Source organism: Micromonospora chokoriensis, assembly GCF_000718555.1.
Lineage (GTDB): Bacteria > Actinomycetota > Actinomycetes > Mycobacteriales > Micromonosporaceae > Micromonospora > Micromonospora chokoriensis_B.
Window position 1 is genome coordinate 171,478 of sequence record NZ_JOAN01000010.1, and the last position, 57,008, is coordinate 228,485.

Annotated in this window: 50 protein-coding genes and 2 pseudogenes (2 of these 52 only partly in view); 34 read left to right on the top strand and 18 right to left on the bottom strand. The window is 72.5% G+C overall.

Going from position 1 to position 57,008, the window contains the following annotated elements; translation table 11 throughout:
• Positions 1-95, bottom strand: partial view of an LON peptidase substrate-binding domain-containing protein gene (locus IF46_RS0115160; RefSeq protein WP_030488982.1) — the beginning only. The gene continues 610 nt to the left of window position 1, outside the view; the window shows 95 of its 705 coding nt (coding positions 1-95); the start codon lies at positions 93-95; its stop codon lies beyond the left edge, outside the window.
• Positions 96-201: 106 nt separating this feature from the next.
• On the opposite strand from IF46_RS0115160, the gene hisD reads away from it, so the two are divergent.
• The 12 genes from hisD (at position 202) to hisF (ending at position 8,353) form a co-directional block, all read left to right on the top strand.
• Positions 202-1,524, top strand: a complete 1,323-nt coding sequence (gene hisD / locus IF46_RS0115165) for a histidinol dehydrogenase (RefSeq protein ID WP_030488983.1) — start codon at positions 202-204, stop codon at positions 1,522-1,524.
• A complete protein-coding gene (locus tag IF46_RS0115170) occupies positions 1,521-2,603 on the top strand; it encodes a histidinol-phosphate transaminase (RefSeq protein WP_030488984.1) in 1,083 nt (360 codons plus the stop codon). The genes hisD and IF46_RS0115170 overlap by 4 nt, the downstream gene beginning before the upstream one ends.
• Positions 2,600-3,211: an imidazoleglycerol-phosphate dehydratase HisB gene (hisB, locus tag IF46_RS0115175; protein ID WP_030488985.1), complete on the top strand. Its 612-nt coding sequence runs from the start codon at positions 2,600-2,602 to the stop codon at positions 3,209-3,211. The genes IF46_RS0115170 and hisB overlap by 4 nt, the downstream gene beginning before the upstream one ends.
• Positions 3,211-3,381 carry a hypothetical protein gene (locus IF46_RS34785; RefSeq protein WP_198041444.1) on the top strand — a complete coding sequence of 57 codons (171 nt, stop codon included), beginning with the start codon at positions 3,211-3,213 and terminating at the stop codon, positions 3,379-3,381. The genes hisB and IF46_RS34785 overlap by 1 nt, the downstream gene beginning before the upstream one ends.
• Positions 3,382-3,394: 13 nt before the next feature.
• Positions 3,395-4,027 (top strand): imidazole glycerol phosphate synthase subunit HisH, encoded by a 633-nt coding sequence (hisH, locus tag IF46_RS0115185; protein ID WP_030488986.1) that lies wholly within the window; start codon positions 3,395-3,397, stop codon positions 4,025-4,027.
• A 36-nt stretch (positions 4,028-4,063) separates the two neighbouring features.
• Positions 4,064-4,387 (top strand): hypothetical protein, encoded by a 324-nt coding sequence (locus IF46_RS0115190; RefSeq protein WP_030488987.1) that lies wholly within the window; start codon positions 4,064-4,066, stop codon positions 4,385-4,387.
• A 14-nt stretch (positions 4,388-4,401) separates the two neighbouring features.
• Complete coding sequence (gene priA, locus IF46_RS0115195) at positions 4,402-5,127, top strand: bifunctional 1-(5-phosphoribosyl)-5-((5-phosphoribosylamino)methylideneamino)imidazole-4-carboxamide isomerase/phosphoribosylanthranilate isomerase PriA (RefSeq protein ID WP_030488988.1); 726 nt, start codon at positions 4,402-4,404, stop codon at positions 5,125-5,127.
• Complete coding sequence (locus IF46_RS0115200) at positions 5,124-5,513, top strand: RidA family protein (RefSeq protein WP_030488989.1); 390 nt, start codon at positions 5,124-5,126, stop codon at positions 5,511-5,513. The genes priA and IF46_RS0115200 overlap by 4 nt, the downstream gene beginning before the upstream one ends.
• 70 nt (positions 5,514-5,583) lie before the next feature.
• The gene (locus tag IF46_RS0115205) at positions 5,584-6,030 is read left to right on the top strand and encodes a MarR family winged helix-turn-helix transcriptional regulator (RefSeq protein ID WP_030488990.1); all 447 of its coding nucleotides are present in this window, start codon (positions 5,584-5,586) and stop codon (positions 6,028-6,030) included.
• A gap of 5 nt (positions 6,031-6,035) precedes the next feature.
• On the top strand, positions 6,036-6,467 hold the full coding sequence (locus IF46_RS0115210) for an organic hydroperoxide resistance protein (RefSeq protein ID WP_030488991.1): 432 nt from the start codon (positions 6,036-6,038) through the stop codon (positions 6,465-6,467).
• Between the two features lie 46 nt (positions 6,468-6,513).
• Positions 6,514-7,512 carry an NADP-dependent oxidoreductase gene (locus IF46_RS0115215; RefSeq protein ID WP_030488992.1) on the top strand — a complete coding sequence of 333 codons (999 nt, stop codon included), beginning with the start codon at positions 6,514-6,516 and terminating at the stop codon, positions 7,510-7,512.
• 73 nt (positions 7,513-7,585) lie between these two features.
• Complete coding sequence (gene hisF, locus IF46_RS0115220; protein ID WP_030488993.1) at positions 7,586-8,353, top strand: imidazole glycerol phosphate synthase subunit HisF; 768 nt, start codon at positions 7,586-7,588, stop codon at positions 8,351-8,353.
• A 5-nt stretch (positions 8,354-8,358) separates the two neighbouring features.
• Here hisF and IF46_RS0115225 read toward each other — a convergent pair whose 3' ends face one another.
• Both IF46_RS0115225 and IF46_RS0115230 read right to left on the bottom strand, forming a co-directional pair.
• Entirely contained in the window at positions 8,359-8,820 is a 462-nt protein-coding gene (locus IF46_RS0115225; RefSeq protein WP_030488994.1) for a hypothetical protein, read from the bottom strand.
• A gap of 103 nt (positions 8,821-8,923) precedes the next feature.
• On the bottom strand, positions 8,924-9,586 hold the full coding sequence (locus IF46_RS0115230) for a YczE/YyaS/YitT family protein (RefSeq protein ID WP_030488995.1): 663 nt from the start codon (positions 9,584-9,586) through the stop codon (positions 8,924-8,926).
• Positions 9,587-9,645: 59 nt separating this feature from the next.
• On the opposite strand from IF46_RS0115230, the gene IF46_RS0115235 reads away from it, so the two are divergent.
• Positions 9,646-11,100, top strand: coding sequence for a PLP-dependent aminotransferase family protein (locus IF46_RS0115235; protein ID WP_030488996.1), 1,455 nt, complete (start codon positions 9,646-9,648; stop codon positions 11,098-11,100).
• A gap of 65 nt (positions 11,101-11,165) precedes the next feature.
• Here IF46_RS0115235 and IF46_RS0115240 read toward each other — a convergent pair whose 3' ends face one another.
• The 3 genes from IF46_RS0115240 to IF46_RS0115250 form a co-directional block, all read right to left on the bottom strand.
• The gene (locus tag IF46_RS0115240) at positions 11,166-12,992 is read right to left on the bottom strand and encodes an AMP-dependent synthetase/ligase (RefSeq protein ID WP_030488997.1); all 1,827 of its coding nucleotides are present in this window, start codon (positions 12,990-12,992) and stop codon (positions 11,166-11,168) included.
• A 137-nt stretch (positions 12,993-13,129) separates the two neighbouring features.
• Positions 13,130-14,077 (bottom strand): terpene synthase family protein, encoded by a 948-nt coding sequence (locus tag IF46_RS0115245; RefSeq protein ID WP_030488998.1) that lies wholly within the window; start codon positions 14,075-14,077, stop codon positions 13,130-13,132.
• Between the two features lie 127 nt (positions 14,078-14,204).
• Positions 14,205-14,834 (bottom strand): TIGR03085 family metal-binding protein, encoded by a 630-nt coding sequence (locus IF46_RS0115250; protein ID WP_030488999.1) that lies wholly within the window; start codon positions 14,832-14,834, stop codon positions 14,205-14,207.
• Between the two features lie 173 nt (positions 14,835-15,007).
• Here IF46_RS0115250 and IF46_RS0115255 point away from each other — a divergent pair, with 173 nt between their 5' ends.
• The 3 genes from IF46_RS0115255 to IF46_RS0115265 all read left to right on the top strand — a co-directional run bounded on the left by IF46_RS0115255 (position 15,008) and on the right by IF46_RS0115265 (position 19,558).
• A complete protein-coding gene (locus IF46_RS0115255) occupies positions 15,008-16,891 on the top strand; it encodes an ABC transporter ATP-binding protein (RefSeq protein WP_030489000.1) in 1,884 nt (627 codons plus the stop codon).
• 79 nt (positions 16,892-16,970) lie between these two features.
• Positions 16,971-18,734 carry an ABC transporter ATP-binding protein gene (locus tag IF46_RS0115260; protein ID WP_030489001.1) on the top strand — a complete coding sequence of 588 codons (1,764 nt, stop codon included), beginning with the start codon at positions 16,971-16,973 and terminating at the stop codon, positions 18,732-18,734.
• A 74-nt stretch (positions 18,735-18,808) separates the two neighbouring features.
• Positions 18,809-19,558, top strand: coding sequence for a DUF2470 domain-containing protein (locus IF46_RS0115265; RefSeq protein WP_030489002.1), 750 nt, complete (start codon positions 18,809-18,811; stop codon positions 19,556-19,558).
• Here IF46_RS0115265 and IF46_RS0115270 read toward each other — a convergent pair.
• The 3 genes from IF46_RS0115270 to IF46_RS0115280 form a co-directional block, all read right to left on the bottom strand.
• Positions 19,555-20,151: a TetR family transcriptional regulator gene (locus tag IF46_RS0115270; protein ID WP_030489003.1), complete on the bottom strand. Its 597-nt coding sequence runs from the start codon at positions 20,149-20,151 to the stop codon at positions 19,555-19,557. The two genes, IF46_RS0115265 and IF46_RS0115270, sit on opposite strands and share 4 nt — an antisense overlap.
• A 107-nt stretch (positions 20,152-20,258) precedes the next feature.
• Positions 20,259-21,014 (bottom strand): ABC transporter permease, encoded by a 756-nt coding sequence (locus tag IF46_RS0115275; protein ID WP_030489004.1) that lies wholly within the window; start codon positions 21,012-21,014, stop codon positions 20,259-20,261.
• Positions 21,011-21,766 (bottom strand): ABC transporter ATP-binding protein, encoded by a 756-nt coding sequence (locus IF46_RS0115280; RefSeq protein WP_030489005.1) that lies wholly within the window; start codon positions 21,764-21,766, stop codon positions 21,011-21,013. The genes IF46_RS0115275 and IF46_RS0115280 overlap by 4 nt, the downstream gene beginning before the upstream one ends.
• 558 nt (positions 21,767-22,324) lie before the next feature.
• Here IF46_RS0115280 and IF46_RS35180 point away from each other — a divergent pair.
• The 4 genes and pseudogenes from IF46_RS35180 to IF46_RS0115295 form a co-directional block, all read left to right on the top strand.
• A pseudogene (locus IF46_RS35180) lies at positions 22,325-22,600 on the top strand (phosphoribosyl-AMP cyclohydrolase); the annotation flags it as partial.
• 255 nt (positions 22,601-22,855) lie between these two features.
• On the top strand, positions 22,856-23,290 hold the full coding sequence (gene hisI / locus IF46_RS35185; protein ID WP_030489006.1) for a phosphoribosyl-AMP cyclohydrolase: 435 nt from the start codon (positions 22,856-22,858) through the stop codon (positions 23,288-23,290).
• A complete protein-coding gene (locus IF46_RS0115290; protein WP_030489007.1) occupies positions 23,287-24,840 on the top strand; it encodes an anthranilate synthase component I in 1,554 nt (517 codons plus the stop codon). The genes hisI and IF46_RS0115290 overlap by 4 nt, the downstream gene beginning before the upstream one ends.
• Before the next feature lie 55 nt (positions 24,841-24,895).
• Positions 24,896-25,486 carry a Trp biosynthesis-associated membrane protein gene (locus IF46_RS0115295; RefSeq protein WP_030489008.1) on the top strand — a complete coding sequence of 197 codons (591 nt, stop codon included), beginning with the start codon at positions 24,896-24,898 and terminating at the stop codon, positions 25,484-25,486.
• A 24-nt stretch (positions 25,487-25,510) separates the two neighbouring features.
• Here the strand turns inward: IF46_RS0115295 and IF46_RS0115300 are convergent, their stop codons facing one another.
• Entirely contained in the window at positions 25,511-25,780 is a 270-nt protein-coding gene (locus IF46_RS0115300; RefSeq protein ID WP_030489009.1) for a hypothetical protein, read from the bottom strand.
• Between the two features lie 486 nt (positions 25,781-26,266).
• Here IF46_RS0115300 and trpC point away from each other — a divergent pair, with 486 nt between their 5' ends.
• The 3 genes from trpC to trpA are packed head-to-tail and all read left to right on the top strand — an operon-like array spanning position 26,267 to position 29,152.
• Complete coding sequence (trpC, locus tag IF46_RS0115305; RefSeq protein WP_030489010.1) at positions 26,267-27,070, top strand: indole-3-glycerol phosphate synthase TrpC; 804 nt, start codon at positions 26,267-26,269, stop codon at positions 27,068-27,070.
• 38 nt (positions 27,071-27,108) lie between these two features.
• Entirely contained in the window at positions 27,109-28,347 is a 1,239-nt protein-coding gene (trpB, locus tag IF46_RS0115310) for a tryptophan synthase subunit beta (RefSeq protein ID WP_030489011.1), read from the top strand.
• Between the two features lies 1 nt (position 28,348).
• Positions 28,349-29,152, top strand: coding sequence for a tryptophan synthase subunit alpha (gene trpA, locus IF46_RS0115315; protein WP_030489012.1), 804 nt, complete (start codon positions 28,349-28,351; stop codon positions 29,150-29,152).
• A 27-nt stretch (positions 29,153-29,179) separates the two neighbouring features.
• Here the strand turns inward: trpA and IF46_RS0115320 are convergent, their stop codons facing one another.
• Positions 29,180-29,749: an NUDIX hydrolase gene (locus IF46_RS0115320; protein ID WP_030489013.1), complete on the bottom strand. Its 570-nt coding sequence runs from the start codon at positions 29,747-29,749 to the stop codon at positions 29,180-29,182.
• A 102-nt stretch (positions 29,750-29,851) separates the two neighbouring features.
• Between IF46_RS0115320 and lgt the strand changes: the two genes are divergently transcribed.
• Together lgt and IF46_RS0115330 are read left to right on the top strand one after the other, a co-directional pair.
• Positions 29,852-31,036, top strand: a complete 1,185-nt coding sequence (gene lgt, locus IF46_RS0115325) for a prolipoprotein diacylglyceryl transferase (protein ID WP_036392207.1) — start codon at positions 29,852-29,854, stop codon at positions 31,034-31,036.
• 15 nt (positions 31,037-31,051) lie between these two features.
• Positions 31,052-32,239 (top strand): FAD-dependent oxidoreductase, encoded by a 1,188-nt coding sequence (locus IF46_RS0115330; protein WP_030489015.1) that lies wholly within the window; start codon positions 31,052-31,054, stop codon positions 32,237-32,239.
• Between the two features lie 18 nt (positions 32,240-32,257).
• Here IF46_RS0115330 and IF46_RS0115335 read toward each other — a convergent pair whose 3' ends face one another.
• Complete coding sequence (locus IF46_RS0115335; RefSeq protein ID WP_030489016.1) at positions 32,258-33,103, bottom strand: GNAT family N-acetyltransferase; 846 nt, start codon at positions 33,101-33,103, stop codon at positions 32,258-32,260.
• A 204-nt stretch (positions 33,104-33,307) separates the two neighbouring features.
• Here IF46_RS0115335 and gltB point away from each other — a divergent pair, with 204 nt between their 5' ends.
• The 3 genes from gltB (at position 33,308) to IF46_RS0115350 (ending at position 41,062) form a co-directional block, all read left to right on the top strand.
• On the top strand, positions 33,308-37,960 hold the full coding sequence (gene gltB, locus IF46_RS0115340) for a glutamate synthase large subunit (protein ID WP_051723935.1): 4,653 nt from the start codon (positions 33,308-33,310) through the stop codon (positions 37,958-37,960).
• A complete protein-coding gene (locus IF46_RS0115345) occupies positions 37,953-39,488 on the top strand; it encodes a glutamate synthase subunit beta (RefSeq protein ID WP_030489018.1) in 1,536 nt (511 codons plus the stop codon). Before gltB ends, IF46_RS0115345 begins: the two co-directional genes overlap by 8 nt.
• 173 nt (positions 39,489-39,661) lie before the next feature.
• Positions 39,662-41,062 (top strand): MFS transporter, encoded by a 1,401-nt coding sequence (locus IF46_RS0115350; RefSeq protein WP_030489019.1) that lies wholly within the window; start codon positions 39,662-39,664, stop codon positions 41,060-41,062.
• Between the two features lie 107 nt (positions 41,063-41,169).
• Here IF46_RS0115350 and IF46_RS0115355 read toward each other — a convergent pair whose 3' ends face one another.
• A complete protein-coding gene (locus IF46_RS0115355) occupies positions 41,170-42,720 on the bottom strand; it encodes a M1 family metallopeptidase (protein WP_420063569.1) in 1,551 nt (516 codons plus the stop codon).
• Between the two features lie 126 nt (positions 42,721-42,846).
• Between IF46_RS0115355 and IF46_RS0115360 the strand changes: the two genes are divergently transcribed.
• The 4 genes from IF46_RS0115360 (at position 42,847) to IF46_RS0115375 (ending at position 50,817) form a co-directional block, all read left to right on the top strand.
• Positions 42,847-45,540, top strand: a complete 2,694-nt coding sequence (locus tag IF46_RS0115360; protein WP_232234046.1) for a hypothetical protein — start codon at positions 42,847-42,849, stop codon at positions 45,538-45,540.
• Positions 45,541-45,638: 98 nt separating this feature from the next.
• Positions 45,639-48,194 (top strand): FtsK/SpoIIIE domain-containing protein, encoded by a 2,556-nt coding sequence (locus IF46_RS0115365; RefSeq protein WP_084597916.1) that lies wholly within the window; start codon positions 45,639-45,641, stop codon positions 48,192-48,194.
• Positions 48,191-49,063, top strand: a complete 873-nt coding sequence (locus IF46_RS35190; RefSeq protein ID WP_232234047.1) for a hypothetical protein — start codon at positions 48,191-48,193, stop codon at positions 49,061-49,063. The genes IF46_RS0115365 and IF46_RS35190 overlap by 4 nt, the downstream gene beginning before the upstream one ends.
• A gap of 221 nt (positions 49,064-49,284) precedes the next feature.
• Positions 49,285-50,817, top strand: a complete 1,533-nt coding sequence (locus IF46_RS0115375) for a hypothetical protein (RefSeq protein WP_157563039.1) — start codon at positions 49,285-49,287, stop codon at positions 50,815-50,817.
• Here the strand turns inward: IF46_RS0115375 and IF46_RS0115380 are convergent.
• A complete protein-coding gene (locus IF46_RS0115380; protein ID WP_232234056.1) occupies positions 50,807-53,347 on the bottom strand; it encodes an NACHT domain-containing protein in 2,541 nt (846 codons plus the stop codon). The genes IF46_RS0115375 and IF46_RS0115380 overlap by 11 nt on opposite strands.
• Positions 53,348-53,443: 96 nt before the next feature.
• Complete coding sequence (locus IF46_RS0115385) at positions 53,444-54,382, bottom strand: LysR family transcriptional regulator (RefSeq protein WP_030489026.1); 939 nt, start codon at positions 54,380-54,382, stop codon at positions 53,444-53,446.
• 70 nt (positions 54,383-54,452) lie between these two features.
• Between IF46_RS0115385 and IF46_RS0115390 the strand changes: the two genes are divergently transcribed.
• Positions 54,453-55,583, top strand: coding sequence for a TDT family transporter (locus IF46_RS0115390; RefSeq protein WP_030489027.1), 1,131 nt, complete (start codon positions 54,453-54,455; stop codon positions 55,581-55,583).
• Positions 55,584-55,595: 12 nt separating this feature from the next.
• Here the strand turns inward: IF46_RS0115390 and IF46_RS0115395 are convergent, their stop codons facing one another.
• The 3 genes from IF46_RS0115395 to IF46_RS34400 all read right to left on the bottom strand — a co-directional run bounded on the left by IF46_RS0115395 (position 55,596) and on the right by IF46_RS34400 (position 56,841).
• Complete coding sequence (locus IF46_RS0115395) at positions 55,596-55,964, bottom strand: hypothetical protein (RefSeq protein WP_030489028.1); 369 nt, start codon at positions 55,962-55,964, stop codon at positions 55,596-55,598.
• A 259-nt stretch (positions 55,965-56,223) separates the two neighbouring features.
• Positions 56,224-56,442 (bottom strand): hypothetical protein, encoded by a 219-nt coding sequence (locus IF46_RS0115400; protein WP_030489029.1) that lies wholly within the window; start codon positions 56,440-56,442, stop codon positions 56,224-56,226.
• A gap of 183 nt (positions 56,443-56,625) precedes the next feature.
• On the bottom strand, positions 56,626-56,841 hold the full coding sequence (locus IF46_RS34400) for a hypothetical protein (protein ID WP_030489030.1): 216 nt from the start codon (positions 56,839-56,841) through the stop codon (positions 56,626-56,628).
• 100 nt (positions 56,842-56,941) lie between these two features.
• Here IF46_RS34400 and IF46_RS33820 point away from each other — a divergent pair.
• Positions 56,942-57,008, top strand: a pseudogene (locus tag IF46_RS33820) (winged helix-turn-helix domain-containing protein); it runs 102 nt beyond the window's last position.

Sequence of the window (57,008 nt, forward strand, 5' to 3'; positions counted from 1 at the left end):
AGCGCCCGGTAGCGCTCCTCGAAGATGTGCAGCGGCAGCACCAACCCGGGGAAGAGCACCGTGGCGAGCGGGAACACCGGCAGCCGTGCGGTCACGTGGTCGAGCCTAACGAATCTCGCCGGAGTGGGCGTGGCCCGGCTCACCGTCCCGTCCCACGGGCGGTTCGGGTGGACGTCGGGCTGGCCGCCTAGACTCGCAAGGGTGCTGAATCGGATCGACCTGCGCGACGGTCTCGGTGACCCGCGCCGCCTGCTGCCCCGTGCCCAGCTCGACGTGTCGGTTGCCGTCGAGCGCATCCGGCCACTGGTGGAGGCGGTCCGGGACCATGGGTACCCGGCGATCCGGGAGGCAAGCGAGCGGTTCGACGGCATCTCACCGGAGGTGCTGCGGGTGCCGGTCGAGGCGATCACCGAGGCCGAGGGGGTGCTCGACCCGGCGGTGCGCGCCGCGCTGCTGGAGTCCATCGCCCGGGCCCGGCGGGTGCACGACGACCAGCGGCGCACCGACCACACCACCCAGGTGGTGCCCGGCGGCACGGTCACCGAGCGGTGGCTGCCGGTCGACCGGGTCGGCCTCTACGTGCCCGGCGGCCTGGCGATGTACCCGTCGACAGTGGTGATGAACGTAGTGCCCGCCCAGGCGGCCGGGGTGCGCTCGCTGGTGGTGGTCAGCCCGCCGCAGAAGGACAACGGCGGCCTGCCCGACCCCCGGGTGCTCGCCGCGTGCGCGCTGCTCGGCGTCGACGAGGTGTACGCCGTGGGCGGGGCCCAGGCGGTGGCGATGCTGGCGTACGGCGCGGCGGCGGACCCGGCGGGTGCGCTGCGGTGCGACCCGGTCGACCTGATCACCGGCCCCGGCAACATCTGGGTGACCGCCGCCAAGCGGTTGCTGCGGGGCGTGGTCGGCATCGACGCCGAGGCCGGGCCGACCGAGATCGCCATCCTGGCCGACGACACGGCCGACCCGGCCCACGTGGCCGCCGACCTGATCAGTCAGGCCGAGCACGACCCGCTGGCCGCGAGCGTGCTGGTCACCCCGTCGGTGGCGTTGGTCGAGGCGGTCGAGCGGGAGTTGGCCCGGCAGGTGCCGGCGACCAAGCACACCGAGCGGGTCACCACGGCGTTGACCGGTGAGCAGAGCGGCGTGGTCCTGGTCGACGATCTCGAGGCGGGGTTGCGGGTGGTCGACGCGTACGCGGCCGAGCACCTGGAGATCCAGACGGTCGACGCCCGGGAGTGGGCGCTGCGGGTCCGTAACGCCGGGGCGATCTTCGTGGGCGCGTGGTCGCCGGTGTCGCTCGGCGACTACTGCGCCGGGTCCAACCACGTGCTGCCCACCGGCGGCTGCGCCCGGCACTCCTCCGGGCTGTCCGTGCAGTCCTTCCTGCGCGGTGTGCACCTCATCGAATACACCGAGGCCGCGCTGCGGGACGTGGCGCCGCACGTGGTCACCCTGGCCAACGTGGAGGACCTGCCCGCGCACGGCCAGGCGGTTCAGGCCCGCTTCCCGGGAGGCACGTCGTGAGCGAGCGCACCGACCTGGACGATCTGCCGATCCGCGCCGACCTGCGCGGGCTGTCGCCGTACGGGGCGCCGCAGCTCGACGTGCCGGTGCGGCTCAACACCAACGAGAATTCCCACCCGGTGCCGGAGCCGGTGGTCGAGGCGATCGGCAAGGCGCTCGCGGCCGAGCTGCGCGAGCTGAACCGCTACCCAGACCGGGACGCGGTGGCGCTGCGCGCCGACCTGGCCGACTATCTCGGGCACGGTCTCACCGTCGAGCAGGTGTGGGCGGCCAACGGCTCCAACGAGATCCAGCAGCAGCTGCTCCAGGCGTTCGGCGGGCCGGGGCGCAGCGCGCTCGGCTTCGTTCCGGCGTACTCGATGCACCCGCTGCTGGCCCTCGGCACCAGCACCCGGTGGGTGCCCGCCGCACGCGGCGTCGACTTCGGGTTGACCGCCGAGGAGGCGGTCGCCCAGGTCCGCGAGCACCAGCCGGACGTGGTCTTTCTCTGTTCGCCGAACAACCCCACCGGCACCGCACTGGACCCGGCGGTGATCGCCGCGGTGCTCGACGTCGCGCCCGGCATGGTGGTCGTCGACGAGGCGTACGCCGAGTTCGCCCGACCCGGGACGATCAGCGCCCTCGCGGTGCTGCCCGGCCACCCGCGGCTGGTGGTCACGCGGACGATGAGCAAGGCGTTCGGCTTCGCCGGCGGCCGGCTGGGTTACCTGGCCGCCGACCCGGCGGTGGTGCGGGCGGTGCAGCTCGTCCGTTTGCCGTACCATCTCTCCGCGCTCACCCAGGCCGCCGCGCGCGCGGCGGTGGCCCACCGCGATGCCCTTCTCGGTACGGTGAGCGCGATCATGGCGCAGCGGGACCGGATCGTGGCGACGCTGCGCGAGCGGGGGTTGCGGGTCGCCGACAGCGACGCCAACTTCGTGCTCTTCGAGGTGGGCGGCGACCAGACCATCGTCTGGAACGCCCTGCTGGCACAGGGGGTGCTGGTCCGCGACGTCGGCCTGCCCGGCTGGCTGAGGGTGACCGCGGGCACCGCCGCCGAGACCGACGCGTTCCTTTCTGCAATGGAGACTGTGCAATGAGTCGGACCGCCCGGGTGGAACGGATCACCAAGGAGACCAAGGTCCTCGTCGAGATCGACCTCGACGGCACCGGCGCCGCCGAGATCAGCACCGGCGTCGGCTTCTACGACCACATGCTGCACCAGATCGCCCGGCACGGCGGCTTCGACCTGACCGTGCAGACCGTGGGTGACCTGGAGATCGACGCGCACCACACGATCGAGGACACCGCGCTCGCCCTGGGCGCCGCGTTCGACCAGGCGCTGGGGGACAAGGCCGGCATCCGGCGGTACGGCTCGGCGACCGTGCCGATGGACGAGGTGCTGGTCCGGGCCGCGGTGGACCTCTCTGGTCGGCCGTACGTGGTGCACGACGAGCCGGCGCTCGCCCCCTACATCGGGCCGGTGTACGCGACGAGCATGACCCGGCACATCTGGGAGTCCTTCGGCCAGGCGGCCCGGGTCACGCTGCACGTCGACGTGCTGCGGGCGGCCCGGCCGGGCGGTCACCCGGACGCGCACCACGTGGTGGAGGCGCAGTTCAAGGCGGTCTCCCGCGCGTTGCGTGAGGCCACCTCGATCGACCCGCGTTCCGCCGGTTCGATTCCGAGCACGAAGGGCGCCCTCTAATGGGGGCCGCGCTGCCGACGTTGCTGCTGATCCTGGCCGGGGTGCTTGTCGGTGGCACCTGGTCGCTCTATCGGCAGGGTGCGCCGAAGGCCGCCGTGCTGATCACTGCGGGGCTCGCGGTGCTCGCCACGGTCGCCGGGGTTCTGCGGCTGCTGCCGGAGAACGGGTGAGCGGGGTGACGACGTGAGTGACGTGGTGGTGCTCGACTATGGTTCGGGCAATCTGCGCTCGGCGGAGCGGGCGCTGGCCGCCGCAGGCGCGGATGTCCGCGTGACCGACGACCTGGCCGCCGCGGCTGCCGCCGAAGGTCTGGTGGTGCCGGGTGTGGGCGCGTACGCGGCGTGCATGGCGGGGATCGAGGCGCTGGGCGCCGGCCCGGTGATCGCCGAACGGGTGGCCGCTGGTCGGCCGGTGCTCGGCATCTGCGTGGGCATGCAGGTGCTCTTCGAGCACGGCGACGAGCATGGTGTGGTGACCAAGGGGCTGGGGCTGCTGCCCGGCGGGGTGACCCGGCTGGCCGCCACCCGCTTGCCGCACATGGGTTGGAACACGGTCCGGGCACCCCGGGAGTCGGTGCTGTTCGCTGGGCTGCCGGAGCAGAGCCGGTTCTACTTCGTCCACTCGTACGCGATGGGCGACCCGGCGGCGCTGGCCGCTGCCGGTGCCACGGTGACCACCGCCCACCACGACACGGATTTCGTCGCGGCGGTGGAGCGTGGCTCGTTGTCGGCGGCCCAGTTCCACCCGGAGAAGTCCGCCGAGACCGGTGCCGCGCTGCTGCGCAACTGGCTCGCCACGTTGCCCAGCGGTGGCTGAGCGTCTTCGCGCGGCGCCCGGCCGAGGGGCGTCGCGGTGAGCCGGGAACGGGCCCGTCGGCGGGCGGAGCGGGAGGCGGAGCAGGCCCGGGAGCGGGCGGTCCGGCAGCGCCAGGTCGCGCGCCGGCAGCGCCGTCGGGCGGTGGTCCGTCGGTTGACGCCGCAGCTGCGGCGGGGTCGCTCCGGGCGGCTGGAACGGCACTCTCGGGGTGAGCGCGCCGCGATCGTGCTGCTCACCGGCGCGGCGCTGATCCTGATCTGGACGTTCGTCGACAATCTGGCGTTGCGTATCGCGTTGATCGTGCTCTTGCTGCTCGTACTGCCGGCGATCGTCGTGATCGCCCTGGACCGTCGTACCTGATCGAGGAGAAGACCTTGAGCCTCACCCTGTTACCCGCCGTGGATGTCGCCGACGGCCGGGCCGTTCGGCTCGTGCAGGGCGCTGTCGGAAGCGAGAGCATCTACGGCGAGCCGCTGGACGCCGCGCTGGCCTGGCAGCAGGACGGCGCCGAGTGGATCCACCTGGTCGACCTGGACGCTGCGTTCGGTCGGGGCACCAACGCGCACCTGCTCGCCGAGGTGGTGCGCCAACTGGACGTGAAGGTGGAGCTCTCCGGCGGCATCCGCGACGACGAGTCGCTGCGGGCGGCGCTGGGCACCGGGGCGGCCCGGGTGAACATCGGGACCGCCGCCCTGGAGGACCCGGTCTGGTGTGACCGGGTGGTCGAGGAGTACGGCGACCGGGTGGCCATCGGGCTGGACGTGCGGGGTCACACCCTGTCCGCGCGGGGTTGGACCCGCGACGGCGGTGACCTGTACGAGGTGTTGGAGCGGCTGGACAAGGCGGGTGCGAGCCGGTACGTGGTCACCGACATCACCAAGGACGGCACGATGCGCGGGCCGAACCTGGACCTGCTGCGTGAGGTGTGTGCCCGTACCGACCGGCCGGTGATCGCCTCCGGTGGGGTGTCCACGCTTGACGACCTGCGGGCGTTGGCGACGCTGGAGTCGGTCGGGGTGGAGGGCGTCATCGCCGGCAAGGCGCTCTACGCGGGCGCCTTCACGGTGGCCGAGGCGCTGCGGACGCTGGCCGAGGCGTGACGACGACCCGGCTCGGCTCGGGCGGCCCGTGGGAGCAGCGCTACGGCTATTCCCGGGTGGTCCGCGCCGGTGACCGGGCCTTCACGGCCGGCTGCACGGCGACGGTGGATGGTCGGGTGGTGCACGTCGGTGACGCCGCCGCGCAGACGGCGCAGGCGCTGCGGATCGGGCTGGCCGCGCTCGCCGAGGTGGGTGCGGAGCCGGGCGACGTGGTCCGGACCAGGATGTACGTGACGGACCGGCTGCACGCCGACGAGGTGGGCCGGGCGCACAACGCGGTGTTCGGCGCGGTTCGGCCGGTGGCGACCCTGGTGGTGGTGGCCGGTCTGCTGGACCCGGAGCACCTGGTCGAGGTGGAGTTGGAGGCGTACCTCGGCGATCGCTGAGGTACGCCTCCCGTCGCGCACTGCCCGCAACTAAGTTGTGCACAACTTAATTGCGGGCTATGGTTCAGCGGTGACCGATGACCTGGTGCTGCGCCGGCAGGTGTGCTTCGCGCTCTACGCCGCGTCGCGCGCACTTACCGACGTCTACCGGCCGATCCTCGACGAAGTCGGGTTGACCTACCCGCAGTACCTGGTGCTGCTGGTGCTCTGGGAGCGTCCCGACGACGCCCCCACGGTGTCCGAGCTGGGCACCGAGCTGCGGCTGGACTCCGGCACGCTCTCCCCGCTGCTCAAGCGGCTGGAGGGGGCGGGCCTGGTGGTCCGGCGGCGGTCGGCCCGCGACGAGCGGCGGGTCGAGGTGGGCCTCACCGAGCAGGGTCGGGCGCTGCGCGAGCAGCTCTGCGACGTCCCGTTGCGGATCGCGCAGGCCACCGGGCTGGGCTTCGGCGAGCTTGTCGCGCTGCGCGACACCCTCACCAGGATCACCGACACCATTCACCGACAGAAGGAGCAGTGACTCTCATGCAGGTGCTCTACACCGCGTCCGCGACCGCAAGCGGCGACGGCCGCAACGGCCACGTCGAGACCTCCGACGGCACGTTCGCGCTCGACCTGGCCGTGCCGAAGGAGATGGGCGGCGCTGGCGGCGCGGCCAACCCGGAGCAGCTCTTCGCCGCCGGTTACGCGGCCTGTTTCCACGGCGCGCTGCGGCTGGTGGCCCGCCAGGCCAAGGCCGACGTGACCGGCTCCGTCGTCGGCGCCGAGGTGGGCATCGGCCCGAATGGCAGCGGTGGCTTCGGGCTCACCGTGCAGCTCGTCGTCGACCTGCCCGCCGTGCCCCGCGAGGCCGCCGAGCAGCTGGTCGAGCAGGCCCACCAGGTCTGCCCGTACTCCAACGCCACCCGCGGCAACATCGACGTCGCGCTGACCGTCCGCGAGACCCTGTCCGCGTGACATCGCGGCCCAGGCCCCCATTCGCGGACGAGAGGACGACCACCCGATGACCAGCAACCGCGAGATCCACCTGGCCCGCCGCCCCGTCGGCTGGCCCACCGACGACGACTTCCGGCTCGTCGAGACCGACGTTCCGACGCCCGGACCGGGCCAGATCGTGGTCCGCAACCAGTACATGTCCGTCGACCCGTACATGCGCGGGCGGATGAACGACGTCAAGTCGTACGTGGCGCCGTTCGCGCTCGACGCGCCGCTCGATGGTGGCGCGATCGGCGAGGTGGTGGCCAGCGAGGCGGCGGAGTTCGCCGTCGGGACCACCGTCCTGCATGGGCTCGGCTGGCGGGAGTACGCGCTGCTCGACGCGTCCGCCGCCCGTCCGGTCGACCCGAGCGTCGCTCCGATCAGCGCGTACCTGAGCGTTCTCGGCATGACCGGGCTGACCGCGTACGCCGGGCTGCTGGAGGTGGCCGCGATGAAGCCCGGCGAGACGGTCTTCGTCTCCGCCGCGGCTGGCGCGGTCGGCAGCCTGGTCGGCCAGATCGCCAAGCTCAAGGGTGCTGGCCGGGTGATCGGCAGCGCCGGCTCGCCGGCCAAGGTCGAGCGGCTGCGGGCGCTGGGCTTCGACGCGGCCTTCGACTACCACGACGGGTCGGTCCGCGAGTCGCTGCGGGCCGCCGCTCCGGACGGCGTCGACGTCTACTTCGACAACGTCGGCGGCGACCACCTGGAGGCGGCGATCTCGGTGATGAACCTGCATGGCCGCGCCGCCATCTGCGGCATGATCTCGCAGTACAACGCCACCGAGCCGCCGGCCGCGCCGCGCAACCTGGCACTTGTCATCGGCAAGCGGCTCACCCTGCGCGGCTTCATCGTCGGCGACCACAACGACGTGCGTTCGGCGTTCGTCCGCGACGTCGCCGGTTGGCTGCGCGACGGCACGCTCTCCTACGACGAGACGATCGTCGACGGCATCGAGAACGCCCCGGCGGCGTTCCTCGGCCTGCTGCGCGGCGACAACCTCGGCAAGATGCTCGTCAAGGTGTGACGCAGACCTCGTTCACGGCGGTCGGCCCGATCGGGTCGGCCGCCGTGCCGCGTGCGGGCGATAGGCTCGCGGCATGACGGTGGCGGTACGGGTGATCCCCTGTCTGGACGTGGACGCCGGGCGGGTGGTCAAGGGGGTCAACTTCCTCGACCTGCGTGACGCCGGCGACCCGGTGGAGTTGGCCGCCGCGTACGACCGGGCCGGCGCGGACGAGCTGACCTTCCTCGACGTCACCGCGTCCTCCAGCGACCGGGGCACCATGCTCGACGTGGTGCGCCGCACCGCCGAGTCGGTGTTCATCCCGTTGACCGTCGGTGGCGGGGTCCGGCAGGTCGCCGACGTGGACACGCTGCTGCGGGCCGGGGCGGACAAGGTCGGCGTGAACACCGCTGCCATCGCCCGGCCGGAGCTGATCGCCGAGATCGCCGACCGGTTCGGCCGGCAGGTGCTCGTGCTCTCCCTCGACGTGCGGCGGTCGCCGGGCGGCGGCACGCCCAGTGGCTTCGAGGTCACCACGCACGGCGGTCGGCGCGGCACCTGCATTGACGCCGTGTGGTGGGCACACCGGGGCGCCGAGCTGGGCGCGGGGGAGATCCTGCTCAACTCGATGGACGCCGATGGCACCAAGGCGGGCTTCGACCTGGAGTTGATCGCCGCGGTGCGAGCGGTCGTGGACGTGCCGGTGGTGGCCAGTGGGGGTGCCGGCGAGGTGGCCCACTTTCCGCCCGCGATCGGCGCTGGCGCGGACGCGGTGCTCGCCGCCAGCGTCTTTCACTTCGGCGAGCTGACCGTGGCTGAGGTCAAGGACGCGCTGCGGGTCAGCGGCCACCCGGTGCGCTGAGTCGGTCAGCGCTCGCCGGAGTGCCCCTCCGGTGACCGGCGGGGCGTGGGGATCGAACGGACCGCGTACTCCTGGACGGCTGCCGCGTGGTCGGACTCGTCCAAAATCCAGTCGGCGGTGCCCGGCTCGTGCCGGCGGGTCAACACGCCCTGCACGGTGTCCACCATGGTCGCGACACCCGCGCGCGGACGGGTACGCCAGAGCTGCTCACCCTCGGCGGTGATCCGGAACCAGCCGTCGGCGACGCTCACCAGCCCGGCGCCGACCAGTCGCTGGACCGCGGCCTCCACCTCGTGTCGCTGCGGGATCGCATGGTTGAGGTGGTCGGCGGTGGAGAGCACGTCGGTCAGGCGGACGCCCTCGGGTCGTCGACTTGTCGCCGACCGACGGTGCCGCCCAGCCCCGCTCGCGATGACCAGCGACACGAAGATCCAGGCGTCCGTCCAGCGCCAACCGTTCTCCCCCATGCAGAGATGATGACGGCGCGCGTCGCGGAAGGGAACACCCACCCTCCTATCCGGTGCGCTGCACCACCACGCCGTACCGGTGCGCGGACGGTCGGTGAGGCGTTCAGCCGGCCGGCGCGGCGCTGCCCGCCGAGGGCGCGGCGCTGTCGGGTGCGCTGCCCTCCGGCACGGCGAACAGCGGGATGAAGAACTGCGCCAGCGGGCCGATGGCCAGCGCGTACGCGACGGTGCCGAGGCCGACCGTGCCGTCGAGCAGCCAGCCCAGCGCCAGCACGGTGACTTCGATGACGGTGCGTACCAGTCGGACCGACCGGCCGGGACGCCGGGCCACGTAACCGGTCATCAGGCCGTCGCGGGGACCGGGCCCCAACCGGGCGCCGAGGTAGAGAGCGGTGGCGGCGCCGTTGGCGACGATCCCGGTGATCAGCAACGCGATCCGGACGCCGAGCGGGCCCCCCGACGGGAGTAGGGCCAGTGTGGCGTCCACGACCAGGCCGATCACCACGACGTTGCTGACCGTGCCGAGGCCGGGCCGCTGGCGCAGCGGAATCCAGAGCAGCAGGACCAGCGCGCCGACGCCGATGGTGACCGTGCCGAAGGAGAGCCCGGTCAACTTGGCGAGGCCCTGGTGGAACACGTCCCACGGGTCGAGGCCCAGGTGGGAGCGGATCATCAGGGCCATGCTGATGCCGTAGAGCGCGAGCCCGAGGTAGAGCTGAACCAACCGTCGAGCCGGCCGGTGCCGCAGATTGCCAAGCAGTGCCATGCATGCCACCCTAGGTGCCAATCCTCGTCGAGGAAGAAGCCAATATCCGAGGAGTGGCTATGACTGGGCAGGTGCGCGGCGTCCAATTGGCCCGTCTGCTCGGGCAGTGGCATGCCCTGCCGGGCCGTCGACGCAGCCCTGACTATGCCGCTCTGGCCGGCACGGTGCGCGGGCTGCTCGCCGACGGTCGGCTGCCGCTGGGCGTTCGCCTGCCGGCCGAACGGGAGCTGGCCGAGGCGCTGCGGATCAGTCGGACCACGGTCACCGCCGCCTACCGGCAACTGCGCGAGACCGGGCACCTGGCCAGCCGTCGAGGTGCGGGCAGCTGGACCATGCTGCCCGGCAACCATCGAGTGGCCAGCACCGGCCTGTGGACCCCGCTGGACGACCGGGAGATGCTCGACCTCGGCGTCGCCGCGCTGGCTGCCCCGCCGCAACTACTGTCGGCCGCCCGGGCCGCCACCGAGGACCTGCCCCGCTACCTGAGCGGGGCCGGCTACCACCCGACCGGCATCGTCGAGCTGCGCGAGGCGGTGGCCGACACGTACACCGCCCGGGGTCTGCCCACCTCGGCCGACCAGATCATGGTCACCAGCGGCACCCAGCACGCACTGGATCTGGTGTTGCGGCTAGCCCTGACCCCGGGCGGCAACGTGCTTGTCGAGTCCCCGACCTACCCCAACGCGCTCGCCGCGCTGGCCGGCCGACGGGCCCGGATCGCCACCCACGGCCTCGCCGCCGACGCCGGCTGGGAGCCCGACCTCCTGCTGGGCAGCCTCCGGCAGACCCGGCCCAAGCTGGCGTACCTGATTCCGGAGTTCCAGAACCCGACGGGGCACCTGATGCCCGCCTCGCTGCGCGAGCGCGTGGTGGCCGCCGCCCACGCGGTCGGCACCGATCTGATCATCGACGAGTCCTTCGTGGACCTGCCGATGGACGGCACCGAGCTGCCACCCCCGGTCGCCACCTACGACCGGCACAGCCGGGTGATCAGCATCGGGGGGATGAGCAAGCCCTACTGGGGTGGCCTGCGGATCGGCTGGGTGCGCGCGTCCGCGCCGCAGGTGCAGCGGCTGGCCGCCGTGCGGGTCGGGGTCGACATGGCCAGCCCGGTGCTGGACCAGCTGGTCGCGGTGCACCTGCTCGCCGACGCGGACGCCATCGTCGCCGACCGCCGCGTCCAGTTGGCCGTCCAGCGCGACGCCCTGCTCGGCGCGCTGGCGCACCGGCTGCCAGAGTGGCGGGTCACCGTGCCGCGCGGTGGCGTGACGCTCTGGGCCGAGTTGGACGGCCCGGTCTCCAGCGCGCTGGCCCGGGCCGCGGAGGAGGTCGGCGTACGGCTGGCACCTGGCCCCCGGTTCGGCCTGGACGGCACCCTGGAGCGCTTCCTGCGGCTGCCGTTCACCCTGCCCGCGGCGGACCTCGTGGAGGCCGTCGGGCGAATCGCGGCGATCCGCTACGACCTCGACCGGGCCGCCGGTCAGCGGTGGCGCGAGCCGGCCGTCATCGCCTGAGCGCCGCTGCGCCGCGAACGCCGGTGGCCCCGCACCCGAGCGGGTACGGGGCCACCGGCGATCCGTCAGAGCTCGGCGAGGGTGCCGGCGTACATCTTGTCGATCTCGGCGGAGAAGTTGCTCTCCACACCACGCCGCTTGATCTTCAACGACGGGGTGATCTCGCCGTCCTCGATCGTCAGGTCGCGCGGCAGGATGGCCACCTTCTTGATCGTCTCCCAGCGGTTGAGCTTGGCGTTGAGCTGGGCGACGTACTCCTCGACCATCGTCTGGGCCTCAGCCGAGGCGACGATCTCGGTGTAGCTGCGCCCTTCGAGGGGGCCACCGGCGACCCAGCCGCGGATCGCGTCCGGGTCCAGGGTGACGAGCATCGTGCAGAAGTTGCGGGCCTGACCGACGACGACCGCCTGCGAGGTGTACGGGCAGATGGCCTTGAACATCCCCTCGATGTGCGACGGCGCGATGTACTTGCCGCCCGAGGTCTTGACCAGGTCCTTCTTGCGGTCGGTGATCCGTAGGTAGCCCTGCTCGTCGAGGGTGCCGATGTCACCGGTACGGAAGAAGCCGTCCTCGGTGAACGAGGCAGCGGTCTCCTCCGGCAGGTTGTGGTAGCCGCGCATGACCGGCCGACCACGTACCAGGATCTCCCCGTCGGTGTCGATCCGGCACTCCAGGTCACCCATCGCCCGGCCCACCGTGCCGATCCGCAGACCCGCCGGCGGGTTGACGAAGTTGCCGGCGCTGGTCTCGGTCAAGCCGTAGCCCTCGGAGATCGGCAGGTTCGCGGCGGCGAAGAAGGTGGCGATCTCCGGGCTGAGCGGCGCGGCGCCGGACACCAGCACCCGCATCCGCCCACCCAGGCGGGCCTGGAGCTTGCTGAACACCAGCTTCTCGGCCAGCCCGTAGCGCAGCTTCAGCCCAGCCGGCACCGGCTTGCCGGCCTGTTCCAGGGCGACCTTCTCCTTGCCGATGCCGACGGCCCAGGAGAAGATCTTCGCCTTCGCGCCTCCGGCGCCCTGCGCGGTGGTCACGGCCTTGTTGTAGACCTTCTCGAACACGCGAGGAGCGCCGCACATCAGCGTCGGACGGATGACCGAGAGCAGCTCGACCAGCTTGTCTACCCGCCCGTCGACGTAGGTGGGCAGGCCGACGTGGATGGCGCCGCAGAGCAGGGTCTTGCCGAACGAGTGGGCCAGCGGCAGCCACAGGTACTGCAGGTCGTCGTCGCGCAGCAGCCCGACCTCCGCCTGCGCCACGGCCTCCCAGCACCAGCCACCGTGCAGCAGCTCGACGCCCTTCGGCTGACCGGTGGTGCCGGAGGTGTAGATCAGAGTGGCCAGGTGGTCCGGGCCGATGCCGGCCACGAGCATGTCGATCAGATCCGGCTCGGCGGCCAGCGCCTGGGTGCCGCGCTCCTCCAACTCGGCGAGCGTCAGCTGCCCAATCGCGGCGGCCGGGTCGACGGCACCGTCGAGGAGCACCACATGGGTGAGCGCGGGCAGGGTCGCGCCGGCGATCTTCGCCGCCTGGGCCGGGTTCTCCGCGAACAGCACCTTCGACGCGGAGTCGGCGATGATGTACGTCGCGTCCGCCGGCTCGGTGGTCGGGTAGACGGTGGTGGTCGCGCCGCCGGCGCACATGATGCCGAGGTCGGCGATCACCCACTCCAGCCGGGTGTTGGCGAGGATCGCGACCGGATCCTCCGGGCCGACGCCCAGGCCGTGCAGGCCGGCGGCGACCGCCTTGGCGCGCTGGCCGACCTGGGCCCAGGTCAGCCAGGCAGGCCCCGAGTTGTCCGGGTTCGGGGACGCGAACGCGGGCCGGTCGGGGGTGGCCGCCACACGCTTGAGGAACATGTCCGGGATGGAGCGGTACGGTACATCGAGAGCCATCGCTGTAGCCGCCTTCGGGGGTGGTGGCGTGACGGTCGTCACGTCATGATGGTTACCGAAGAGTATTGCCTGGCACCGTGCATCGGCTAGCCCTGGTGATCGTCCGGCGGTCCCATCCCACCAACCGGTACGGTCGATCAGGCGTACCGGGCAGCCACCACTGACCAGTCGTAGGTGGCCCGGACCCAGTTGCGCCGAGCGGCCAGCGCGTCGCGGATCCCGTCGTCGCCGGCGGCCAGGAGCACCTGCTCCGCGTCCAGGTACGTCGCCAGCCCCTGGTTGAACCGGTCCGCCGCCCTTCGGAGCGCGGTCGCCTCGTCCGTGTCGCTGTCCTGAGCGATCACCGTCACCAGGTTGTGCGCGTCCGGGTCGGCCCGGCTCTCCTTGCCGTAGGAGAAGAGGTCGTTGCACCAGCAGACCAGGTCCACCGCCAGCAGGTCCAGGGCGACCAGCCCCGGGTCGGCGCGCTGGGCTGGCCCGGGCTGCCGCGTCGACGCCAGGTCGGTCAGGGTGAGGCAGGGGTGTACCCCGCCGATGTGCCGGCGCAGTTGGACGTACTCCGCCACCTCGGGCACCCGCCGACGTTCCCGGTTGGCGGCCTCCCAGAGCAGCGCCAACAGGTACTCCCGCATCTGGCTGACGAACCGCAGCAGCAACGCCGCGTGGTCGTGCAGCCGGGTGCGGCGGCAGAGGTCGTGCAGCGCGTCGCCCAGCGGCCCGACGGCGGGCGGTGCGACGTCCGGGTCACCGCACCGGTCGAGCACGTCGAGCAGGGTGCTGATCGCCGGGCCGAGTCGGGCCGGGTCGGCACCGAGGCCGTCCTCGTCGCAGGCGTCGTCCATCACGAAGAGCCAGCTGATCAGGTCGGTGAGCAGTCGTAGCCCGTCCACCGAGCCGTCCGGGCAGGCGCGGCCGGCCAGTCCGGCGGCGTCGGCCCGTTGGAGCCGGTGCACTCGTTGGCTGGAATCGACCAGCCCGAACGAGCGCGCCCACTCGACGCTCTCGCTCGCTACCTGGTCGGTGGCACCGTGGCGCCCCGTGGGAAACGGAGGCTCCCGCAGCGCCGAGATTGCGAAACTTCGCACAGTGCGCCCCCACTTCGTGCCGCCCGGCGCGGAGCGGCGCGGTGAAGCGTACGGGAGGAGGTATCAGCGTGCTTCGCTGGGTGTGGGAAAATCCACAACCCTTACGTGACCGCTTATGAACACAGAGTCACATGCCCAGGTGGGCAACGCGCAGTCGCCGAGCGGCCTCGGCCGAACCATTCAGTTGGACCCGGGCCACCCGTTGCCGGCCGGAGAAGAAGAGCACCAGCTCGGCCGGGGCGCCGACCACCCGCAGCGGCTCGCCGCCGCGACCGACGGAGACCTCACCGTGGCCGGGGGCCTGCACGTAGAGGTCCGCCGGAAAGCGGCGCAGTGCCAGCCGGGCCATCGGGGCCGCGCGTTTCCAGAGCGCGCTCTGCAGGCCGGTGGGCAGATCGCGGGGCTGCCACCCGGAGCTGGCCCGTCGGACGTCCTCGTGATGGATGAAGAACTCCATCGTGTTGGCCAGCTCGTCGGTCACCGGGTTGCTGACCGGGCTCCACAGCGGCGGTCGCCGCACCTGCGCCACCAGCTCGGCGTAGGGCCGCGCCGCGAGTCGCTGACGGACCCGCTCGGCGTAGCCGCGCAGCGGCGGCAGCACGATCCCACCCGCCGCGTCCGGACGGCGCTCCCGCAGCACCAGATGCGCGGCGAGGTCGCGGGTCGCCCAGCCCTCGTTGATCGTCGGGGCGGTCGGCCCGAGGGCCAGGAGGAGATCGGCCAGCGCCTCGCGCTCGGCTCGGGCGTACCGCGGCATGGCCCGATCGTAGGCCCGGCGGCCCGTCGGCGCGCGACGGCGGACGCCGGGTCGGCGTCTGTCGCGCACCGCCGTCCGGTACGTGACGGTTGACATATCCGGTCGGGGTCGGCGGCACTGGCCCGGACCGGTAAGGATGAGGGAGATAATTGCGGCTTACGGCGGGGGAGAGCGTGGCGAGCAAGACAAGTCGGGACGTTCTCAGTCGAGGGCTGGGGGTCCTGCGGCAGGCGATCCGCGAGCAGCCGCGGATCTTCGCGGTGGCGGTCGTCGGCAGCGTGCTCTTCGGCGGGATGATCATTGTCAGCGCCCGGGTCGTCGGGTCGGTCATCGGCGAGGTGGCGCTCCCGTCCATCGAGCGCGGCGAGGTGGGTTCCGGCACCCTGGCGCTGGCCGCGGCCGCGTTGTTCGGGATCAGCGTGCTGCGGGTGGCGGGCATCTTCGGCCGCCGGCTCGGCGCCGGCTACATGCAGTACCGCCTCCAGGCCTCCTACCGCCGCCGGGTCACCCGTCGGTACCTGGAACTGCCGCTGTCCTGGCACCACCGCAACTCCACCGGCACCCTGCTGTCCAACGCCAACTCCGACGTGGAGGCGGCCTGGTACCCGATCGCGCCGCTGCCGTTCGCCGTCGGCACGCTGGTGATGCTGGTCGGCGCGATCGTGTCGCTCTTCGCCACCGATTGGGCGCTCGCACTGGTCGGCCTTGCGGTCTTCCCCGCGCTGTTCGCGCTCAACGTCGTCTACTCCCGCCGGATGGCCCCCCGCCAGGCCCGGGCGCAGCGCCTGCGCGCCGAGGTCAGCGGGATCGCCCACGAGAGCTTCGACGGCGCCCTGGTGGTCAAGACGATGGGCCGGGAGGCCCAGGAGACCGCCCGGTTCGCCGGCCGCGCCGGTGAGCTGCGCGACTCGTTGATCGCGGTCGGTCGGCTGCGCGGCGTCTTCGACCCACTGCTGGAGACGTTGCCCAGCCTCGGCACCCTCGCCGTGCTGGTGGTCGGGGCGTTCCGGCTGCGTCAGGGCGCGATCAGCGTGACCGAGCTGGTCAGCGTGGCCTTCCTCTTCACCGTGCTGGCCTTTCCGGTGCGGGCCATCGGTTGGGTCCTGGCCGAACTGCCGCGCAGCGTCGCCGGCTGGGACCGGGTGCGCCGGGTGCTCGACGCCACCGGCGAGATGCCGTACGGGCAGCGCGTGCTCGATTCGGCCAGCTCCGGCCCGGCCACCCTCACCTTCAGCGACGTGCACTACTCCTACCCACCGGCGGAGGCGCACCCGCCCGGCGCGCAGGTCCTCGGCGAGGTCGGCTTCACGGTGCCGTCCGGTCGGACGGTCGCCCTGGTCGGGCCCACCGGCGCCGGCAAGTCCACAATCGCCTCGTTGGCGGTGCGCCTGGTCGACCCGGACTCCGGCGCGGTGTGCCTGGACGGGGTGGACGTGCGCGAGCTGACCTCCGCGTCGCTGGCCGGCACGGTGGCCCTGGTTGCCCAGGTGCCGTTCATCTTCGATGACACGGTCCGCGCCAACATCGCCCTCGACCGGCCGGGCGTCGACGACGAGGTGGTCTGGGCGGCACTGCGGCTGGCCGAGGCAGACGGGTTCGTCGCCGCGCTGCCCGACGGTCTGGACACCATGGTCGGCGAGCGCGGCACCTCGCTCTCCGGCGGTCAGCGGCAGCGGCTCACCCTGGCCCGCGCGTTGGCCGGTCGGCCGCGCCTGCTGGTGCTCGACGACGCGACAAGCGCGGTCGATCCTCGAGTCGAGGCGGCCATCCTGGCGGGGTTGCGGTCGTCGACGGCCGAGGCGGGGGTGCCGGCCGCGTCCATCCTGGTGGTGGCGTACCGCCGGGCCACCATCGCGCTCGCCGACGAGGTCATCTACGTGGAGCAGGGACGGGTGGTCGCCCGGGGTACCCACAGCGAGCTGTTGGCCACCGTGCCCGGCTACGTCGACCTGGTCACCGCCTACGAGCAGGCCGAGGTCGAGCGTGCGCAGGAGAGTTCGTACGGCGACGAGGTGGCGCCGCTGCCGTCGGGCCTGGAAATCGAGGTGGACCGGTGAGCGCGAGGAGTGCAGCGAAGCGGAGCCCCGCAGTCGCGAACGAAAGGCCAGCCCGGTGAGCGTGACGGTAAAAGGTGAGATGCCCGAGACGCGGGAGGAGACGACCTGGCAGACGCTGCGTCGGGGGCTGGCGCTCTCGCCGGAGCTACGGACCGGTCTGGCCGGCACGTTGGCTCTGGCGTTGGTCTACATGGTCGGTCGGGTCGCCGTGCCGGTCGCCGTGCAGCAGGGCATCGACCGGGGCATCGTCGGCGGTCTGAACCTGAACGTGGTCTGGTCGGTGGTGGCGATCACCGCGGCGATCCTGGCGATCACCACGGTCTGCGGGTACCTGATGATGCGCCGGCTGTTCACGGTCAGCGAGACGGCGCTGGCGAACGTCCGGACCCGGGCGTTCCGACACGTGCACGACCTGTCGATGTTGCACCAGCAGTCGGAGCGGCGGGGTTCGCTGGTCTCGCGGGTGACCAGCGACGTCGACCAGATCACCCAGTTCCTCCAGTGGGGCGGGGTGATCCTGCTGGTCAACCTGGGTCAGCTGGTGGTCACCACCGCCGTCATGCTGGCGTACTCCTGGCAGTTGACCCTCGTGGTGTTGGCCGCGTTCCTGCCGGCGGTGTTCGTCATCCGGCGGTTGCAACGCCGCCTCGGGTCGGCGTACGCGACGGTGCGTCAACGCACCGGGGCGCTGCTCGGCGCGATCGGCGAGAGCGTGGTGGGCGCGCCGGTGATCCGGGCGTACGGGATCGCGGGGCGTACCGAGCGGCGGTTGGACGAGGCGATCGACGGGCAGCGTCTGGCGCAGCAGCGGGCGATCCGGATCAGCATCGTGGGCAGCTCGGTCGGGGAGTTGGCGGCGGGGTTGGCGCTGGCTGGCGTGGTGGTGCTCGGGGTGGTGCTGGGGGTGGACGGCACGCTGTCGATCGGCCAGCTGACCGCGTTCCTCTTCCTGGTGACGCTCTTCATCCAGCCGGTGCAGATCGCCACCGAGGTGCTCAACGAGGCGCAGAACGCGATCGCCGGCTGGCGTCGGGTGCTGGACGTGCTGGACGTCGCCCCGGACGTGGCCGACCCGGGGGAGCAGGGGCGGCAGCTGCCGGGTGGGCCGCTGGACATCCGGTTCGCCGGTGTGCGGTTCGCCTACCCGGGTGGTCCGCCGGTGCTGCACGACATCGACCTGGAGATTCCGGCGAAGAGTCGGGTGGCGGTGGTCGGTGAGACCGGCAGCGGCAAGACCACGTTCGCCAAGTTGCTGACCCGTCTGATGGACCCGTCGGCCGGGGCGGTGCTGCTGTCCGGGGTGCCGCTCACGGACGTCCGATTCGACTCGCTGCGCTCCCGCGTGGTGATGGTGCCGCAGGACGGGTTCCTCTTCGACGCGACGGTGGGGGACAACGTCCGGTTCGCCCGGCCGGAGCTGACCGACGAGCAGCTCAGCGTCGCCTTCACCGAGCTGGGCCTGTCGGACTGGCTGGAGGGTCTGCCGGCGGGCCTGGACACGCCGGTCGGGGAGCGTGGCGAGGCGCTCAGCGTCGGGGAGCGGCAGCTTGTCGCGTTGGCCCGCGCGTACGTGGCCGACCCGGACCTGCTGGTGCTCGACGAGGCGACAAGCGCGGTGGACCCGGCGACCGAGGTGCGGTTGCAACGCACGTTGGACGCGGTCACCAGAGGTCGGACCACCCTCGCGATCGCGCACCGACTCTCCACGGCGCAGGCCGCCGACGAGGTGATCGTGGTGGACCGGGGCCGAGTGGTGCAGCGCGGCCCGCACGACGAGCTGGTCCGCGACGCCGATTCGGTCTATGGCCTGCTCTACGCCTCCTGGCTGGAGCAGACCCGGTGAGTTGGTGGACGTCGACGGGTGGGTGCTCTAGGCTCCGGGTTAGGTAAGCCTAACCTTTGAAGGAGGTCGCACCCATGCGGCCCAACCCCGCCGAGATCGTTCGTACCCTCGTCGCCGGCCGCCTGCCCGGCCTCGTCCACCTGGCCCACCGGCCGGGCCCGCACCACGCCCGGCACGTCACCGACTCGGACGGGCGGGTGCTGCTGCTGGTGCCGGTGGCCAGCCACCTGGCCGCCGCCCTGCAGCCGACCGCCGGGGGCAGCGACGTCGCGGTGGTCCTCGACGTGCTCGACCTGCCGCCCGCCGCTGGAGCGCCCGGCCTGGGTCGTGCCTGGGTGTCGGGCTGGGCGGCCGAGTTGCGCGGCGACGAGGTCCGCCGCGCGGCGGTCGACTTCGCCGCGGTGGAGCCGACCGGTGACCTGCTCGACCTGGGTACCCGGTTCCGGCTGTTCCGCTTCGAGGTGGTCGAGGTCCGCTGGGAGCGGGCCGGCGTCGTGCACCGGGTCGACCCGGTGGAGTACGCCGAGGCCGAGCCGGACCCGGTGCACCCGGTCGAGGCCCGCCTCCTCGCCGACCTCGCCGAACGCCACGGCGCCCAGGTCACCGACTATTTGCGCCGGCAGCTCGGGTTGACCGAGCAGACCCCGGACGGGCCGCCCCGGGTGGTGCGCATCGACCGCTACGGGCTGGTGGTCGCCGTCGGCCAACCCGGTGCCCGACGTCGGATCCGGCTGGCGTTCCCAGGCCCGGTGGCCGATCCGGCCGAGCTGCCGCAACTGCTGCCACCGCTACGACTCCCGGCCGACGCCCGCCCGCCGCGCTAGCTCGGCAGTGGACCGGTGAGGTAACGCTGGATGGTGGGGCCAACCGTGGCGACCAGGGTTTCCAGGTCGGCGGAGGCGACCGGCTCAAGGCGCACCACATGCCGCATCAGGGCCAGGCCGATCATCTGGGTGGCCACCAGGGACCCCCGCAGCGGTAGCTCGGCCGGGTCGACGTCGAGGTTTTCCAGCACCCGGCGCAGCACCTGCGTGGTGATGAACTCGCGCAGCAACCGCGCGGTCCACTCGTTGCTCACCGCCGAGCGCAGCAACGCCACCCCGGCGCTGCCAGCCGGGGAGTCCCAGATGCCGAGGAAGGTGCGCACCATGCGCTCGCCGACGGCGTCCCGGTCACCGGCGAGCACCTTCGGCACCAGCTGACCGGGGTCGACGGGGAAGTTCATCGCGGCCAGGAAGAGCTGGTCCTTGCTGCCGAAGTAGTGGTGCACCAGCGCCGGGTCGACCTCCGCCGTGCCGGCGATGGCCCGGATCGAGGCGGCGTCGAAGCCGCGCTCGGCGAACGCCGAGCGCGCCGCGTCGAGAATCGCCTCCCGGGTGCCCGGTTTGCCGGGTCGCCGGCCGGTCCGCCGCGTCATCGCCGTCCTTCGTTCGTCCACCTGGGCCACGTCGTGGGCCGGGCTCGGCCCACGACGTGGCCGGGGTCAGCCGCCACGCTGGCCGCTGCTGCCCCCGGCCCCCGCCGTCAGCCGCTGCGTCGGCGCAGGGTGGCCGCCGCGAGCACCAGCGCCAGCACCACCGCGCCGAACACCACCGCCACGTCCCGCCACATCCGGCCGGTCGGCTCGGCATGGGCGCCGACCTCCTGCAACGCCTCGATGGCGTACGACAGGGGGAAGGCGTCACTGAGCGCCTGGAGCCAGCCGGCCATCTGGTCGCGGGCCACGAACAGCCCGCAGAGCAGCAGTTGGGGGATCACCACGACTGGCAGGAACTGTACTGCCTGGAATTCGGTGCGCGCGAAGGCACTGCACAGCAGCCCGAGGGCGACGCCGAGCACCGCGTCGAGCACGGCGATTCCGATCACCAACCCGATGCTGCCGGCGGTGTCCAGATCGAAGATCCAGTACGCCACGGCGGCGGCGACGGCGGCCTGTGCGGCGGCGGCCAGCCCGAACGCGATGCCGTAGCCGAAGAGCAGGTCGAGCTTGCCCAGCGGTGTGGTGAGCAGCCGCTCCAACGTGCCGGAGGTGCGTTCTCGCAGCATGGCGATGCTGGTCACCAGAAACATGATCACGAACGGGAAGATGCCGAGCATCACCAGCGCGATCCGGTCGAACGCCGTGGGCTGACCGGGTGGGGTCGGCTGGTCGGCGTACATGAAGTAGACCAGGGTGAGCAGGACGGCCGGCACCACCACGAGCAGCGCGATGGTCCGCCGGTCATGCCGGAGCTGCCGCAGGATGCGGCCGGTGGTGGCGGCGAGGATTCGCGGATTCATGCTGACTCCCGGGCGGCGGTCGCGTCGGTGCTGGTGGAGGTGGCCTCACCGGCCCGGATGAGGCGCAGGAACGCCTCGTCGAGGTCGTCCACGCCGGCGGCGGCGCGGATCGCGGCCGGGCTGTCGTCGGCGATCAACCGCCCCTGGCGGATCAGCAGCAGTTGGTCGCAGCGCGCCGCCTCGTCCATGACGTGGCTGGACACCAGCAGGGTGGTGCCGGCGGCGGCCATCGCGTGGAACCGGGCCCACAAATCGGCTCGCAGCACCGGGTCCTGCCCGACGGTCGGCTCGTCGAGGATCACCAGCTCCGGCTCGCCGACCAGGGCGCAGGCCAGGGAGGCGCGGCTGCGTTGACCTCCGGAGAGGGTGGCGACCAGTTGGCCAGCAGCCTCGGCGAGCCCGACGTCGCGGACCGCCCGGTCGGCCTCGCCGCGCCCGCGTCCGTAGAGGGCCGCGAAGTAGCGGGCGTTCTCCCGGACGGTCAGGTCGGCGTAGACGCTCGGTGCCTGGGTCAGGTAGCCCACCCGGTGCCTCAGCGCGGGGGTGCCCGCCGGTTGGCCGAGCACGGTGACCGTCCCGCCACTGACCAGCTGCACCCCGACCACCGCGCGCATGAACGTGGTCTTCCCGCTGCCGCTGGGGCCGAGCAGCCCGGTGACGGCGCCGCGCGGGACGCGGCAGCTGATGCCGTCCAGCACCCGCCGCCCACCCCGGTCGACGACCAGGTCGCGGACGGCTATCGCATCGTCCATCACGCACCTCCAATAAACTCATCATCTGTTGAACTCAACGCTAGATGAAATACTGATCCGCGCGCAACCAGGCCGCCGGCGGCCTCGAATGTCGACCGTCGCGCGGAGCGCAAGAACGGGCAGTAGGCTCCGGACCGGACACGAAGTCCGCCAACGGGCATTGCGTACCGATCGGACGTGCGGCACGATTGCGCAGTGGGTCACGCTCCGTTACCGGACAGCGGTTTTCTTGAGGATTGGGCCGCGCGATTGCGGCAGGCCGCCGAGCGGCCGGTCGTCGGCATCCTGTTGCGCGGCAGCCACGCCCGCCGCGCCGCCACCGCACACAGCGACGTCGACCTCGATGTGTTGGTCGGCGGCGCCCCGTACGCGGCCCGGCGGGCGTACCTGGCTGAGTCCGCGGGCCAGGTCACCCACGTCTCGGTGGCCGCCCGCGACGTCCGGTCCTGGGTGCATCGACTCGGCGAACCGGCCGACTGGGCGTTCGGGCTGCCGGTCACCGCGCCGGCGCGGCTGCTCTGGGCCGACCCGCACTGGCGGCCCCGGATCGATTTGCCGGTGCTCTGCCAGCCCGCCGAGCCACCCCGACTCGAAGAGCTGATCGCCACGCTCGGTAAGGCTGCCGCCGCCCGCGCGGCCAACGATCGTCTCGGGGTCCGGCTCGCCGCGGCCGATCTCGCGCGGCTCTGCCCGTCGGTGCTGCGCCCCGCCAACCCGTCCGTGCGGGTCTACTCCCGCCGGGCGGCCTTCGCGGCAGCACTGGAACTCCCGGTGGCCCCACCCGGCTACCGGACGGACATGCTGCTCTGCCTCGGGCTGCGTCCGGGCGCCACCGGGCAGCTCTGGGCAGCCGCCGTACGGCTGGTCGCCGGCACCCTGCCGTTGATCCGGCCGTACGCCGAGGAGATCGCCGAATCGGCCGGCGCGGACCTGGCCGCCGCCCTGGTCGACGGCCGGCTGGATCGCTACGTCGCCCAACTGGCCCGACCGGCCGGGCCGTCGACACCGCCGAAGCTCTCGGGGCCTTCGCCGCAGCCCCGGTGGGAGCGGTCGGCGGTACCCGCGCCGCGTGCGGGAGAATTGGTGACTGTGCCCGTACCTGACCCGCCGGTCACCGGCGTCCCCAGTGATTCGAACGAGCTGACCACGCCCGTGCCGGCCCGCCCGTCCCGGCTCGACCCGGCCATCGCGGCCCGGCTGCGCCGCACCGCCGACGGTCTGGTCGCCGCCGTGGTCCGGGCGCACGACTCCGGTGAGGTGCTGATGGTCGCCTGGATGGACGACGAGGCGTTGCACCGCACCCTCACCACTGGCCGGGCCACCTACTGGTCACGCAGCCGGCGCGAATACTGGGTCAAGGGCGCCACCTCCGGGCACCACCAGTACGTCCGGTCGGTCGCCCTGGACTGCGACGGGGACGCGCTGCTGGTGAGCGTGGACCAGGTCGGCGCCGCCTGCCACACCGGCCACCGGACCTGCTTCTTCACCGAGCTGCCTGTCACGGGGACGGAGGCACACTCATGACCGACGGCACCCTCAGCCCCGACCTGGCCACCTTCACCGAGCTGGCGGCCGCCTGGCGGGTCGTGCCGGTCACCCGACGGCTGCTGGCCGACGCGGAGACCCCGGTCGGGGTCTACCGGAAGCTGGCCGGTGGGCCGGGCACGTTCCTGTTGGAATCGGCCGAGCAGGGCGTCGGCTCGGCCGGTATGGCCTGGTCGCGGTATTCGTTCATCGGCGTACGCAGCAGCGCCACCCTCATCGAACGCGACGGCGTGGCTACCTGGCTCGGCCAACCGCCGGCCGGGTTGCCCACCGAGGGTGACCCGGTGCGGATGCTGCGGGAGACGGTGGCGGCGCTGGCCGGCCCGGTCGGGGACCCGTCCGACGGCCTGCCACCGCTGACCGGGGGCATGGTCGGCTACCTCGGCTACGACCTGATCCGGCGCTTCGAGCGGTTGCCCGAGCTGACCGAGGACGACCTGGGCGTCCCGGAGTTGGGCATGATGCTCGCCACCGACCTGGTGGTGCTGGACCACTACGACGGCTCGGCGATCCTGGTCGCCAACGCGGTGCTGCCGCCGTTGGACGCCCCGGACCGGGCCTCGCAGGTCGCCGCCGCCTACCACCAGGCGGTGGGCCGGTTGGACGCGATGACCACGGCGCTGTCCCGGCCCATCCCGCCGATGATCTCCACCGTCGAGCGTCCGCCGGCCGGTGAGGTGCTCTGCCGTACGCCCGACGGCGGTTACCCGAAGGCGGTGGAGGCGGCCAAGGAGGCGATCCGGGCCGGCGAGTGCTTCCAGATCGTGCTCTCCCAGCGCTTCGAGCGGTCCACCCACGCCGACCCGCTGGACGTCTACCGGGTGCTGCGCACCAGCAACCCCAGCCCGTACATGTACCTGCTGCGCTTCGACGGGTTCGACATCGTCGGCTCGTCCCCGGAGGCGCACCTCAAGGTCACCGGGGCCACGGACGGGCGGCGTCGGGCGTTGCTGCACCCGATCGCCGGCACCCGCCCGCGGGGCGGCACCCCGGCCGCCGACGCCGCGCTCGCCGCCGAGCTGCTCGCCGACCCGAAGGAACGGGCCGAGCACGTGATGCTCGTCGACCTCGGCCGCAACGACCTGGGTCGGGTCTGTCAGCCCGGCAGCGTGGAGGTGCCCGAGTTCGCCACCATCGAGCGGTACAGCCACGTCATGCACATCGTCTCCACCGTCACCGGCACGCTGCGTGACGACCAGTCCGCCTTCGACGCGCTCGCCGCGACCTTCCCGGCCGGCACGCTCTCCGGGGCACCCAAGGTACGCGCCATGGAGATCATCGAGGAGTTGGAGCCGGTCCGGCGTGGCCTCTACGGCGGCACGGTCGGCTACTTCGGCTTCGGCGGCGACCTGGACATGGCGATCGCCATCCGGACCGCGCTCATCCGCGACGGCCGCGCCTACGTGCAGGCCGGTGCGGGGGTGGTCGCCGACTCGGACCCGGCTGCCGAGGACCAGGAGACGCGGAACAAGGCCGCGGCCGTGCTGGCCGCGATCGCGGCCGCCGAAACACTCCGGCCAGCTCGGTGAGCGCGAGGAGTGCAGCGAAGCGGAGCCCCGCAGTCGCGAACGAAAGGCCGGCTCAGTGAGGGGCGGGGAGCGGTCCGTCGTGGGCCGGCGCGCGTTGGCGTACGCCGTGGTGCTCTGTCTGGCCGGCGCGGGCCTGGCGCTGTGGGCTGCGACGCGCAGTTGGTCGGTCGAGCTGACGCTACGTCCGGCGCCGCTGCCGCCGGTGCGCGACGCCCGCAGCGGTGCGAGCCTGTTGCCCTGGCTGCCGGCGTTGGCCCTGGTGACCTTGGCCGGTGGTGGTGCGGTGTTGGCTACCCGGGGCCGACTGCGGCGGGCGCTCGGCGTGCTGCTCGGCGCGCTCGGTCTGGCCGTGGCCGCCGGCGGCGGGTATGGGCTGGTCGCTGACGTGGGCGGCGTGGTGAGTCGGCAGTGGCCGACGCTCTGCCTGCTCGGTGGTCTGCTGGCCGCTGCGGGCGGCTGGTGGACGGCGGTGCGCGGCGGTGCGTGGCCGGCCATGGGCGCACGGTACGAACGTCCGGCGCGTACCGCCCCGGCGGCCGCGTCTGGGCAGGGCGACCCGGCGGGACCGTCGACGCCGTTGGCGGGGCGGCGGACCACCGAGGCGTGGGACGCGCTGGACCGGGGCGAGGACCCGACGGCCGACTGACCCGACGGTCGGGGCCAGCGGGGGTCAGCCGACCGGCTGGCGTTCCCGCTGGGCGCGGTGGCTGGCGGCGCGGGCGGCGGTCAACTCGGCGACGAGGCGGTTCAGCTCGGCGCGCTGGTCGGCGCGGGCCCGGTCGGCGCAGACCGCCTCCCAGGCGTTGCCCCGTGCGGTCCGCATCCGGCCTTCGCCCACTACTGCCCGTTCCACGGTGTGCACCACCCCGACGGCTAGCGACGCCACTGTCCGCGAGATGGTGGTCAGGCCGATGGTCGGGTACGGCTCGGAATTGCTCATGGTCACCTCGCACGAGGAGTTGCGGCGGTCGGGCAGGCGCGCCATCGAGTCTGCCTGAGGACGATGCTGGCCGGCTGACGTTTCGCCGCGGTGACCGCCCGGTCAACTGTCCCGCCTCGGCTGTGACCAGGACCCGTCCGTTCGGCCTTGAGCTTGCTCACAACATTGATCGGTGTCGTTGCCGTCAGGCGCGGACGGTGAACTGGTGGCATGATCGATGGATCGCCCCGGTCCGACCGGGGCCGTCAGGCGCTCTGCTGCGTGACGGTGGTCGATGCGGGAGGTGGCGCTGCGTGACAACCCGTTCACGGCAAGTCGGCCATTATGCCGCAGCCCTTTTGGTGAGCAGCGCCATACCCCCGGCAATCGACGCCGGTCGGCTGCCCCTAGCATCGGCCCATGACGCCCGGAGAGGGGAGTCCGTTCGTGACTGCTGAGCATGCGCACGCGGAGGGGGACGAGGCCGGCCAGGCAACGTCCGTAAGCGTGCTCGACGAGATTCTGGCTGGCGTACGTGAGGACGTCGCCCGACGCCAGGAACTGGTTCCGCTGGAGCGGATCCGGGAACTGGCAGCGGCTGCGCCGCCGCCCTTGGACGCGTACGCGGCGCTGCGCAAGCCCGGCGTGGCCGTGATCGCCGAGGTGAAGCGCTCGTCGCCGTCGAAGGGCCGGTTGGCCGAGATCGCCGATCCGGCCGACCTCGCCGTCGACTACGCGGCCGGTGGGGCGCGGGCGATCAGCGTGCTGACCGAGGGGCGCTGGTTCGGCGGTTCGCTGGACGACCTGGCGGCGGTCCGTGCCGCGGTCACCGTGCCGGTGCTGCGCAAGGACTTCGTGGTCTCCAGCTACCAGATCCACGAGGCGCGCGCGCACGGCGCCGACCTGGTCCTGCTGATCGTCGCCGCACTGGAACAGAACGTCCTGATGGGCCTGCTGGAGCGGATCGAGTCGCTGGGCATGACCGCTCTGGTCGAGGTGCACGACGAGGAAGAGGCCGACCGCGCGCTGGAGGCCGGCGCGCAGGTGATCGGGGTCAACGCCCGTGACCTGCGTACCCTGGAGGTCGACCGGTCGGTGTTCGAGCGGATCGCGCCCGGCCTGCCCAGCAGCGTCGTCAAGATCGCCGAATCCGGCGTTCGTGGCCCGCACGACCTGATCCGGTACGCCTCCGCGGGCGCGGACGCGGTCCTCGTGGGCGAGGGCCTGGTCACGCAGAAGAGCCCCCGTGAGGCGGTCGCCGAGTTGGTCAACGCCGGTAACCACCCGGCAACGCCCCGGCCGGTGCGCTGACCCCGCGCCGGTCTGACGCCAGACCGAGAGGATTCCCGATGAGCGCCGACGCGCTGGCCCCGGTGGCCGGCCCGCAGCCCGACTCCACCGGCCACTTCGGCCGCTTCGGCGGTCGGTTCGTTCCCGAGGCCCTGGTGGCCGCGCTGGACGAGCTCGACGGGGCGTGGCGTACGGCGATGGCGGACGAGTCCTTCCGGGCCGAGTTCGGCGCGCTGCTGCGCGACTACGCCGGCACGCCGTCGTTGCTCTACGAGGCCCGGCGGTTCTCCGCCAAGGTCGGCGCGCGGGTGCTGCTCAAGCGTGAGGACCTCAACCACACGGGTGCGCACAAGGTGCGCAACGTGCTCGGCCAGGCACTGCTCACCAAGCGGATGGGCAAGACCCGGGTGATCGCGGAGACCGGTGCCGGCCAGCACGGCGTGGCCACCGCGACCGCCGCCGCCCTGTTCGACCTGGAGTGCGTGGTCTACATGGGCCAGGTCGACACCGAGCGGCAGGCGCTCAACGTGGCCCGGATGCGGATGCTCGGCGCGACGGTCGTCCCGGTCACAAATGGTTCGCGCACCCTCAAGGACGCGATGAACGAGGCAATGCGGGACTGGGTGGCAAACGTCGACCAGACGCACTACCTCATCGGCACCGCCGCGGGCCCGCACCCGTTCCCGGCGATGGTGCGCGACTTCGTCCGGGGCATCGGTGACGAGGCGCGTCAGCAGTGCCTGGACCTCACCGGTGAGCTGCCGGACGCCGTCACCGCCTGCGTCGGCGGCGGCTCCAACGCGCTCGGCATCTTCCACGCGTTCGTGGGCGACGAGGCCGTGCGGTTGTACGGCTTCGAGGCGGGCGGCGACGGGCTGGCGACCGGCCGGCACGCGGCGAGCATCACCGGCGGGTCCACCGGGGTGCTGCACGGCACCCGCACCTTCGTGCTCCAGGACGCCGACGGGCAGACCCTGGAGTCGCACTCGATCTCCGCCGGCCTGGACTACCCGGGCGTCGGGCCTGAGCACGCGTGGCTACACGACACCGGCCGGGCGAGCTACCTGCCGGTCACGGACGACGAGGCGATGGCCGCGTTCGAGCTGCTCTGCCGCACCGAGGGCATCATCCCGGCGATCGAGAGTGCGCACGCGCTCGCCGGCACGGTCGCGCTGGCCCCGAAGCTCGCCGCGGAGCTGGGCCGGGAGCCCACCATCGTGGTCAACCTCTCCGGCCGGGGTGACAAGGACGTGCACACCGCCGGCGACTACTTCGGCATCCTCGACAAGGAGCGGTGAGATGAGCCGGATCGGGGTGGCCTTCGACAAGGCCCGCGCCGACGGACGGGCACTGCTGGTCGGCTGCATGCCGGCCGGTTTCCCCACCGTCGAGGGCAGCATCGCCGCGATGACCGCCATGGTCGAGGCCGGCGTCGACGTCATCGAGGTGGAGATCCCCTACTCCGACCCGGTGATGGACGGGCCGGTGATCCAGCGGGCCAGTGACATCGCGCTGGCCGGCGGCGTACGCACGGCGGACACGATGCGCATCATCGAGGCGGTGGCGGCCACCGGCGCTCCGGTGGTCACGATGACCTACTGGAACCCGGTCGAGCGGTACGGCGTGGACGTGTTCGCCCGTGACCTCGCCTCCGCCGGCGGCACCGGCCTGATCACCCCGGACCTGATCCCCGACGAGGCCGACGAGTGGCTGGCCGCCTCGGACGCGCACGGGCTGGACCGCACGTTCCTGGTCTCGCCGTCGTCCACCGACGCGCGGCTGTCGATGACGGTGCAGCACTGCCGTGGCTTCGTCTACGCGACCGCCGTGATGGGGGTGACCGGTGCTCGGGCGCGTACCTCCGACGCTGCCCCGACGCTGGTTTCCCGGGCCCGCGCGGTCACCGACCTGCCGATCGGTGTCGGCCTGGGGGTCGGCACCGGCGCGCAGGCCGGCACCGTCGCCGGCTACGCCGATGGGGTGATCGTGGGCAGCGCGCTGGTCCGGTGCGTGCTTGACGCGCCCACCGAGGCCGACGGGCTGGCCGCCCTGCGTACCCTCAGCGCCGAGCTGGCCGAGGGCGTCCGCAACCCCACCCGCTGACCGCGCCGACCCCCTCGGGTCGAGTCATCACGATGACTCGCCGGCATCAGGCTCGATCGCGTGACGGGCACCGGGCGGTCGGCTCCAGGCCGGCGGCGGGACTGTCGCTGCTTCGCCGCGTTGCTCCGGCGGCTGCACGGCGCCGGGCACCCCGGGGACGTCGCGGAGCACGCCGGAGCGGCCGGCTGTGGCGTCGGCGACGGCGGCCCGGGTGAGCGGGGTGACCGCCTCGGGCAGCGCGTCGGGGGAGTGCCAGGACAGCCGGCAGCCCGGTGCTGGGTCGGCGGCGGGTCGGACCCCGGCCGCGCGGGCCCGAAAGACGTGCACGAGTACGTCCGGCGGCGGCCCGACGCGTCCGGCCGTGCACTCCCCCGTCGGGCCGGTCAGGTGGTACACGCCGACCAGGTCGATCAGCTCGATCTCCCAGCCGGTCTCCGCGCGGATGTCGCGTAGGGCCGCCCGCACCGGGCTCTCGGCCGGGCGCAGCCGCCCGCCGGGCAGCGCGTAACGGCGTGCGCCTCGGCCCTGCTGGCAGAGCAGCACTCGACCGGTGTCGTCGGTGACGACGGCGGCGACCGCCCAGGTGAGCGCGCTCATGGACAAAGAGCCTACGGCGGCGCAAACCAGAAGTCACCGACTTGCGCGCTGCGGTGGCCCGGGGTGCCGCAGCGGGGGTGTGCAGCGGTAGCGTGTGCACCCGTGACCCTCGCCTCGCTCTCCCCCCAGGCGGCCCTGCCCAGTCCCAGCACCGCGGTCTGGCAACTCGGGCCGGTGCCGATCCGGGCGTACGCGCTCTGCATCATCGCCGGCATCGTGCTGGCCTGCTGGGTAACGGAGCGCCGGCTGCGGCAGCGCGGCGTCGCGCCTGGCACGGTGCTCGACATCGCCGTTTGGGCGGTGCCCGCGGGCATCATCGGCGCCCGGATCTACCACGTGGTCACCTCACCGGAGAAATACTTCGGCGCTGGTGGGGACCCGATGAAGGCGTTCGCCATCTGGGAGGGCGGTCTCGGCATCTGGGGCGCGGTCGCCGGTGGCGCGATCGGTGCCTGGATCGCGGCCCGACAGCTCGGCATCCCGTTGACCGTGATCGCCGACGCGCTGGCCCCCGGGCTGCCGCTGGCCCAGGCGGTCGGTCGGCTCGGCAACTGGTTTAACAACGAGCTCTTCGGCGGCCGGACCACCCTGCCGTGGGGCCTGCAGATCCATCGGATGGACCCGGACAATCCCGGGCACGCGCTGCGCGACGACGCCGGGCAGCCGATCCTCGAACCGGGTCTCTACCAGCCGACCTTCCTCTACGAGGCGCTGTGGAACCTCGGCGTCGTGGCGCTGGTCCTGCTGCTCGACCGTCGGCTCAAGCTGGGCCGGGGCCGGGCGTTCGCGCTCTACGTGATGGGCTACACCGTCGGCCGGTTCTGGATCGAGCTGATGCGCACCGACGAAGCCAACCTCATCCTCGGTGTGCGCCTCAACGTGTGGACCGCCGCGCTGGTCTTCCTCGGCGCGTTGATCTACTTCGTCCGGGTGCGTGGCCCGCAGGACTACCTGATCCCGCTCGGCGCGGTGGCGACGCCGACCCCGTCCGCCACGTCCGACCTGTCCCAGGTCGACCTCTCCGAGCGTGAGACTCCCGCGCGGGCTGCCGCGCCGGAGGGCTACCGGGTGGTGAGCGAGGAGCAGTACGCCGCCTGGCAGGAGACCGGTGTCGTACCGCCGGAGCCGGCCACCGACGACGACTCCCAGCCGGGTGACGGCGAGTCGTCCGTGGACGCGGCCCCCGCCGACCAGGCGTCGAACGACGACGAGCCGGCGGATGATCAGTCCTCCCGCACCGAACGGGCCGACGCCACCGGCGCGCGTCCCGCCGACCGGGACAGCTGAGCGGAGGCGGCACCGATGCGAAGCGCGGTGGTGGTCGGCGCAGGGGTCGGTGGCCTCGCGGTGGCCGGCGCGCTGGCCCGCTCCGGCTGGCAGGTCACCCTGTTGGAACGGGCCGAACGGGTCCGCCCCGAGCCGACCGCCGTGGTGCTCTGGCCCAACGGCGTCCGCGCGCTACAGGCCCTCGGCCTCGGTGCGGGCCTGGCCGCCATCGCCACCCCGCTGCCCGACGGCGGGGTCCGTCGCCCGGACGGGCACTGGCTCGTGCAGCCCCGGCCCATCCCGGCCGACCGGATGCCCGTGGTGGTGCACCGCGAGGACCTGCACGACACGCTTATCGCTGGCCTCGGTGACCGAGTCGAGCTGCGTACCGGAGTGACCGTGCGCCACGTCCGCGTGGAGCCGGGTGAGCGACCGGGGGTCAGCGACGGACGGCACACCATCGAGGCCGATCTCGTGGTCGCGGCCGACGGCACGGACAGCGGCATCCGCCGCCAACTCGCGCCGGAGTCCCGCGTGGTCAGCTCCGGGTGCGCTGCCTGGCGGGCCGTCATTCCCTGGTACCAGGCACCTCGACTCCCCGACGACCAGCCGTTGGCTGGTGAGGTCCTCGGCGCGGGTTACCGGTTCGTGGCCGCGTCGCTGGGCGAGCGCGGTTCCTCGGGCGGGTCCACCCGGGGCGGCATCTACTGGGTGGCGACCGCTGCCGGAGCGCCCCGCCCGGAACCACCGGAGACCCAACTCGCGCTGCTGCGCCGCTGGTACGCGGGCTGGCCCGCCCCGATCGGCGCGCTGCTCGACGCCACCGATCCGGCCGACCTGGTCCAGCAGGAGGTTCGCGAGCTGCGCCCGCTGCCTCGCGCGTACGGCTTTCCGGTCGGGCCCGGCGGAGTGGTGCTGCTCGGCGACGCGGCGCACGCCATGCCTCCGCACCTCGGGCAGGGCGCCTGCCTGGCGTTCGAGGACGCCGCCACGCTCGCCTCTCTGCTGCGAGAGGCCCGGCTGCCCGACGCCGTCCAGGCGTACGACCGGGTGCGCCGCCCCCGGGCCGCGACGGTGGTCCGGCAGACCCGGCGGATGTCGGCGGTGCTCCAGACCCGGGGCCGGTTGGCGCTGCGCGCCCGGGACGCCGCCCTGGGCACGATCAACTCGCGACTGCTCTCCAGCGCCGCAGCCTCCGCCGCCCAGTGGCGTCCACCGACCTGACCCCGGTCGCCCGGCAGGTCAGGGGATGAGGGCGGCGGGTTCGGCGATGCAGGCGGTGCCGATTCGGCGGAAGCCCACCCGCAGGTAGACCCGCGCGATCTCCTCGCTGCCCGCGGAGAGGAAGACCAGGTCGGTGCCGGCCCCCAGCAGTTCATGGGCGAGGGCGGCGGTGATCGCGGCACCGAGCCCGCGTCGCCGGGCGGACGGCAGAGTGGCCACCCCGGCGATCTCCGCGACGTCGTCCACCCGCATCGCCATGCCGCTGGCCAGCGCGCCCTCGGCCGGCGTGCCGGCCAGCGCGGAGATCCGTCGGCCGTCGGCGATGCGGGCGCGTTCCTCGTCGAGCGCGGCCAGTTCGAGTTCGGTGACGGCGGCGTCGCGTTCGGCCGGGCCGGCCGCACCGGGCGCGGTGCCGGCGGCGGCGAACGACACCGCTGCCACCGCACGTCGGGCGGCGACGTCGGCGGCGAAGCCGGGGGAGTCCGCTGCCAGCACTCGCACCGCCGCGTCGGAGAGCGTCGCCGGGTCGGGCAGCGCGCTCGGGTCGAGCACCATCAGCGGTGCCTCCAGCACGCTCAGCCCCGCCGAGCGGGCCACCGCCAGCAGCTCGGGGGTCGTCTCGTGCACCCACTCGAAGGTTTCCGGCAGACCCAGCTTCCGCTGCCGCTCACGGGCCGAGGTCACGTCGGCCAGCGACGGCGGCTCGGTGGCGTCGATCCGGGGGCGGGCGTAGAACGGCCAACCGGCTCCCTCGCGGACGAAGAGCACCAGCCCGCCATGCTCCTCCGCACCGGCGACGTCGCGGGGCACCGCGTCGTAGAAACGTTCCAACCGGTCGAAGACGTGCTTGTGTAGCGGATCCACCGCGCGAGACTACACGTCCCAGCCTGTGGACGGTGTGATCGATCTCAGGTGGCCTTGTGACCCCGGCCCTAACGTAGACTCAATAGACCCACGGGCCGACGTCGTCCCCACCATGATCCAACCTGAGTGACGACAGGAGGCCCGGTGGCTCAGCCGTACGCGGACAAGACACAGCCGTACCCGCACAGCCCGCAGGCGTCCCCGATGCCCGACCCTCGCCCGTCCTCCCAGGGCCTCTACGACCCGGCGCAGGAGCACGATGCCTGCGGGGTGGCCTTCGTGGCGGACCTGCACGGCCGGCGTTCGCACGCGGTCGTCGCCAATGGGCTCGGCGCGCTCTGTCGACTGGACCACCGGGGCGCCCGTGGCGCGGAGCCGAACACCGGCGACGGCGCAGGCATCATGATCCAGGTGCCCGACGCGTTCCTGCGCGCGGTGGCCGACGTGGAGCTCCCCGCGGCTGGTGAGTACGCCACGGGGCTGGTCTTCCTCCCCGACGACGATGCCGCCGAGGCGCGTGCCCGGCGGGTGGTCGAGAAGTACGCGCTGGTCGAGGGCGCCGACCTGCTCGGCTGGCGGGACGTGCCGATCGACCCGAGCGACCTGGGCGAGACCGCCCTGGCGGCGATGCCCCGGGTCCGGCAGCTCTTCCTGGCCGCGCACCGCCTCACCGACGCGCCCGGCGGGCCGGCCGGCTCCCCACTGCGCGGCATCGAGCTGGACCGGGTGGCGTTCTGTCTGCGTAAGCAGGCCGAACGGGAGACCGCCGAGCGGGGCGTGCCGGCGTACTTCCCGTCGCTGTCCAGCCGCACCATGGTCTACAAGGGCATGCTCACGCCCGACCAGTTGCCGGCGTTCTTCCCGGACCTGCGCGACGAGCGGGTGGACAGCGCCATCGCGCTCGTGCACTCCCGCTTCTCCACCAACACCTTCCCGTCCTGGCCGCTGGCCCACCCGTACCGGTTCATCGCCCACAACGGCGAGATCAACACGATCCGGGGCAACCGCAACTGGATGCAGGCCCGCGAGGCGCTGCTGCGCTCGCCGAACGTGCCGGGCAACATCCGACGGGTCTTCCCGGTCTGCACCCCCGCCGCCTCCGACTCGGCGAACTTCGACGAGGTCCTGGAGCTGCTGCATCTGGCCGGGCGGAGCCTGCCGCACGCGGTGCTCATGATGATCCCTGAGGCCTGGGAGAACGACCCCGGCATGGCTTCGGCGAAGCGGGACTTCTACCGCTTCCACGCCAGCCTGATGGAGCCGTGGGACGGCCCGGCGTCGGTGGCGTTCACCGACGGGGAGATCGTCGGCGCGGTGCTGGACCGCAACGGGCTGCGCCCGGGGCGCTGGTGGCAGACCGACGACGGGCTCGTGGTGCTCGGTTCCGAGGCGGGCGTCCTCGACCTCGACCCGGCCCACGTGGTCGCGAAGGGGCGACTCCAGCCGGGCAAGATGTTCCTGGTCGACACCGTCGCTGGCCGGATCGTGCACGACGAGGAGATCAAGTCCGAGTTGGCCGCCGCCCAGCCGTACGGCGAGTGGCTGCACGCCGGGCTGATCGAGCTGAACGACCTGCCGGCCCGTGAACACACCGTCTACACGCACGACTCGGTGCGCCGCCGTCAGCAGACCTTCGGCTACACCGAGGAGGAGCTGAAGATCCTGCTCGCGCCGATGGCCCGCACCGGCGCCGAGCCGCTCGGCTCGATGGGTACGGACACCCCGATCGCGCCGTTGTCGACCCGGCCGCGGCTGCTCTACGACTACTTCCACCAGCTCTTCGCCCAGGTCACCAACCCGCCGCTGGACGCCATCCGCGAGGAGTTGGTGACCAGCCTGGCGTCGACCATCGGGCCGGAGGGCAACCTGCTCGACCCGGGTGCCGCGAGCTGCCGGCAGATCGTGCTCCCGCACCCGATCATCGACAACGACGAGCTGGCGAAGATCCTCTCCATCGACGAGGACGGCGACCTGCCCGGCTTCAAGGCGGTCCGGGTCTCCGGGCTGTACCGGATCCGGGAGGGCGCCGCCGGGATCAAGGCCCGGCTGACCGAGATCTGCCGGCACGTCTCCGAGGCGATCGAGGACGGCGTGCGCATCCTGGTGCTCTCCGACCGGGACTCCAACGCCGACCTGGCCCCGATCCCGTCGCTGCTGCTCACCGCCGCCGTGCACCAGCACCTGGTGCGCGAGCAGACGCGTACGCAGGCGGCGTTGATCGTCGAGTCCGGTGACTGCCGGGAGGTGCACCACGCGGCGGTGCTGATCGGCTACGGCGCGGCGGCGGTCAACCCGTACCTGGCGTTCGAGTCGGTCGAGGACATGATCCACACTGGCGCGCTGGCCGGTGTGGAGCCGGCCGCCGCGGTGCGCAACTACGCGAAGGCGCTCGGCAAGGGCGTCCTGAAGATCATGTCGAAGATGGGCATCTCGACGGTCTCCTCGTACTGCGGGGCGCAGGTCTTCGAGGCGGTCGGCCTGGACACCCGGCTGGTCGATCGTTACTTCCGGGGCACCCCCAGCCGCATCGGCGGGGTGAGTCTCGCGGGCTTGCACACTGAGGTGGCCGCCCGGCACGCGCTGGCCTGGCCGCCGGCCGGCACGGCCAGCTCCGACCGGCTGGAGGTCGGTGGGGAATACCAGTGGCGCCGCGAGGGTGAGCTGCACCTGTTCAACCCGGAGACGGTCTTCCTGCTGCAACACGCCACCCGCAGTCGGCAGTACGACGTCTTCCGGCAGTACACCGCCAAGGTCGACGCGCTCGCCGCGCAGGCCGGCTCGCTGCGCGGGCTGTTCACCCTGCGCACCGGGGTCCGCCCGGCGGTGCCGATCGAGGAGGTCGAGCCGGCCACCGAGATCGTCAAGCGGTTCGCCACCGGCGCCATGTCGTACGGGTCGATCTCGGCGGAGGCGCACGAGACGCTCGCCATCGCCATGAACCGTCTCGGCGGCAAGTCCAACACCGGCGAGGGCGGCGAGGACGTCGAACGACTGCACGACCCGGCCCGCCGCTCGGCGGTCAAGCAGATCGCCAGCGGCCGGTTCGGGGTAACAAGCGAATACCTGGTCAACGCCGACGACCTGCAGATCAAGATGGCCCAGGGCGCCAAGCCGGGCGAGGGCGGTCAGCTGCCCGGCAACAAGGTCTGGCCGTGGATCGCCCGGACCCGGCACGCCACTCCCGGCGTGGGTCTGATCTCCCCGCCGCCGCACCACGACATCTACTCCATCGAGGACCTCGCCCAGCTGGTGCACGACCTGAAGTGCGTCAACCCGGCGGCGCGGGTGCACGTCAAGCTGGTCAGTGAGGTCGGCGTCGGCACCGTCGCGGCCGGGGTGGCCAAGCTCAAGGCGGACGTCATCCTGATCTCCGGCCACGACGGCGGCACGGGCGCCTCCCCGATGAACTCGCTCAAGCACGCCGGCACCCCGTGGGAGTTGGGGCTGGCCGAGGCGCAGCAGACGCTGTTGCTCAACAAGCTGCGCGACCGGGTCACCGTGCAGGTCGACGGCCAGCTCAAGACCGGTCGGGACGTGCTGATCGCGGCGCTGCTCGGCGCGGAGGAGTTCGGCTTCGCGACCGCGCCACTGATCGTCGAGGGCTGCGTGATGATGCGGGTCTGCCACCTGGACACCTGTCCGGTCGGCATCGCCACCCAGAATCCTGTGCTGCGCGAGCGTTTCACCGGCAAGCCGGAGTTCGTGGAGAACTTCTTCCTCTTCCTCGCCGAGGAGGTCCGGGGTTACCTGGCCGAGTTGGGTTTCCGGTCGATCGAGGAGGCGATCGGGCAGTCCGAGCTGCTCGATGTCGCCCCGGCGCTGACGCACTGGAAGGCGCACGGGTTGGACCTGACGCCCGTCCTGCACCTGCCGGAGCTGCCCGCCGGTGCGGCCCGACGCGGGGTCCGCGCCCAGGATCACGGCCTGGATCAGGCGTTGGACAACGAGCTGATCGCGTTGGCCCGTCCGGCTCTGTCGGACGGGGCACCGGTGCGGGTCGAGGTGGCGGTGCGCAACGAGCACCGCAGCGTCGGCGCGATGCTCGGCGGTGAGGTCACCCGTCGCTTCGGCGGCGCCGGCCTCCCCGAGGACACCATCGAGTTCGTGCTGCACGGCACGGCGGGGCAGTCGTTCGGCGCGTTCCTGCCGCGCGGCGTGACCCTGCGCCTGCACGGCGACGCCAACGACTACGTGGGCAAGGGCCTCTCCGGCGGGCGGCTCATCGTCCGTCCGGACGCCGCCGCGCCGTTCCTCGACCCCGACGCCGAGCCGGGGCAGCGGGCCGAGGACCAGATCATCGCCGGCAACACCATCCTGTACGGGGCCACGGCGGGCGAGGTCTTCCTGCGCGGCCGAGTGGGGGAGCGGTTCGCGGTCCGCAACTCCGGTGCGGTCGCGGTGGTCGAGGGCGTCGGCGACCATGGCTGCGAGTACATGACCGGCGGCACGGTGGTGGTGCTCGGCGCGACCGGGCGGAACTTCGCAGCCGGCATGTCCGGCGGCACGGCGTTCGTGCACCACCTGGACCGTTCCCGGGTCAACACGGAGTTGGTCGACCTGACGCCGCTGGGCGAGCAGGAGCAGTCGCTGCTGCACGAGCTGGTCCAACGGCACGTGGCCGAGACCGGGTCGGCGGTCGCCGAGGAACTGCTCAAGCGGTGGTCGGAGGCGGTGGCCGAGTTCACCGTGGTCATCCCGCGCGACTACCGCCGGGTGCTGGAGATCATGCGGGCCGCCGAAGCAGCCGGCCGCGACGTCGACGACGCGGTGATGAAAGAACTGACCGCACCCGCTGTGCCGGTGATGCCGGTGCCGCCCGCCCCGCGGGTGGCTGCCCAGGAGGTGGCACGTGCCTGACCCGAACGGTTTCCTGCGCTACGACCGGCGGTTGCCGGCCCGCCGCCCGGTGCCGGTGCGGATCAGCGACTGGCGGGAGGTGTACCCGCCGGCCGGTGAGGAGCTGGTCCGTGAGCAGGCCACCCGATGCATGGACTGCGGCATCCCGTTCTGCCACGACGGCTGCCCGCTGGGCAACCGCATCCCGGACTGGAACGACCTGGTCCGTACCGGCAACTGGGCCGCCGCCGTGGAGTCGCTGCACGCCACAAACAACTTCCCGGAGTTCACCGGCCGGCTCTGCCCGGCGCCCTGCGAGGCGGCCTGCGTGCTCGGCATCTCCGGCGGTCAACCGGTGACGATCAAGCAGGTCGAGGTGGAGATCGCCGACGCCGCTGCGGCGCGCGGGTTCACCCCTCGCCCGGTGCCGGCGCCGTCGGGTCGGTCGGTCGCCGTCGTCGGCTCCGGGCCCGCCGGGCTCGCCGCCGCCCAGCAGCTGGTCCGCGCCGGTCACGCAGTGACGGTGTACGAGCGCGACGACGCGATCGGCGGCCTGCTGCGGTACGGCATCCCCGACTTCAAGTTGGAGAAGCGGCACATCGATGCCCGGTTGGCCCAGCTCACCGCCGAGGGGGTGCGCTTCCGCACCGGCGTGAACGTCGGGGTGGACGTCACCGCCGAGCAGTTGCGCGCGGAGCACGACGCGGTGCTGTTGGCCGGTGGGGCGTTGCAGGGCCGGGACACCCCGGAGACCCCTGGGCGGGCGCTTCGGGGCGTACACCAGGCGATGGCGCACCTGGTTGCGGCCAATCGCGCGGTCGCTACCGCGGCCACCGACCAGGCCGGCGTGGTGGCCACCGGCGAGCGTCGGCTGGCGCGGGCGGTGTTGCCGGACGGCACCCCGATCGACGCGGCCGGCAAGCACGTGGTGATCATCGGTGGTGGTGACACGGCGGCCGACTGCCTCGGCGTCGCGCACCGCCAGGGGGCGGCGGGCGTGCACCAGCTCGACCTGTACCCGCAGCCGCCGCAGGAGCGGGACGAGGCCCGCGACCCGTGGCCGACCTGGCCGTGGATCCTGCGCAGCTACCCGGCGCACGAGGAGGGTGGCGAGCGGGTCTTCGCCGCGGCGGTGCAGGAGTTCGTGGACGACGGCACCGGCCAGGTGCGGGCGGTACGGATCGCCGAGGTGACCGTGGAGAAGCGGGACGGCCGGCGGATCGTCACAGTGGTGCCGGGCTCCGAGCGGGAGTTGCCGGCCGACCTGGTGCTGCTGGCGATCGGCTTCGAGGGCACCGAGCAGCAGCCGCTGCTGGCCCAGTTCGGCGTAGCCCGTAATCCCCGGGGCGCCATCGACGCCCGCGACGACTGGCAGACCGCTGCCGACGGTGTGTTCGTGGCCGGTGACATGCACCGGGGCGCCTCGCTGATCGTCTGGGCCATCGCCGAGGGGCGTGCGGCCGCCGCCGCCATCCACGGCTATCTGGGCGGTGTCGGCACGTTGCCGGCGCCGGTGGGCCCGGCCACGCAGGCGCTCGCCGCTCGCTGACCCCAAATGTCCGGTTCGGTGCGGCGTGTTGTCGCCGCACCGGCCGGGCATTCCCGCAGGTGAAGCCACTCACAAATGTGGGCAAATCGGTTTAAGCCGGCAAGACTTGTCGGCTGCCGAATCGTGCCGCGATCGGCCTTAATGATCATGCTGCCGATCGCTGGAGGTTCGTCGTGGCCCTGGGTGCCACCTTCGCCGCGCTGCGCCATCGCAACTACCGGATCTGGGCTCTCGCCGGCTTCGTCTCCGTCATCGGCACCTGGATGCAGGTGCTCGGGGTCAACTGGTACGTCCTGAAGGAGACCGGCTCGGCGACCTCCATGGGCTTCGCCGTGCTGCTCCAAGCCGCGCCCACCCTGCTGCTCAGCCTCTGGGGCGGGGTGCTGGCCGACCGGCTGCCGGCCCGCCCGCTGCTGATCTCCGCCCAGGTGGCCCACGCGACGCTCGCCGCCGGACTGGGGTTGGTCGCCCTGACCGGGGTCGGCGGCCTGCCGCTGATCTTCGCGATCTCGCTGGCCACCGGTGCCGTCTCGGCCATCGAAGGCCCGGTGATGGGGCGCTGGGCCTCCAGCCTGGTCGACCGGGAGACGCTGGGCAACGCCCTGGCGCTCGGCTCGCTCACCAACTCCGCCGGCCGCATCCTCGGCATGAGCCTCGGTGCCGTGGTGGTGGCCGCGGTCGGCCCCGCCCTGCTGTTCGGCATCAACGCGGCCAGCTTCGCCGCTGTCGTGGTGGCGCTGTTCGCCGTACGCCCGGGGGTCGTGCCCGGCCTGGCAGCACCGGACGCCGGCCCGATCCGTGGCAGCGGTGTCCGCGCCGGGTTCGCCTACCTGCGTGGGCAGCCGGTGCTGCTGCTCGCGCTCGCCCTGTCGTTCGTCCTCGGCAGCCTGGGCCGCAACTACCAGGTGACCATGGCCGCGATGAGCGACGGGCCACTGCACGCCGGCGCTTCCGGGTATGGCTTCCTGTCGACCGTGTTCGCGATCGGGACGGTGGTGGGTGCGCTCGTCGCGGCCCGTCGGAGTTCCCTGGGCTACCGGACGCTGGTCGTGGCGGGCCTGCTCGCCAGCGGGCTGCAGATCGTCGCCGGCCTCGCGCCGGGCACCTGGAGCTTCGCTGCGGTGATCCTGCCGATCGCCGCCGCCGCGGTGATCATCGACACCACCGTCGGCACCCGCGCTCAACTCGACACCGACGGCGCCATGCGGGGCCGGGTGCTCGCCGCGCTGGCGGTCACCGGCTCGGTCTCCGCCGCGGTCGGCGCCCCGCTGCTCGGCTGGCTCGCCGAGCACGCCGGGCCGCGCCAGACGCTCGTCCTCGCCGGGTCGGTCGCGGCGATCGCCACGGTGGTCGCGGCCGTCGCCCTGGACCGGCAGCACGCTCGCGCGGCCACCCCCGCGCTTGTCGTTCCGCGGCCGAGTCATCCGGTACGGCGAGCGGCGTTCCGGGCCGCCCGCATCGTCCGGCCCGCCGGGGCGGTCTGTGTCATCACGCCCACCGGATCCGGCGCGGCTCGCTCGGGCGTGGGCCGGCTGCGGGAGTTGGCCACGGCCGGGCAGGCGGCCCGCCGCTGAGACAGCGGTCAGGGTGGTGCGGGTCGCCATGATCGCCTGCCCCAGCGGTTCCCACCGCCCCCACCCCCCTGGGCCTTACGCCGGCGGGGGTGGGGGCGGAGTGGGCCCTAGTGGGACAGCAGGTGATGTGATTCGCGGATCTTGGCCCAGGACTTTGGCTCGGTCGGTGGGGCCGTCTTGCGGGCGGCGCTGGCCACGTCGGGTCGGCCGGCGGTGAACAGCCAGGTGGTGAAGAGGTCGTCCAGGTCCAGCCCGGAGATCCGTTCGGCCAGGGCCTGGAACTGCGCGGTGGTGCCGTTGCCGTGCCGGTGCTCGGTGGCCCAGGCTGGCAGGATCTCGAAGAACGCGTCGTCGCCGACGGCCAGCCGCAGTTGGTGCAGGGTCATCGCGCCTCGGTCGTAGACGGCGTCGTCGAAGACCCGACTGGCCCCGGGGTCGCCGGGCAGCACCTGCCAGAACTCGTCGTCGGCCAGGTTGCTCGTGTAGGTGAAGTCGAACAACTCCTGAGCGGTGCCCTCGCCCTGCTCCTCCGACCAGAGCCACTCGGCGTACGAGGCGAAGCCCTCGTTGAGCCAGATGTTGCGCCAGTCGGTCACCGAGACCGAGTTGCCGAACCACTGGTGGGCCAGCTCGTGCGTCACCACGGACGTGTTGGCGCCACGTCGCCAGGCGCCCGGCCCGTACACCGGCCGGGTCTGCGTCTCGAGTGCGAAGCCGATGCTGTCTACCGGCCCGGCCACGCCACCCTGCGCCTCGAACGGGTACGGCCCGAAGATCCCGCTCGCCCAGTCGACGATCTCGGCGGTCCGTTCGATGCTGGCTCGCGCGGCCGGCCCGAGTGCGCCTAGCGAGGTGCTGTACGCGTTGATCACCGGCTGGCCGCTCGGGGCCGTATCGGTGACGATGTCGTACTGGCCGATGGCCATGAAGGCCAGGTAGGTGGCGGTGGGGGAGGTGGTCCGCCAACTCCATCGGGTGCGGTTGCCGGCCTCGGCCAGCGGCGGCCTCGGCTGCACGCCGTTGCTGATCACCTCGACGCCGGTGGGCACCGACACCGAGACGTCGAAGGTGGCCTTGTCCAGCGGGTGGTCGTTGCTCGGGAACCACCACCACGCCGACTCGGGTTCGTTCACGGCGAGGGCGCCATCACCGGTACGCGTCCAGCCGGTGTAGCCGCCGACCAGGGCCTCCGACGGTATGCCGGAGTAGCGCACGACGATGGTGAGCTGCTGGCCCCGGGTCACCGTGCGGGCCGGGGTGACGACCAGCTCGTGCACGCCCGCGGTGCTGGTGCTCGCCGCCCAGCCGTTGACCCGGACCGACTCGACGTCGAGCAAAAAGTCCAGATTGAACGCCGAGAGGTCGGCAGTGGCGGTGGCGAGGATGGTGGTGGTGCCGGTGAGCAGGTCGGTGGCTGGTTCGTAGCGCAGTCGGACGTCGTAGTGCTCGACGTCGTAGCCGCCATTGCCATAGTCGGGGAAGTAGCTGTCGCCCAGTCCAGGCGCGCCGGGTTGCGGCGCGGCGGTGACGACGGGACGACCCCAGGCGGTCGGGGCGGCCTGGCCGGGGGTGCCGGCGAGCATGGTGCCGGCGGTGGTGAGGGTCAGGGCGGTGGTGGCCGCCGTGAGGACTCGTCGCACGGGTGGGACTCCCTCCATCGGGTGTTCGCCACGCCAACCTAATCGACACTCGTGAACGTATCGATCCGCCACACCTGCCGACGACCGTCGGGCTCTGGTGTGCCTTGCCTCACAAGGTCACACTGTGCTGATCGGAGGTGACGCGTGCGGCGGTCGGAGTTGCCCAAGCGGGAGTTGATCGGCCAGCGGCAGTCGAGCGCAGGTCGGGAGCGACTGCCGCCCGGCGGGTTGGAGTTGTTCGCGCTGCTGGCACAGCTGCTGCGTAGACCTCGCCGCGGTGACCGCCGGCTGCCGTTGCTCTGGCTGGTCCGCTCCGACACGACGGACCTGATGGTGCCGCTGCGCCGATTCCTGGGTCAGGGCCCCCGGCGGCGGGTTCCGCACGCCGTGCTGGACGCCGACGTGCCGCCCGGGGTCGGGGACGTGCCGGCGCTGCTGCGCGAGCTGCACCGGCAGCTTTCCCTGGAGGCTTTCGGCGCCGCCCGGCTGCGCTTCCGGCACTACCCGCTCGCCGACTGGCTGATGAACCAGAGTCTCAGCCTGGGCATCGACGCCGACGACAGCCGCGCGGCCCTGGTTCGCCGGCTGCGCGACCGTCGTGGCCCACGTACGCCAGAGGCGTTGCCCTCCGGCGGCGACGCGGTCAGCATCGTCTCGCAGGTGCTGCTCTGGCTGGTCCGCCGCGCCGTGCCGGGGGTGGTCTTCCGGGCCGCCGTCTCCGGTCGGGTGCCGGTGCTCGGGCGGCACTACAACTGGTTCATGCGCCAGCAGTACCTGGCGCCCCGGCAGTCGGTCACCTTCCTCGGCTTCGCCGAGCGCCTCACCGCGGGGTGGCGCGACGGGGAGCAACCCGACCAGGTCAACAAGCTACTGCTGCACGCGTTCCTGGAGGACCTGCGGCAGGCGTACCGGCGTCGGCCGTGGCGTCCGTCGGACTGGCGGCGCACCGCGTACCCCGCTCTGCTGATCGATCACGTCGCGCCGGGCAACGTCGGCGGGGAGCTGGTCCGCCTGATCGGCGACGTCCGCACCGAGACCGGGCGCAACGACCCGCTGCTCATCATCGCCTCCGGCGGGCAACCCCCACCGGACCTGCCCGAACCGCACCCGTTGACCGAGGCCGACGAGGCGTACGACGAGTGGGCCGAGGCGTTGCCGGAGATGCGGCGGCTGCGCCGCCCGGCGGCCTGGCTGGTGGCGCTGCGCCCGGACGACACCGACACCGGCCCACCGTCGCGTGGCGGCGTGCGGCCCTTCTCCGCGCCCGACCCGCCGTGGTGGTCGCGGCGCTTCCTGCCGGCGGCACTCTGTCTGCTGCTGGTGGCGGCGCTCGGCGTCTGGGTGGCCAGCCGGTGGGGGCCGGGCTGCCACCCCTCGCTCACCGGCCGGGTCTCGGTCGAGGTGGTCGCCAGCGGGGAGTGTGTCGGCTACAGCGACAGCGCCGCACAGGTGTTCAACAACGACCCCGGGCAGGACGGGCTGCGGACCGTCCAGCGGCGCATCTTCGCGCAGAACCGTGCCGCCGAGGAGGTCTGGCAGCGCAGCGACCGACGGCGGCCCTTCCTCACCCTGGTCTACCTGGGCACCCTGACCGGTAACCGGACCCGCGCGGACGAGGAGTCGTACGTCTCCGAGCGCGAAGAGCTCGAAGGCATGGCCACCGCCCAGTACGCGCTGCTGAAGGAGTCGGCCGCTGCCGACGGCGCGGCGCTGCTGCGGATCGTGGTGGCCAACGGAGGCCGGCAGATGATCTACGCCGACCGGGCCGTGGCGATGCTGGCCGAGCTGGCCCGCGACGACCCCACGGTGCTCGGCGTGGTCGGGCTGGTGGAGAGCCGCACCAGCACCGCCCGAGCGCTGCGCGAGCTGAACCAGGTCGGGCTGCCGGTGCTGGCACCCACGCTCTCCGCCGACAAGATGGACGCCAACTCCCGCCTCTACCTGCAGATCTCCGCCCCGAACACCGATCAGGTGAAGCTTGTCGACACGTACGCCACGCAGGTGCTGAAGGTCGACGAGGCGCACGTCTTCTACACCACGCTGGAGGGCAGTTCGCTCACCGAGGACCTCTATGTGGGCACCCTCGTCGACGGGCTGCGACAGCGGTTCGGCACCAGGATCACCCGCCTCGACGAGTGGCGTACCGGGCAGCGGCTGACCGACGAGTGCGGCTACCCCGGGCTGCTCTTCTACGCGGGCCGGTGGTCGGAGTTCGACGGTTTCCTGCGGGCGCTGCGTGAGTGCGGCGGCAACCCGCCCCGGCATCTCGTCGCCGACGACTCGGTCAACCGCTACATGGCCAACCCCGGGCTGCGCGCCGCAGCGCCCGGCAACCTGCCCGTCACGTACGTCTCGAAGGCGGCCCTGGCCACCTGCGCGGCGCTGCGGGCCGCCGAGGACCGGCGCGACGACGCGCGGGCCAGCTTCCTGGCCTGGATCCAGGCCGACGACCTGCTCGACCCGCCGCGCTGCCGCCCGGACACCGGGTACCAGGTCGGCGAGCGGGTCAGCCTCGCCTACGACGCGGCGATGATGCTGATCCGGGCGGTCGAGAGCCTCGCCGCCCGGCTGCACCACGCCGATCCGCGGCAACGCTGGGAGCCGAGCTCGGTCAACCCGGTCGGCGTGCACGCGGAGGTGCTCCGGCAGAACGCCGGCCAGGGCTACCCGGGGGTGGCCGGGCTGATCCGGTTCACCCCCGACTCGGGTGAGCCGGTCGACAAGCGGCTGGCCCTGATGCGGGTGGAGCAGGTGCCGGACGTGGCGAGGGCCCCGGTGGAGGTCTTCCACTGCGGGGTGGCCGACGCGTCCACCCCGGCGGCGTGCGGCCCCGCGTGACCGGCCCGGCGTGACACGTCCTCGCAGGACTGTCCGGGTGCCACCGGTGTCCGTTAGGGTTCCTGGGACCAGGCAGCCGGCGGCGTTGGGGGCAGAGGGTGGGCAGGCTCGCGTCGGCGTACGGGCAGGCAATCAACTCCCACCGGGCGGCTCGGGCGCATCTGGACACTGCCCGCAGCGTCCTGGGCGCGGCACCGAGCGCCGTAGCGTCGGTCGGCGCTGGTGAGCTGGTGGCCCGTCTCGCCCGCCTCGGCGGCGCGCTGGCCACGCCCGCCCCGGGCGTCACGCCGCTGACCGACGAGCCGGCCCCGGTGCGCATCGGCGAGGCGTCCACCTCGGACGGCGGCTTCCCGGTGCTGGTCCCGCTCGGCGGCGGCCACCACCTGGCGCTGGACACCGATGCCCGGGATCCGCAGGTCGCCGGGCTGCTGCGGGCGCTGGTGCTGCGGCTGGTCGCCACCGCACCGCCCGGCCAGGTCCGCGTCGCCGGCATCGACACCGCCGCGCTCGGCGCCACCTTCGGCCCGTTGCGCCCACTGCTCGACGCCGGTGTGCTCGACCCGCCCGCCACCGGGGAGGCCGAGGTGGCCGCGCTGCTGGACGCCGCCGAGCAGCACGCCCGCGCCGCACAGCACGGTCAGCCCGCCGCCCGCCGCCTGCTGGTGGTCGTCGCCACCGCCGCGCCGCCACCGCGCGAGCTGGCCCGGCTCGCCGCGCTCACCCACGCCGGCCCGGCCGCCGCCGTGTGCGTGCTGCTCGCCGGCCACCCGTCCCGGCTGCCCGGCGAAACCCCGCCGCCGCTGGGCGGCACCACCGCGGTGCGGCTCAACCAGGGGTACGCGCACGTCGGTGACCCGCCCGGCAGCCCGTTCAGCGCCGACGGCAGCGGGCTCGCCGCACCCGTCCTGCTCGACGGCGACCCGCCGCCCGCCTCGGTACGCGCGCTCGCCGAGCACCTCGGCACCGCCACCCGTCGCGCCGACGCGTTGCCCTTCACCGACCTGCTGCCCGAACGGCGCTGGGCCGAGTCCGCCGGTAACGGTCTGCGTACGGTGATCGGTCGGGTTGGCGGCGGCGGGTCGACGGTGGCGGTCGACACCCCGCTGACGCTCGCCTTCGACGACGCCACCCCGCACTGGCTGGTCGGCGGGCGCACCGGGGCCGGTAAGACCGTCTTCCTCCTTGACGTCCTCTACGGGCTGGCCGCCCGCTACTCGCCGGCCGAGTTGCAGCTCTACCTGCTCGACTTCAAGGAGGGCGTGAGCTTCACCGAGTTCGTGCCCACCGGTCGCGACCCGTCCTGGCTGCCACACGCCCGTGCCGTCGGCATCGAGTCCGACCGCGAATACGGTCTCGCCGTGCTGCGCGAGCTGCGCCGCGAGGCGCAACGCCGAGCGACCGCTTTGAAACGGCACGGCGTCACCAAGCTCGCCGACCTGCCTCGGGACCATCCGCTGCCGCGCATCGTGACGGTCATCGACGAGTTCCACGTGCTGCTCGCCGGCAACGACTCGCTGGCCCGCGAGTCCGTCGACCTGCTGGAGGAGTTGGCCCGCAAGGGCCGTTCGTACGGCATCCACCTGGTGCTCGCCAGTCAGAGCATGACCGGCATCGAAGCCCTCTACGGGCGGGCCGAGGCGATCTTCGGGCAGTTCGCGCTGCGGGTGGCGCTGCCCGGCGGTGGTGGCGTGCTCGACCAGCTCAACGACGCCGCCGCGGCCCTGCCGATCGGCTCCGCCGTGGTCAACACCGCCGCCGGGGCGGTCGGCGCGGACACCGTGCTGCGCTTCCCCGACGCGCACGCCGCCGCGGCGGACCTCGCCGCGCTACGCCACGACCTGTGGCAGGCCCGCCCGCCGGGCTCGCGGGCACCGGCGGTCTTCAAGGGGTACGAAGCCGCGCGGATCGAGGACGACCCCACCTTCGCCGGTCTTCGCCCCGGTGGTCGACGCCCGATGGCCCTGGTCGGCCGGACTGTCGACGTGCACGGCACCACCGCGCTGTTCCTGATGGACACCACCCCCGGCCGGCACCTCGCCGTGGTGGGCACCGCACCGACCGGCGCGGACGTGCTGCGCGCCGCGACACTCAGCCTGGCCCGCCAGCACACCCCCGGTGACGCGCGGTTCCAACTGGCCAGCCTGGTCACGGTCGCCGACCCGGTCGCCGACGACACCGAGACGCTGCTGCGCGCCGCCGGCCACCCGGTGCAGCGCCTCGACGCGACCGGGCTGCGTGACCGGATCGCCGCGTTGGCCGCCGAGCCTGCCGGCCGCGAATACCTCGTGGTGTTCGGCATGGACGCCGCCGCGCCGGTCCTCGGAGCCGCCGACCCCGCCACGTTCCGCTCCGGCCTGGACGACCTGCGCACGGTGCTGCGCCAAGGGCCCGCGCAGGGGGTGCACCTGCTCGGCTGGTGGCGTGGCCTACGCCGGCTCGCCGACGACCTCGGCGGCACCCAGAACCGCGACGACGTCGCCTGCCTGGTCGCGCTCAACGTGCCCGGTGCCGAGCTGGCCCTGCACCTCGGAGCGCACGACCTGACCTACACGCCCCGCGCCGACCGGGCGCTGCTGATCGACCGGCACGACCAGCGGACCCGGCTGATCGTCCCGTTCGTCGGCGACGGGCACGACCCGGACGGGGAACGGTGACAGTGTCCTTCGAGGAGTACGCGGCGCTGGCCCGACAATTCTCCGAGCAGCACCGCGCGGGGGAGCAGCACGCCGCCGCCGAGTCCGCGCGTCGCCGCGACCTGCACGCCGCCGTCGACTACCTCCAGCAGCGGCTGACCGCGCAGGGGCAGCGCCTCGACCAGCTCGGCCGAGCCATCGGCATCGACCAGCCACCCGCCGCCGAGGCCACGGCGGCGGGACGGCCCGGCGAGACCGCTGCCTGGCCCGGCCCAACCGGGTCGCCCTCCGCTGCCGGTGGCCCTTCCACAGCGCCCGGAGCCGGTGACGGGGCACCCGACGGCGCAGCCGGCGTGCCGGGGCCGGCGGGGGTCGGGGCGTACCCCCAGATGTCGGCGGGGGAGGCGCGGCTGGCGCTGCCGACGGCGGTGAGCCCGGCGGGCGTCGGGGTGCCGGCGCAGCGCGCGGCGGCGGCCGACCCCACTGTGGAGTTGGAGCTGGCCCGGCGGATGGCCGACGAGGCCGACCGGCACGGGCAGCAGGCGGAGCTGCTGGCCCAGCGGCCGGCGCTGCTGCCTACGTGGTCACCGCTGGCCCGGGCGGTCGCTGTCTACGCCGGGTGCGGGGCCGCCGCCGGGGTGCTCATGCTGGCCCTGGTGCTCGCCTCCGGCGTCGGTCTGGTCGACGGTTTCACCCTCGGCGCGTGGATCTGCGCGGGGCTGCCGGCGGTGGCGTTCTTCGGCGGCTACCTGGTGCTGGGTCGGTGGGGGCGCCCCGCCATGGTCGCCGGCACCCCGCCGCGTTACCTGCCGCTCGGTTTCCTGATCTGCTTCCTGCTGGTGCCGATGGCCTACTGCGCCTACCTGCTGCTGGTGCGCGGCCTGCGCTGAGCCGCGCCCGGGTTGGCCCCACGCTTTTTCGCAGCGGGTGCGGCGGGAAGTCAATTAGATGACTGAGGCGCATCCATTTGTTGGACATGCCCGATGGTGGAGAAGGTGTCTACCGCTGTCGGTAGGCGCTCGCCAAGCCGACGGATCGAATGCGTAGGAGTCTCGGTTTGGCGCGGGTGGAAATTGCGTCCCAATGGCTCGCGTCAAATGGAGGTAGTTCGGTGTCCAGCTCGACGGGGACGAATACATGGCGGTTCGGGATTGCCGGGGTCATCGCCCTTATGCTGCTCGCGCTCGTCGTTATGTTGGCCGTCAACGATGACGAGCCCGAACCGTCACCGAAGAGCGCCCCGACGGCCTCCGCCACCGGCTGCGTAGCCGGGCTGATGGACGACAGCACCCAGGAGTGCCTTGGCCTGGTCACCGACAGTGCCACGCTCGCCCCCGAGATCCGGGACGCCGCCGCGAAGATCCTCAACCTCAATCGGGAGGTCGAGACCCAGTCCCGGCGCTACGTCCGGGTGGTGTTGCTGACGCCGTTGAGTATTGCCCCGAAACCCGCCGCCTCGGCGATGTCCCTCGACCAGATAAGATTCAGCCTGCAGGGTGCCTACGTGGCCTCGCGACGGGCCAACGCCTCGTCGGTCTTCGGCGACCAGAACGCACCTGCGGTGCAGTTGCTCCTGGTCAACCAGGGCAGCAGGCAGCCGGCTCTCGACGCACTTGCGCCGACGATCGTGGCGCTGGGTGACGCCGAGCATCCGGTGGTGGCCGTCGTGGGCCTCGGCTCCAGCTTTACCGGCACCGAAGGGATGGCATCGGCGCTGGCGCTGCGGGGCATCCCCATGGTCGGGGCAGTCACCTCCGCGACCAGCCTGAACGCAGAGCGGTACCCGACGTTCCACAGTGTGTCACCGAGCAACGTCGACTACGCCACAGCTCTGAAGGACCTGCTGGACAAGAATCGGGCCACGCTTCCCCGTAACGGAATCGTGGTCTACGACCAGAACAAGGACCCGTACCCGCTGACGCTGACGGCGGCCTTCACCAGTGTGCTGACGGGTTACCTCAAAGCTCCTGCGCAGGCATTCACCGGCGGCACGGTCGGCAATCCGGCCATGCCGAACGTCTTCAGCCCGGTGGTGACGAACCTGTGTAACGCGGTGGCCGACGATGCCATCAAACTCGATATGGTGTTCTTCGCCGGCCGGGTCGCTGATTTCCCCAGCCTGGCCGCGGCGCTGAAGGAGCGGACCTGCCGCAATCACCCGTTGACCATCATGGTCGGTGCCACCGGATTTCAGCTCTCACCGCAGCAGGTAGGCCTCCTCGACGAGGCCAACGTCTCGGTCATCTGGGCCTCCTCGGCGGACGCGCCAGCCTGGATCGGCAAGCGACCCGGTACGCCGGTGGGCTTCGCGGACTTCCTCAGGGTCTACAAAGTCGATGAGAAGTTCCCGTCCGAGGATTTAAACGACGGTTACACGGTGATGTACCACGACGCCGTCGCGAGCGCGGTGAAGGCGATCCGGATGGCGACCGGGCGAGACAACGTGCCGGGCGCCGCCGACGTGCAGACCCAGTTCAGCAACCTCGCGCTGGCGCACAAGGTCGCTGGCGCGTCCGGCACCCTGTCGTTTGGCGGGCGGGCGAACGGTGACGGGCGGGCCACCGGCAAGGTCGTGGTGTACCGGCAACTCGGCCGGACGGGGCCCCGACTACCCGCTGACGTCCCGTCGTACCTCACGCCGTGACGCCGCCCACCGGCCGGCCCTCGCCGACGTCAGGCACCAGCCAGTGTCGGCTGCGGGGGTCCTCGTAGGCGTCGATCCACTCGTTCGGTCGCCACATCCGGACACCGCGCGCTCGGATCCGTGGCTGCAGCCCGAGCATGGTCAACGCCAACCCCAGCTCGACCGCCGCCAGTAGGACGGTCGCGGACCCGCTGACCGGGCCCAACAAACCGTTGGGTCGGGCCAGATCCCAGCCGACCGCGACGAGTGCCGCAAGCGAGAGCAGGGTCAGCATCGCCCCCGTCGCCCGCTCGGCACTGTGTCGGTCGACCCGGTGCGCCCGGAACACCGGAACGACGACCGACGCGGACCGATGCCGCCAGTCCGCCTCAAGGCTGGCCCAGCGGGCCGGGTCGGTGGCCTTGGCCGCCAGGAAGCGGTTGACGTCCGGCGCGCTGACCTTGATCTCCTGAGCCCAGCACAGCAGCGTCACCAGGTTCGACTGTCGGTCCAGTCCGCGCCGGAACGGATACACCTGCTGGCGCAGGAGCGCGGTCGCGAACCTCGGGTGTGCCGCCGGTTGACGCTGCAACGCGGAGAAGCAGGCCGGATCGGTGGCGAGCCGCAGCAGTCGGTCGACAAGCGGTACGAGGGCGGGGCCGTCGGAGGCGGCGTCCTCCGCGGTGCGCAGGCACCGCCACAACGGTTCGACGAACCGGGGATCGTCGGGCACGACGCCCACCAACCGGGCGACCATCAATCGGCTGACGGAACTCTCTCCCAACCGTTCCACAAGCATCGTCGTCACGTCGAGCAGCGTCTCGTGGGTGCCGCCGAGCGCGTCCGCCGCGTCCGCCGCCCCGGCGACCTTCGTCAGCCAGGTGAAGGCCTGGTCGCGAGCCGCGTGGCGGATCGCCGCCCGCGGCGAAGCCGTGGCGCTCAGCACGGCCGCCAGGGCGGGCAGCATCACCGCCGGCATCGGGTCGCGCAGTGGTTCGGCCATCCGCTCCAGGACGGCGAACCCGACCGGGTTGAGGCAGTCCGCCCCCGCCAGACACGCACAGGCGAGGGCCGGGTCGAGGTCGGCCAGAGCCTCGATGAAGCCCGTGACGACGGCCTGGTCCGCCGTGGCGGTGTAGAACAGAACCACCCGACGCCACTCGCGCTCCATCGCCCGCTCGCGCAGCAGCCGGAGGCCATCGTCGCCTTGGCGCAGCAGCTCGGCGGCGACCAGGTGCTCCTGCAGCGAGCGGTGCACGAACTCGTACTGCTCGTCGGCGACGCGGCTGAGCAGCCCGGACCGATCGATGACCTCGTTGACGAACTCGCCGGCACGGCCGTTGAGGTTCTGCCGGAGCCGATCCCCCGTCGCCGACACGAAGTCGACGAGCGTCAACCGGTCGAACGGCCCGAACCCTGGCGGGCCGAGCGCCGCCCGCAGCGCGAACTCCCGCAGAACCCGCAGCTTGTCGGCCTGATCGAACTCGTTCGCGCCGCTGCTGAGGTCATCGGCCCGGAAGCTGTGCCGGCCGAGCATCTCATCGATCATCTCGTCGTACAGCCGCGCCGTCGAGTGTGCGATGGCGGGGAACTTCCGCCCGGCGTACAGGCCGACCGACATCGAGAGGACCAGCGGATTGCGGTGCATGCCCAGCGTGCCCGAGGCGCGCAGCTGCTGCATGAACCGCTGCGGGCCGTCCACCTCGGGGAACCGTTCCGGGAAGGCCCGCAGGTAGGCGAGTATCTCGGTGTCGCGCAGTGGTGCCAGCACATAGCTGCGGTGCGCACCGAACCGCTCCGGCTGCCAGTCGTCGGCGATCCGCAGGAACGTGAGCCGTCGGCAGGTGATCACGACTCGGGCGTTGGCGGTCGGCAGTTCCGGCGTGTGGTCGTCGAGGAACCGGTACACCTCGTCCCGAACCGCCGAGTACATGGTTGGCGTCACCTCGTCCAGCCCGTCGAGCAGCACCACGCAGCGCCGCTGCTGCAACACCTGGGCGAGAAGCTGGTTGGCCTCCTCCTTGGTCAGCGCCAGGCCTTTCTGCGACCGCAGCATGGCGAGGATGTAGTTGGTCAGCACGCCCGGTTGGATGACGCCACGCAGCAGCCGCACCGGCACCAGGAACGGCACCTCGCGGGGTCGTCCGTCTCCACCGTGACCATCGACGCCGCCGAGAGCCGCGATCCCGAACGCCTTCAGTGTGGTCGTCTTGCCGGACCCGGCGTCACCCAGAAGAACGACGTGGCTGTTGCGGTCGGCGATCCGCTCGCCGGCGTCGGCGGCCCGGTCCGGCTGCCCATCCTCGGTCACGAACAGCGGCACCAGGGTCCGCTCGAGTCGGAGTGTCTCCGGCGCGGCCAGGTATGGGTTGTACACCCGGTGCTCGGTGATGAACCACCGGCGGTACCGCTCCTCCGGCGCCCCGCGCCGTACCCGGCGCATCCGGACTTTCACCAACTGGGACAGCACCACAGTGGTAAGCGTGAGGCTCAGTACGGTCTCCGTACCGTTCAGCAAGCCCCACACCGTCCGCAGCCACTCCAGCACCATGTCCACACCCTCGATGGTGCGCTACCGCTGTTACCAGACGTCGTGGTCAGGCTCGACTCGCCGGCCGGCCTCGACTGACGCCGGGTTCCAGGCGACTTATCGGGCCGGGGCGACGGGTGCGGCGGGTGCCAGCCGGGTGGCGATGGTGGCGAGGTCGCGGGCCGGCCCGGTCAGCGCGCGACCCTTGGGCTGGATCAGCCGCAGGGCCCGGTTCAGGTCGAGACCGATGACCGGCACCGGGTGCAGCGTCCCCGCCGCGATCTCGCCGGCCACCACGAGTGAGCTGAGCACCGCCGGCGCGACGCCCTCCAGGACGGCGGCCTTGATCGCGGTGGTGGACGACAGTTGCAGCACCGGCGGTGCGAGGGTGAGGCCGGCCTGCTGGGACAGGGCGTGTTCGAGGTGCCGACGGGTGCCTGAGCCCTCCTCCCGGCTGACCAGGGACGTGGCGGCCAGCTCTGCTGGGGTGATGCCCGAACGGCGGCGGGCCCACGGGTGGCGGCCGACGACGATGACGGTGAGCGTGTCCCGGGCCACCGTGCGGCTCTGCAACCCAGGCGGAACGTCGGGGCTCTCGATGAAGCCGAGCTGAACCGCGCCACCCAGCACCGCCGCGGCGACCTCGTCGGAGTTTCCGGTGGTCAACGAGACCGACATGGCGGGTGCGGTGCTGTGCAGCGCGGCGAGCCACCGGGGGAGCAGATACTCCGCGATGGTGAGGCTCGCGGCGACCGGGAGCAGACTGTCCCGTGCGACGCGCAGCGAGGTGAGGCCCGCTTCCAGCGCGGCGGCGGCGTCCACCGCGGTCCGCGCCCACTCGGCCACCAGCGCACCTTCGCGGGTGAGCTGCGAGCCCCGCGCGGAGCGCTGCAACAGGGCGACGCCCAGCCGACTCTCCAGGCCCCGGATGCGGGCGCTGGCGGACGGCTGGCTGATGTGGTGCGCGCGGGCCGCCGCACCGACGCTCCCCAGCTGCGCCACGGACAGCAGCAGGTCGAACGCGGCGAGGTCGGCGACCCGACTGGGAAGGGGCATAGGCCCAGTCTATGGATGTATCAGGAGATAACCCCTGGTTGATCGGGTTCGCCGGAGTGAGTGTGGTGACATGACCACGCTCCTCCCCACCCCGGTACGACCGACCCGGGGGCTGCTCCGTGACCTGGAGCACCCGTCGCAGCTGTTCGGCAACCTCGGCCCGAACTGGTACGCGTCGATCATGGGGACCGGCATCGTGGCGAACGCCGCCGCCACGCTGCCCGTGCACGTGCCGGGGCTGCGGGCCCTCGCCACCGTCGTGTGGGCGCTGGCCGCTCTCCTGCTCATCGCGCTGACGGCCGCCTGGGGAGTGCATTGGACCCGCCATCCCGCGACGGCGCGCAGCTACGCGGACCACCCGGTGCTGGCCCAGTTCTGGGGAGCCCCCGCGATGGCGCTGCTGACCGTCGGGGCGGGCACTCTCCTGCTCGGTCGGGACTGGATCGGGCTGCCCGCCGCGCTCACCGTGGACACCGTGCTGTGGATCGGCGGCACCCTCCTGGGCCTGGTCACCAGCGCCTGGATCCCGTACAAGGTGATCACCAGCCACCGCGTCGCGCCGGACGCCGCGTTCGGCGGATGGCTGATGCCGGTGGTGCCGCCGATGGTGTCCGCCGCGACCGGAGCGCTGCTCGTCCCGTACGCGCCGGCCGGTCAGCTCCGGCTCACCCTGCTGCTCACCTGCTACGCCATGTTCGGCATCAGCCTCTTCGCCACCGTGATCATCGTCGGGCAGATCTGGCAGCGGCTCGTGCACCATGGGATCGGCTCGGCCGCCATGGTGCCGACGCTCTGGATCGTCCTCGGACCCCTGGGGCAGTCGGTGACCGCAGCCAACCTGCTCGGCAACGCCGCGCCGCTCACGCTGCCCGCACCCTACGGGTCGGCCGCGCAGGCGCTCGCCCTCTTCTACAGCCTGCCAACCTGGGGATTCGCCATGATGTGGCTGGCGATCGCCGCCGCCGTGACGGTCCGCACCGCCCGGGCCCACCTGCCGTTCTCGCTGACCTGGTGGAGCTTCACCTTCCCGCTCGGCACCGTCGTCACCGGCACGAGCGGCCTCGCGCTTCGGACCGACGCCGTGCTCTTCCGGTGGGCCGCGGTGCTCGGCTACGTGCTGCTGGTCGCCGCCTGGCTGATCGTGGCGTCGCGGACCGCGCGGGAGTCGGCCCGAGGCCGGATCTTCCTGCCGCCGCGGTAGCCGTCATCCCGGCTAATCCAGGTGGTAGATGAGCAGCCCGTTGTCGCTGAACCTCTGTTCGGCGCCGCTGTTCGCGGGGCTGAAAACGCGACACCCCACGCACCCGTCACCGGGTTGCCCCGCTGCCGCCTCGGCGTAGTACCAGACCTGGCCCACCTGGGCCCGGAACGTGCGGCTGGTGCGCGGTGGCAGCTCGATCGCCTTCTGCGGCGTGCAGTCATCGTCGAAGAGCCACAGCGTGTACGGCTCGCTGGCCGTTGAGGCGGTGCCGCGTACCGGCCCTCCCCATTTGTCTTCAGGGATGTCCCGCACGAAGAACGCCACCGCCTCCTTGCCCTTGGTCTGGACGATGCAAGCCCGGTCGAGCTTCGCCCGAGACATTGGAATCGGCTCTGGCTCATCCAGTGCCGGCGACGATGGCCGGGAGCTGCTGAGAATGCTCTGCCCGTCACCGGTCGCCACGGAGACGACGAGCAGGAGGGCGAGAATCCCGATGACACCACCGGACAGCCCAATGCGATGAGCCCGGCGGTTGCGGCCATTCGGGCCTGTTCCTGGATACATCAAGCCGTGTCACTCCCTCGGGCGCCTGCCCGGCCAGGTCAGCACCACACCGCCATCCGAGCGCCGGCCGCTGAGTCTACGAGGCTTCCCGCTCGGGCACCGCCCCCGAACCCGGCTCGCTCCACTTCGACTGGTTGTCGGCGGCGTGCGCGGCGGCCACCAGGATCCGGCAGCTGCCGACTGCGAGCCGGGCAACGACCAGGTCCAACCAGGTGATCGCCGCCGCGCAGCGCCGGGCCGCGACCACGTCCGCCACTTCGCGGGTACGCCGGAGCCGGTCCTCGGCCGCACCCAACCTTCAGCGGACACGGGCAGCCAGCGCGGCGGCCCGGTCCGCGTCCACCGAGCGGTGCGTAGACCGGCGAGCAGCTCACCCGCCGAGCCCGCCGGTGCTTCTCGGCTGGCCGTGGCGGGGCCTGCCCAGCTGCGGAGATCGTGGTTAGCCAGGCGTCGCGCAGGTCGTCCACGGGATCGGTGCTCATTCGCCCGCCTCGGCCTTCACCAGGAGGGCGAAGCGCACGTCACTACAGGGGTAGTCAGCGCCGTACCCGCAGAGCCAACGGCGTACCACGCGCGGCGGATGGGCGAAGAGTACATCGTCGGCGTCCTCGATGTCCTGATCGGAGACGAGGCGGTCGCGTTGCTCGGCTGGGGCTGGTGGGTCGGTGGGGGAGTCGTCAGGTCGATCGGGCATCGGGGGCTCCCGTCGGATCGGTCTCCTAGCTCTTCACGGCTCTTGCGTCGGGGCGGCGTGCGGGCAGGCCCCTGGCACGCCCGGCCGAACGGGGAGAAAGATCGCCTCGGGTGAGTTGTCGCCCGGCGACAAGCTGCCCTCAACCACGCAGCTCTGTCAGATCCACG

What these genes read in the sequence shown, in the direction of transcription:
- hisB (WP_030488985.1), top strand. Translation starts at nt 2,600, where the DNA reads ATGAGTCGGACCGCCCGGGTGGAACGGATCACCAAGGAGACCAAGGTC.
- IF46_RS34785 (WP_198041444.1), top strand. Translation starts at nt 3,211, where the DNA reads ATGGGGGCCGCGCTGCCGACGTTGCTGCTGATCCTGGCCGGGGTGCTT.
- IF46_RS0115210 (WP_030488991.1), top strand. Translation starts at nt 6,036, where the DNA reads ATGCAGGTGCTCTACACCGCGTCCGCGACCGCAAGCGGCGACGGCCGC.
- IF46_RS0115215 (WP_030488992.1), top strand. Translation starts at nt 6,514, where the DNA reads ATGACCAGCAACCGCGAGATCCACCTGGCCCGCCGCCCCGTCGGCTGG.
- hisF (WP_030488993.1), top strand. Translation starts at nt 7,586, where the DNA reads ATGACGGTGGCGGTACGGGTGATCCCCTGTCTGGACGTGGACGCCGGG.
- IF46_RS0115225 (WP_030488994.1), bottom strand. Translation starts at nt 8,820, where the DNA reads ATGGGGGAGAACGGTTGGCGCTGGACGGACGCCTGGATCTTCGTGTCG.
- IF46_RS0115230 (WP_030488995.1), bottom strand. Translation starts at nt 9,586, where the DNA reads ATGGCACTGCTTGGCAATCTGCGGCACCGGCCGGCTCGACGGTTGGTT.
- IF46_RS0115235 (WP_030488996.1), top strand. Translation starts at nt 9,646, where the DNA reads ATGACTGGGCAGGTGCGCGGCGTCCAATTGGCCCGTCTGCTCGGGCAG.
- IF46_RS0115240 (WP_030488997.1), bottom strand. Translation starts at nt 12,992, where the DNA reads ATGGCTCTCGATGTACCGTACCGCTCCATCCCGGACATGTTCCTCAAG.
- IF46_RS0115250 (WP_030488999.1), bottom strand. Translation starts at nt 14,834, where the DNA reads ATGCCGCGGTACGCCCGAGCCGAGCGCGAGGCGCTGGCCGATCTCCTC.
- IF46_RS0115260 (WP_030489001.1), top strand. Translation starts at nt 16,971, where the DNA reads ATGCCCGAGACGCGGGAGGAGACGACCTGGCAGACGCTGCGTCGGGGG.
- IF46_RS0115265 (WP_030489002.1), top strand. Translation starts at nt 18,809, where the DNA reads ATGCGGCCCAACCCCGCCGAGATCGTTCGTACCCTCGTCGCCGGCCGC.
- IF46_RS0115270 (WP_030489003.1), bottom strand. Translation starts at nt 20,151, where the DNA reads ATGACGCGGCGGACCGGCCGGCGACCCGGCAAACCGGGCACCCGGGAG.
- IF46_RS0115275 (WP_030489004.1), bottom strand. Translation starts at nt 21,014, where the DNA reads ATGAATCCGCGAATCCTCGCCGCCACCACCGGCCGCATCCTGCGGCAG.
- IF46_RS0115280 (WP_030489005.1), bottom strand. Translation starts at nt 21,766, where the DNA reads ATGGACGATGCGATAGCCGTCCGCGACCTGGTCGTCGACCGGGGTGGG.
- IF46_RS0115290 (WP_030489007.1), top strand. Translation starts at nt 23,287, where the DNA reads ATGACCGACGGCACCCTCAGCCCCGACCTGGCCACCTTCACCGAGCTG.
- IF46_RS0115300 (WP_030489009.1), bottom strand. Translation starts at nt 25,780, where the DNA reads ATGAGCAATTCCGAGCCGTACCCGACCATCGGCCTGACCACCATCTCG.
- trpB (WP_030489011.1), top strand. Translation starts at nt 27,109, where the DNA reads ATGAGCGCCGACGCGCTGGCCCCGGTGGCCGGCCCGCAGCCCGACTCC.
- trpA (WP_030489012.1), top strand. Translation starts at nt 28,349, where the DNA reads ATGAGCCGGATCGGGGTGGCCTTCGACAAGGCCCGCGCCGACGGACGG.
- IF46_RS0115320 (WP_030489013.1), bottom strand. Translation starts at nt 29,749, where the DNA reads ATGAGCGCGCTCACCTGGGCGGTCGCCGCCGTCGTCACCGACGACACC.
- IF46_RS0115330 (WP_030489015.1), top strand. Translation starts at nt 31,052, where the DNA reads ATGCGAAGCGCGGTGGTGGTCGGCGCAGGGGTCGGTGGCCTCGCGGTG.
- gltB (WP_051723935.1), top strand. Translation starts at nt 33,308, where the DNA reads ATGCCCGACCCTCGCCCGTCCTCCCAGGGCCTCTACGACCCGGCGCAG.
- IF46_RS0115355 (WP_420063569.1), bottom strand. Translation starts at nt 42,720, where the DNA reads ATGGAGGGAGTCCCACCCGTGCGACGAGTCCTCACGGCGGCCACCACC.
- IF46_RS0115380 (WP_232234056.1), bottom strand. Translation starts at nt 53,347, where the DNA reads ATGGTGCTGGAGTGGCTGCGGACGGTGTGGGGCTTGCTGAACGGTACG.
- IF46_RS0115385 (WP_030489026.1), bottom strand. Translation starts at nt 54,382, where the DNA reads ATGCCCCTTCCCAGTCGGGTCGCCGACCTCGCCGCGTTCGACCTGCTG.
- IF46_RS0115390 (WP_030489027.1), top strand. Translation starts at nt 54,453, where the DNA reads ATGACCACGCTCCTCCCCACCCCGGTACGACCGACCCGGGGGCTGCTC.
- IF46_RS0115395 (WP_030489028.1), bottom strand. Translation starts at nt 55,964, where the DNA reads ATGTCTCGGGCGAAGCTCGACCGGGCTTGCATCGTCCAGACCAAGGGC.
- IF46_RS34400 (WP_030489030.1), bottom strand. Translation starts at nt 56,841, where the DNA reads ATGCCCGATCGACCTGACGACTCCCCCACCGACCCACCAGCCCCAGCC.